Below are 56,024 nucleotides of genomic sequence, written 5' to 3' on the forward strand. Positions count from 1 at the left end.
CGAGCAGCCACATATCGAGCGTTTCGCCGATATCGCCTGAAGCTCGAAAGCCCTGCCGCGATGCGGGGTTTTCCATTTCTGCAGCGTCCGGCGCGCGACTTCGCAGGATGGCGTGAAGCGATACCCATCGCCATGGCCAGATAGGTATCGCAAGCTCGACCCATCCTATGGAGATCGCTTCGGCTCAGCCCTCGAAAGTCACCGGCCGCAGCGGTGCGGTATTCACCTTCAGCTCGAACACATCCGGCCTTGCATAGTGGCCGCAGGCGTCGAAGTCGAGGTTGCCTTTGCTCAGCAGTGTCATGTCGAGGTCGGCGTACAGCTCCGTCTCGCAATCGAATACCGGCCCGGCCAGCACTTCGCCCAAGGGGCTGACGATCATGCTGCCGCCGCGCATCACGTACTCGTCCTCCTGGAAGTCCAGGCCGAACGCCTTGCGGTGTTGTTGCGGGTACTCGCCCAGGCGGATCGCCTGGCAGGCCGAGAGCACGAACACCCGGCCCTCCAGGGCGATGTGGACCATGGAGCTGGCCCAGGAAGGGCGGTCGTCGGCGGTAGGTGCGCAGTACAGCTGCACGCCCTGGGCGTACATGGCCTGGCGTAGCGCCGGCATGTAGTTCTCCCAGCAGATAACGCTGCCCAGCACGCCGAACCCGGTGTCCACCGGCTCTATCGTGGAGCCGTCACCGAAGCCCCAGATCAGCCGCTCCTGCCCGGTGGGCATCAGCTTGCGGTGGTAGCCGGCGATGCCGTGCTCTGGCGTGAGGGTCACCGCGGTGCAGTACAGGGTGCGGCCGAAGCGCTCGATGATGCCCACCACCACGGTCACCCCGGTCTGTTCCACGCTTTCGGCGAGTCGCGCCAGTTCTGGCCCCGCCAGTTCGACGGCGCCCTCTACGTAGCGTTGGTAAAGTTCGCGCCCGGCGGCGCTACGGTTGCCCACCACGCTGCCGAAGGCCGCGCCTTTCGGGTAGCCGCCGATGAAGGCCTCGGGGAATACCGCCAGCTTCGCACCCTGTTCCGCCACGCGGCGCAGGATGGCGCAGGCCTTCTCGACGCTGGCCATTGGCTCGTAGGGAACGGAGGCGGCCTGGATGATCGCTACACGGGTCATGGGAACTCCTGACAGCTGGTGAAAAGGTCTAGAAACGGCTGATGTCGTTGTCACGGGTTTCCGGCAGCGTCTTCCACAGCACCACCAGGCATGCCAGGGAGACTGCCGCCAGGTAGGCCGCTGGAAGATTCGCATCGCCGGTCTGGCGGATCAGCGCGGCGGCGATGAAGGGGCCGGGGCCGGCGAGGATCGCCAGCGCCAGGTTGTGGCCCAGGGCCGCTCCGGTGGAGCGGATCGAGGCCGGGAAGACTTCCACCAACAGCACCACGTCCATGACTGCTGTGACCGCCACCAGCACACCCATCACCACCAGCCCGGCAAGGATTGCCAGCGGGTTGCCGCTGTTGAGCAACAGGAAGATCGGGTAGGCCAGCAGCGTGAGCGCAGCGGCGGCGCCCAGCAGCAGTTTGCGCCGGCCGATGCGGTCGCTGAGGCGGCCGATCAAGGGGTTGACGATCACGTAGACCACCAGCGCCAGGCTGCACAGCCACAGCGCGCTGCTGCGTGGCAGGCCGACGGTGGAGACCAGGTGGTTGTTGGCGTAGGTGATGAAGTAGTAGAGCGAGACGCCGAACAGCGCGGAAAACGCGAACGTGGTGATGAAAGCGCGGCGGCGCACGGCACGGCTCGGTACCTGGGCCTGGTGCGAGCCGCGCTGGCGGACCATTTCTTCGTACACCGGGGTGTCGCCCAGCTTGCGGCGGATGAACACGGCGATGCCGGTCATCACGATGGAGGCCACGAACGGCAGGCGCCAGCCCCAGGCCGCCAGCTGCTGGTCATCCAGCGCCGAGGAAATGCTCGCGGCGGTGAAGGTGCCGAACAGGAAGGCGAGCCCTGCCGTACCGGTGATCACGCTGGCGGCGGTGGCCCGGCGGTTGGACGGCGCGCTCTCGACGATGTAGATGCCGGCGCTGGACCACTCGCCGCCGACCATCATGCCCTGGATGAAGCGCATGGCGATGAGCAGGATGGGCGCGGTTATGCCGATCGCCTCGTAGGAAGGCAGCAGGCCGATGATAGTGGTACAGACACCCATGCCGAACACCGTGATGATCAGCACCGAACGGCGGCCGAAGCGATCGCCGATGGGCCCGAGGATCAGGGCGCCGAAGGGCCGCGAGAGGAAGCCGACGGCGAATACCGCCAGCGACGAAAGCAGCGATACGCCCGATGCGCTGGACGGGAAGAACAGCATGCCGATCACCGCGGCGAAGTAACCGTAGATCGCGAAGTCGAACCACTCCATGAAGTTGCCGATGCCGACCGCGATGGCCCGCTTGCGGATGTCCGACTGCCCACGCTTGGTATGGATGCTGCTTGCACCCAGGCTTTGCTGAATCGCGTCCACAGGACTCTCCATCCCTTGTTATGTTGTTGTGGACGCCAGACTAGGAATCTCCCTGGGCACGGGGCAAACGATTAGGAAATATGAGCCGGATTAACGTACGTAATATCTCGCGGATCGACCTCAACCTTCTGCTCACCTTCCACTGCCTGATGACCGAGCGCAGCGCCACCCGGGCCTCGGCGATGCTGCACGTGACCCAGGGGGCGGTGAGCGCCGCGCTGCGCCGGTTGCGCGAGCATTTCGGTGACGAACTGTTCATCCGCACCGCCTCCGGCATGCAGCCCACGCGCAGGGCCATGGAACTGGCACCGAAGATCGCCGAGGCGCTGACCTCCATTTCCGGCGTGCTCGGCGCCGAGCCGGAGTTCTCCCCGCGCGATTCCAGCTACGTGTTCAACATCGGCCTGTCCGACGATATCGAGTCCTACCTGGCACCGCGCATCGTGAACACGGCGGCGGAGCTGGGGCTGGGCGTGAGCTTCGCCTTCCACCAGAGCAACAGCTCGCTATGGAAACAGTCGCTGCAGGACCCGGACATGGACCTGGTGATCTGCAGCGAACCGAAGGACTTCAACACCAGCTATTCCTCCCAGGTCCTGTTCTCTTCCTCCTACTCCTGCCTGTTTCGCCCACATGGGCGCGCGGCGGGCCGGCCCATCGGCCTGGAGGAGTACTTCGCGGCGGACCATGTACGCATCTCCTACGACGGCCGACGCGGCTTCATCGACGACATGTTCGAGGCCGCCGGCTATGCACGGCGTGTCATCGCCTCCTTCACCCACTTCAGCGGCGCATTGACGACGCTGATGAACAGCGAGGCGATAGCCACCATCCCGACATTCGCCGCCGAGAGCTATGCGGCCATGACCCACCTGAGCGTAAGCCCGGCGCCGCTACCGGTGCCGTCCTTCCGCTGCTTCATGGTCTGGGACATCGCCAGGCACAGCAAACCCCACCACGAATGGCTGCGTCAGTTCGTCGGCGAGTTGGCGCAGAAGCTTTGCTAGCCGTCGGCGGCGTATGCCAAACCATGCAGGCGCAGGCCCTGCCAGGACGCGCGCCTACAGGGTAATGACGTGGGGGGGCCGCAGCGTAGGGACCGCAGGATGGCGTGGAGCGAAGCGATACCCATCGCCATGGCCCATGGGGTTCGCCCGTGGCATCCGTCGCCTCGTCGAGGACCCGGGCGCCCGCCATCCTGGAAAGGCCTATCCTGAACGGACGAAACCACCGTGCGCGCCTGAGCGGTTCTTGATCCCACTCAGGAGCAACGCAGCCGGTCGGGTGTATCGTTGCCCGCGAAGCCCGCCGCAATGGACGGCGAGCCAGAGGAGCCGTGTCATGCCTGAGTCGATGAGTTTCAACCGCGCCCTGGTGGAGAAGTACGACCGCCCGGGGCCGCGCTATACGTCCTATCCCACCGCGCCGCAGTTCCATGGCGCCTTCGCCGCCGACGACTACCGCGCGGCGGCCCGGCGCAGCAACCAGGCACCGGCCAAGCCGCTCTCGGTGTACATCCACATCCCGTTCTGCAAGAGCCTCTGCTACTACTGCGCCTGCAACAAGATCATCACCCAGAAGACCCACCGCGCCGTCGAGTACCTGGCCTACCTCAAGCGCGAGATCGCCATGCAGGCGGCGCTGTTCGACGGCCAGCGCAAGCTCACCCAGCTGCACCTGGGCGGCGGCACGCCGACCTACCTGACCAGCGAACAGCTGGCCGAGCTGATGGACTGCCTGCGCGAGCATTTCAACCTCGACGAGAGCGACGACCACGAGTTCTCCATCGAGGTCGACCCGCGCACCATCAGCCGCGAGCGCATTGCCGAGCTGCGCGCCCAGGGCTTCAACCGCCTGAGCTTCGGCGTGCAGGACTTCGACGGGAAGGTCCAGGCCGCGGTCAACCGCGTGCAGAGCGAGCAGCAGATCTTCGACCTCGTTCAGGCCGCCCGCGAGGCGCGCTTCAAGTCGGTGTCCGTGGACCTGATCTACGGCCTGCCGCTGCAGACGGTGGAGAGCTTCGATACCACGCTGGGCAAGATAGTCGCGCTGCGCCCCGACCGCATCGCCGCCTACAGCTATGCCCACCTACCCGAGCGGGTGCGCGCCCAGCGCCTGATCCGCCGCGAGGACATGCCGCCGCCCGAGCGCAAGCTGGAGCTGCTGGAGCTGACCATCGGCCGGCTGACCGGGGAGGGCTACGCCTACATCGGCATGGACCACTTCGCCCTGCCCGACGACGAACTGACCGTGGCCCGCGCCAAGGGCACGCTGCAGCGCAACTTCCAGGGCTACTCGACCCACGCCGATTGCGACCTGATCGCGCTGGGCGTGTCGTCCATCAGCAAGGTCGACGACACCTACGGGCAGAACGTGAAGGAACTCTCCCAGTACTACGCCCGCCTCGACGAGGGCCTGCTGCCGGTGCACAAGGGCTACCGCCTGAGCGACGACGACCGCCTGCGCCGCGAGGTGATAGGCGAGCTGATGTGCCACGGCCGGGTCGACTACGCACCGCTGGAGGCACGCCACGGCATCCGCTTCACCGAGTACTTCGAGGACTCGCTGCGGCAGTTGCGGGAGCAGGTCGACGACGGGCTGGTGGAGCTGCATGACGACGGGCTGCTGTTGCTGCCCCAGGGCCAGCTGATGATGCGCAGCGTGGCGATGGCCTTCGACGCCTACCTGGGCGGCGAGCAGCGGGAGCGCTTCTCGCGGACCATTTGAGGTCGCCGAAGGTCGATTCCGGCGTGGCGATGGGTGAGGCGGCGGATAACCGCGAACGGTTATTCGCCCTACGGGTGGGCCTGGCGTAGGGCGAATAACGCTCCGCGTTATCCGCCGTTTGGCCTTGGCCGCATTCCGCTCGGTGCCGTGCACGGAGCCGCTGTCGGAGCCACGCCAGGCTCAACCACGGCGTTACCGACAAGGAAGGTGTAGCGGCGGATAACCGCGAACGATTATGCGCCCTATACCCGCCCACGTTCCTCAGCGGCGGCATACAACCGCTCTGCATCGGCCGCCAGGTACTCCAATGCGCAGAAGGTGCCATCCAGCACCTCTTCGCCGGGCGCCCCCAGGTCCGGCGCGCCGGCCAGCAGGCGCAGCAGGTTGACCAGGGCCGATTGGCGGGATGGGGCTGCGTCGTAGAGTTCCGACGGGGAGGTGCTCGTCAGGGGATGGGGTAGAACTTGGGCTGCAAGGCTCATGAAAATCTCCCAGATTGATTCAGGCTTCCGCCTCCCGACGCCAATCGGGGAGGGCGGACCGTACAGGTTGGCGTACCGGAATCTGGGAACCGGCGCATCCGAAGATGCCCCGCACGGCCCGCCCATAACACGGGTGCAGCCATGCACGGTGTCGGAGATAGCCTCAGACACCTTCCAGAATTACGGGACGCCAATCCCGTACCGCCCTGTGGGGCGGGTGGGCCACGTTAGGGCGTTGTCGTGGGGCTGGCTGTCAATTGGAAGGGGCGATAAGAAGGGCTGACCGCACAACTGGTGTGCATTACAGCCGTTGGCGACGAACCGCTTCCGACCCAGTGCTGTTGGTGGGAGCCGGCAGAGTCACCCATTGCCGCCAGTTGGAGAAGGCAAAGCCGGTCAATAGCGAACATTTCTGAATGGATGGAGCCGGCTGCATCAGGCCTCTCTTTGCGCGCCACAAAATGCGATTCCTATAACTGACTTCACTTTATTTGTAGGAATTGTCCTACGCGCTGCAAGGGCATGGCCTACAGAATCTCAGTGCGAAGCGCGTAATCATACGCTCCGTCGCCACGATGAGGCCTAGGAGATTTCTCTTCGGTGGCGAGGAAATTTCTTATTCATGTGGAGCAATGTAATGCGTAATGTTGTTGGAATCGTCACCCTGCTGGGCGCCGCTGCTGTAGGTCAAGTCGCCAATGCTGCAGACGGCAAAATCAATTTCAGCGGTGAACTGGTAGGCCAAACCTGCACTGTAGCGGTGGATGGCGTGGTATCCCCGTCCATTGCCAGCGTAACGCTTCCTTCTGTTTCCGCCGGCGCGCTGCCGAACAGCGGTGATAGTGCTGGTCGCACGGGCTTCAATATCCAACTGAGCAATTGCGCCGGTGCGGCAACGACTGCTGCTGCTTTCTTCGAGTCGGGCTCTACGGTCGATCCGGTTAGCGGGTATCTGCGTAACGCCAGTGGCACTGCGTCGAATGTGAACCTGCGACTGATCGATGCCCAGAACGGCAGTGTCATCAAGGCTGGCAACACCAACCAGAAGACCTTGACCTCCCGCAGCGCCATTGATGGAAGCGGCAATGCCGTACTGTCGTATGCCGTGGAGTATGTGGCAACCGCCGCCGCCCCCACCCCTGGCACCGTGGAAAGCTCGGTGACCTATTCTATCGATTACCAGTAATGGCTATCACGATGCCTCGCGTCGTGCGAGGCATCGCCCAACTACGTGAGGCGCATCATGACTTTCTGGATCAATGCACGGAACGCGCTGGTAGTGGCTGTGGTTTCTCTGTTCTGCAGCCAAGCAATGGCAGGTGTGGTAATCACCGGAACTCGGATTGTTTATCCGGCCGGACAAAAGGAAGTGTCCGTAAAATTGAACAATAACGGCTCGCTGCCGGCATTGGTTCAGTCCTGGATCGATACGGGGGATGCCAAGGCCGATCCGACGAACTCCAAAGCGCCGTTCATGCTCTCGCCGCCGGTTTCGCGCATTGATCCCGGTAAAGGGCAGACCCTACGGCTGATGTTCCTCGGCGCCGACCTGCCGACAAGCAAGGAGTCGGTATTCTGGCTCAACGTACTGGAGATTCCGCCGAAAGCGCAGGGCGGTGGCGATGCAAATGTGCTGCAGATGGCGTTTCGCTCGCGCATCAAGATTTTCTACCGTCCGGCGCAGCTGCCGGGCAAGTCCCTGGACGCTCCTGCACAGCTGCAGTGGAGCGTGGTGAAGGTCGGTTCGGGGTTCGCACTGCGGGCACGCAACTCTTCCCCCTACTACGTATCCACGGTAGGCGTGGCGCTGGTTGCGGGTGCCACTCGTTATCCCAGCGAGGATGGCATGGTCGCTCCCGGTGAAAGCCATGATTACCCGCTGCCTACGCTTCGATCCGAACCGGGCTCGGCCCAGGTCGAGTTCGAAGCCATCAATGACTATGGTGCATTGGTCAAGCACAACGCATCGCTAGCCCGCTGATTTCCTAGTTCCTCTTCAGCATCCCTTACAAGGCGTGCTCGCTCAGCTTTTACCGCTTCGTTGAGGTTTTCATGACTGTTTCCCCTGTTGCAGGAGCAATCCTGGCGACCCGGAGTTCTTTTGCCCAAAGTTCGCTGACTGCATTTCTTCTCGGTGCCGTGATGGGTGGCCTGGAGACTGCATCCGCAGCCGAAAATGTCGAAGACAAGGGAGTCATCTTCAACGAGGCCTTTCTGCCGCAAAGTTCGCGTGGGCTTGATCTTAGCCACTACGAAAAGGGTAATCCGGCATTGCCGGGTGAATATCGTGCCGATATCGAAGTCAATGGAAAACTCATAAGTCGCCAGGATATCCGGATTGTTGCCGCCGCGGGTAAAGGCAATACGTATGTCTGCTTCGAGCGTGCGCTGCTTGAACTGGTCGGTGTCGATGTAAATAAACTGTCGGCCAAGGCACTCGAACTCCTGGAGCAGGCAAAAGGTTGCACTTCCCTGCCTGAGCTCATCGAGGGGGCCAGTGCAGCATACAACCTTAGTGAGCAGCGTCTTGAGATCAGCATACCGCAGGCATTCATGCGCCGTGGTGCGCGTGGCTACGTCAGCCCGGAGCTATGGGACCGCGGAATCACCGCAGCCACTCTGGGGTATAACCTCAACGCCAACCATAACCAAACCGATTTTGGTAATTATGATTCTGCATATCTGGGGCTTGCAGCCGGACTGAATCTGGGCGATTGGCGCTTGCGCCACAATGGCTCGACGACGTGGCAGAAAGAGCTCGGGTACGACTATCAAGTCATCAACACTTATGCTCAGCGCGACCTCACCTCGCTCAAAAGCCAATTGACCCTTGGTGAAGCCAATACCGGCGGTGAGCTCTTTGACACCGTTGCATACCGTGGTGTCTCGATTTCCAGTGATGAACGCATGCAACCTGAATCGCTTCGCGGCTACGCACCGGTCATCCGGGGAATCGCCCGGACCAGTGCGCGCGTTGAGGTTCGACAGGCTGGCAATCTCCTGTATGAAACCAACGTTGCGCCGGGCGCTTTCGTCATCGATGACCTCTATCCGACAGGGTACGGCGGCGACCTCGATGTGACGGTCCACGAAGCGGATGGTAGCGAACAGAACTTCAAGGTTCCCTACGCCGCTGTGGGCCAACTGCTTCGCCCGGGTACCACTCGCTTCAGCGTGACTGCAGGTGAAACCCGCGACAACTTTGTCGACAAGCAGGCGAAGTTTGTCCAAGGAACCGTCCAGCGCGGCCTGACCAATAGCCTTACTGGCTACACCGGCGGCCAGGGTAGCGACGACTACATGGCGGTCATGACCGGCCTCGCCTTCAGCACCCCCATCGGGGCTCTGGCGGCGGATGTGACACATGCCCAGACGAACCTGGAGAGTGGGAAGGAGAACGGCCAGAGCGTACGGCTGACCTACAACAAGAACATCCTCAGCACTGGCAGCAATTTTGCGTTGGCCGCCTATCGCTTTTCCACTAGCGGTTACATGGACTTCAGCAATGCTTTACAGACGATCGACGCCGAAAGCGCCGGCCTTGATGCCAGCACCATTGGCCGCCCGCGCAATCGTTTGTCTTTCACGGCAGATCAAAGCCTGGGGCGTTTCGGCCATTTGTCCGCCACTGCCATACGACAGAACTACTGGAACATCCCGGGAACCGATCTGCAGTACCAAGCGGCATACAGCAAGCAGTTTGGCGATGTCAGCTTCAGCCTGAGCGCAAACCGCACACGAATGAGTGAGGGAGACATGCAGAACAGCCTGATGCTCACTGTCAGCATGCCGCTCAAGTTCGGTGACAGCACCTATCGACCGCAGCTCAGTGCAAGTGTAGGGCGTGACGCAAGTGGCGAGTACAACGAGCAAGTCACCCTCAGCGGGACTGCTGGCAAGGCCCGCCAGGTCAGCTACGGCATCACTGGTAGCCACCAAGGCGCGAGTAACGGCACCAGTACCTCCGTGAACGGGCAGTATATCGGTTCCAAGGCTATTGCCGGCGGCACCCTGAGCCAAGGTGACGGCTACCAAAGCGTTTCCTTGAACATGAGCGGCAGTGTGATTGCCCATCGGGGAGGCGTAACGCTGACCCCCTATCAGGGTGAAACCATGGCACTCGTCGGCGCCGAGGGCGCGGCTGGCGCAAAGGTGGCTGGCTTCCCGGGTCTCGAGCTGGACTCCAATGGGTACGCCGTAGTGCCCCATTTGCAGCCGTACGAACTGAATGAAGTATCCATTGATCCCAGTGGCACTTCCATGGACTTGGAACTCCAGGAAACCAGCCAGCAGGTTGCTCCGCGAGCCGGTGCAGTGGTTCTTCTCAAGTATGCCGCTGTGAAAGGCGATGCTGTCTTCGTTATTGCTTCTCAGAAGGATGGTAGCCCGGTTCCGTTCGGAGCGAGCGTTACCGACTCCAAGGGAGCCTCCATTGGCGTAGTGGGGCAGGCTGGACAGCTCTATGCGCGGCTGCAAGATGAGAACCGTGTGCTGAATGTCAGCTGGGGAGATCAAGCTCACCAAAGTTGTGTTCTGATTTTGCCCGTCGAAAAGGAAAAAAAGCCGGCAACCGAGGTGGTTTGTAAGCAGGCATAAACCACAATGAAAGTTATGCAATGGGGTTGCGGAGGGAAAAGATGATCAAGCGAAATATAATCAGCACGTTGATTGCGGTTTTTTGTTTAACTTCTTCGAGCCTTGCATGGTCGGCTATGTGCGGGTACGCCCCCAGTAACTCGTCAGGGAATGGCCCTCTTGTCGCTTCCATACCATTGCAGGCGTCAACTATAACTGTGGGGCGAGATGTGCCTTTAGGAAAGGAAGTGCTCAGACAGACCTTTCAGGTTTCTGGGAAAATTGACTTGCAATGTGATCGAGAGGTATGGGCGAATATTCAATATGCTCTTCCTACAATTCCTTTGGGAAAATCTAGTTGGGTCGGAAGCCCATATGCAGGAAATGTCTATAAGACAGACGTTCCAGGCATAGGGGTAGCCATTACGCACCTTGGAACCGTCATGCCCAGTAATAGAGATATGGTCCTTTGTAGTGGGAATGTCAGTCAGTGCACAAATACCATCACGTCTTTCGTAAATCCTATAGTTTTGTCATTCATTAAAATTGGAGAAGTTGCACCGTCTACTATTTCTGGCGCAAGTTTGCCCACTATAAGAGTAGACGTGACTGAAAAGGAAAGTGGGAATAGGATTACGCTGGGTAGTTTTAGTTATGTAGGCGCTGTAAACGTGGTCTCAGCCACATGCTTGACACCGGACGTTCCGGTTAATTTAGGCTCGCATCAGATTGGGGCAGGGACACTTGGGCCCGAAAAAACTACACCATTTGTGGCGTTTGACATCGTCCTTAGTAATTGTCCAGCGTTTGCCGGGTATGCTGCAGAGCAATGGTCTAGTGCCGGCACAGGCCAAATATGCCAAGAAAAAGCATGTATGCCAAGTGGGATGTCGGCAACTAATTCGCTGCGTTTCAGATTAGATCCGATGTATGGATCCGATTTTCCTACAAAGGGAATTGTAAAGCTGGATGGAGTTGAGGGTTCGGCCACAGGTGTTGGTATCGAGATTTCTCGCCCTGCCGGAGGGTCGGTTGTACCTATAGGAACCTTTGTTTATGGACCTGGAGTGACGGGCGTTGACGGTGCGACCTATAAGATTCCGCTGCGTGCCAGATATGTTCAGACCGAAAGCAAGGTTACTCCTGGGCCAGCAAACTCATCTGTTATGTTTACCATCGATTATCAATAGTCAGATCGAGGCTATAAGCTGCTCATGACCGTGAGCAGCTTATATGTATAAGGCTATATCACTATCTCCTTCATAAACAGCACTGTTCAGCGGGGGCAGGATGGCTAGGTTCGTTGTTGTGGATGAGCGTTCCATGGTGCGGACTGCTTTACGAGGGGTCCTGGAGGGCGGTGGATTCACGGTGATTGGCGAAGCGGAAGGGGGAGATGGTGCTGTTGACCTGATAGCAAATAGAAAGCCCGATGCTGTAGTTATTGGGTTGGTTGCCCCGACTATACGCGGACTTGAGTTGATTTCCCGGATAGTGTCATTTTCTCCTTCCTCTAAGATAATAGTGTACTGCTCAGCCGATTCAATTGGTGAGATCAAAGGTGCCATTAGATTTGGCGCTTCCGCTGTCGTGAAGAAAGATCAGGGAGTAGATGACTTCTGTGAGGTGGTTAGAAGTGTCCTGTCCGGACATAAAATATTTCCAGTAATAGAGCTTGAAGAAACACTGGGTGCTGCTATACCTACCACTATCGAGCTTCTTGGCAGGCTTACCAGAAAAGAGTTGAGTATCTTTAGGTGCCTGGTAGAGGGTAAGACGGTTAGGCAGATAGCTGAGGAAAAATATCTGAGTGTTTCAGCCGTTTACGCCTACAGAACAAAATTACTGGAAAAGTTGGAGCTTGAAAATGTAAGCGATATTCAGCAGTACGCAGAGGGCAGCTCTTGCTAACGGTGGAGTTTAGATCAGATGCGCATCTGCATTGTTTTTCTTGTTTGCGTACTTGCATGGATACGGACAGGATATTGTGCGCCGTATGAGAGTGATGTGCAATTGGAACTCTACTCTCGGGCCAATTCGGAACATAAAGAGTTGGATTTAGGGTCGGAGCAGTGGAAATGGCTGAGGAAGAAGGGAAGGCTAGTCGTTGGCGTGTCGGAGCCTGACTATAGACCATTCGACATAACGATCAATGATGATAGGTATGAGGGGATTACTGCGGATGTTCTCGGTCTGATTTCGAGGTACTTGGGGGTCAATGTTGTCATTCGCTCATTTCCTGACCGAAACAAAGCAATAGAAGCACTCAAGTCAGGAGAAACCGACCTGCTTGCCAGTGCAAATGGATATGACGCGACTGATGTGTCTATTCTACTGACGACTCCTTATGCTCCTGACCAGCCGGCCCTCTTTAGCCGGCTCAATGACTCGCGTATTTTCAACGGTCAGCTTGACGGTGTCAGGGTAGCTGTCCCCTATGACTATATTACTCGCGATGTCGTATTGAATAATTTCCAAGGCTCGCTGGTGGAGTTCTATAAGTCCAGGCAGGAAGCTCTTGCTGCCCTGGCATTCGGGCGTGCCGACCTTTACCTTGGTGATATTCTCTCCTCTAATCTTCTTATCAATGAAAATTATTTCAATTTCGTAAAGATCGAGAGGATGGTCGATATTAATACGCGAGGGACGAGCTTTGCCATCAGAAGAAATGATGAACTATTGCTAGGCATAGTCAATTCCGCCATCAAGGCTATAGATCGCAAGGACTACGATGAGATATTAAGGCGGTGGGCCGGTGGTACTCAAGCGATCACGGCGAAGAAGATAGAGCTTACCGATGGCGAGCGGGAGTGGATTTCCAAACACCCCATTGTTCGTATTGCCGTCAGCCTGGATCAAGCTCCAATAGCATTCATGGATAGTGATGGAAATTTCAGTGGTATTGCATCGGATATTCTTAAGATAGCCAGTTTCAATACAGGAATAAAATTCGAGCCAGTCTATCTGGACAGGGTTAGCGATTTGCAGAGTGCTGTATTGGATGGCAAGGCCGAGCTGGCATGCCTTACGAAAATACCAAGTCGGGAGGAGTTCTTGCGGTTCACCGAGAATTTTGCTTATTCTCCTTTCGTGGTCATGACGAACAATAAGAATACCAATATCATCTCTCTTGAGCAGTTGCGTGGTAAACGGGTGGCCATCCCTAAAGGGCATGTGGTAATAGAGAAGCTTAGGCGCTTTTATCCCGATATAGATATTGTCGAAACATCGAATTTGTTCGAATCCATGGATGCTGTCTCTTCAGGAGAGGTGTTGGCGACTATTGCGCCAATGGGGATTGCGCGATTCTACTCGGATCGTGTGGAAGGTCTCAATATATCTATAAATAATGTCATTGACGTCGACGGAGCAAGATTCCCATTTGTAATGAAACGGTCCGATGTGGAGTTGCAGTCAATACTTGATAAGGTTTTGGCTGACATTCCGCCGGATGAATTGAATGTTATCAGCAGTCGCTGGAGAGGTAACCCGGCTGTTCGCATAAAGAGTTGGAAGGACTATCGTCCTTTAATTATCCAGATTGTGAGCGTTGCCATTCTTCTACTCGCGGTTTCCTTTGTGTGGAATGCCTATTTGCGTCGCCAGATCGCGCAGAAGAATCAGGCAAAGCAGGCTTTGGATGAGCAGTTGCTTTTTATGCAGGCGCTTATCAATGGTACTCCGCATCCCATATATGTTAGAGATAAGGAAGGGCGGCTGCTGTCATGCAATAAATACTATCTGCAGGCCATTGGTAGAGAGCTTGAAGACGTTGTTGGAAAGTATTCATTCGAAGGCGTGAAGGCCAACCACAAGGAGGCGAGTGCACTACATTCCGATTATTTGAGAGTCATGCGCACCGATACCCCCTTTGAAATGGATAGAACACTTCATCTGAGAGGTGGGGCTACGACAGTCTATCACTGGATATATCCATACAAGGCATCCAATGGTGATACCCAGGGTGTGATCTGTGGTTGGATAGACATCAGTGAGCGACGCCGTTTGATTGAGGAGTTAAAGACTGCAAAAGATCTGGCTGACGCGGCTAGTCGAGCTAAAACGACCTTTCTAGCCACGATGAGTCATGAAATCAGAACGCCTATGAATGCCATAATAGGTTTGCTGGAACTCTCCATCAGAGGGTCGGAAACCATAGACCGAACACTTATCGAAGTGGCTCATGATTCTGCCATTAGCCTTCTGGAGTTGATTGGGGATATTCTGGATGTAGTGAGGATCGAGTCAGGGAGCTTGGCTATTCTGCCTCGGCGAGCAAGCATCATTGAGTTGTCCGAATCTGTCCTGCGGGTTTTCAATGGTTTAGCGCGGCAAAAAAACCTATCGCTGTCCTTGCACTGCAACGAGGCCGTGGCTGGCGAATTCATGGTCGACCCAGTTCGCTACAAACAGATTCTCTCCAATCTAGTGGGTAACTCCATAAAGTTCACGGATGTGGGGGGGGTTGTAGTAAATTTAAGTGGGGTTAGTAAGGGAAACTCCATGGTGGAGGTTGAAGTTACTGTAGAGGATACTGGCATTGGGATAACAGAGGTGGACCAAAGCAAGTTGTTCGAGCCCTTTGAACAGGTGGAGGCTCAGGAGCACGCTGCGAGAGGTGGAACCGGGCTGGGGTTGGCGATATGTCGCTCGCTCGCGGAACTGATGGGAGGGTCGCTCTCACTCAGCAGTAAGCTTGGGGTTGGTACCTGTGTGAGTCTAAAGCTATGCCTTAGTGCTCTTGAGTCGCAAGAGATATCAGAGCAGGTAGATGAATCACCTCTCTTTCAAGGTGATCTGAAAAGCTTGAATATACTTGTGGTAGACGATAACTCCGCAAATCGTTTGGTTCTTTCCCAGCAGTTGTCATATTTGCAGCATGACGTTATCAGTGCCGCAGATGGCGCCGAAGCTTTTCGGATATGGCGTAGCGGTGATTTTGACATTGTAATTACTGACTGCAACATGCCGGTAATGAATGGGTATGAGTTTACCCGTAATATTCGTGATGCCGAATTCAAGCGTGGTGCCAAACCGGTGGTGGTTTTTGGTTTTACCGCTAATGCACAGCCTGAGGAAGTACAGCGTTGCGTTGCCGCTGGTATGAACGATTGCCTTTTCAAACCGGTTACCATAGATGATCTCGATAAAGTTATCCGGAAGTGGATGGCCTCTATAAGTGATTCTGCGCAGGTCTCAAGGGTAGGTGTTCTGCCGATCGAGCCTGGTCGTCACTTAAAGGGTGAGGCCGGCGAGGCCAAATTCGATTTGGCCCCGCTTAGAAGAGTCGCGAAGGAAAATAATGAAGTTCTGCGGTTGATGCTGGTTGAATTTCTCAAGACTAATCGGGAAGACCTGGAAAAGCTACTGGCTTGCTGGAGGGCTCGTGATCTGTCAGGTTTGTCCGAAATTGCGCATAAGCTAAAGGGAGGTGCTAAGTTTCTCCATGCTTTAGACTTAATAGAGGCATGTCAGGCTGTCGAAATTCTAGCGCGTGATGTCGCAACTGATTTTGACGATTTGGAACTGGCTGTTGACGTTGTCAAGGACGAAGCCGAGGAGGTGATAGCCGCCCTTGCAATGGAAATTGATCGCCTAGCGGCGGGCTAAATATTATTCCGCTTTGCGATTTCAATGAGGTCGACAAGGGAGGTGGCATTGAGCTTCATTATTAGCCTTGTCTTATAGGTGCTTACCGTTTTGTTGCTCAGCAACAGGTCGCGCGCTATTTCGATATTGCTTTGGCCGATAACCAATCTTTTCAAAACCATGATTTCTCTATTTGATAATGACTTGAGTAGCTCGCTCTCTGAGCTATTCGTGGACGAGGGATTGTCGGTGTTTAATACGATATCAGGGAAGAAGCTATAGCCGGATATGAGTGCTTTTATTGCTCGCTGAAGTTCGGTCAGGCTTTCGTCTTTAGTAATAAAGCCGTTTGCGCCAGCCTTCAGACAACGCGCAGCGAATAGCTCGGCAGGTTGAGACGTCAAAATCAGGATTCTTGGTTTTGGAGACATTGTCTTGACTCTTGATATAACCTCCAGTCCGTTTAGTTGAGGAATCCCAATGTCGAGAATGACAATCTCTGGCGCATGAGCGCGGACAATCGATACTGCTTCAACGCCATTGCCTGTTTCGCCAACGATCTCGTGCCCCTCTTGTTGCAGCAGAACCTTGATAGCCAAGCGGATCGCTGGATGATCATCTACTAGCACTACCTTAGCCATGACCTCTTCCTTATAAGTTCGTTTTGTTATAAGAGTCATACTTCATCATTTCTCACAGTGTAGTGGCAAGGTCTCACGAGTAAAATAGACGTTTCCTACACAAATTCAGTAATCGCAGCGTAGCGATTGGTCTACTCCGTAATGGCTGTGTGAACTGCTCGATCGGTCTCATACGGGGACTCATCGCTCTGTTCGGGTGCCAGCTTCATGTTGATGCAAGGGGTAGCCAGGGGAGGGTGGGTCCCATTGCCGAGGTGTGCGCGTCGTCACCGCGATATCAAGCCGAACGAAAAACATCATGGTCTTCGCTGGGAAATGTCCTACGAGTCGCGGGGATTTATCTGACATTTCTGGAGGATGGCATTGAGCAACATGGCTCCTGCGTCAGACATGTCTGGCGTTCAACAAGTTCATTGCCTGCAAGCTTTTCCTACATACAGCTGAATCGGATAAGTAATCGATGCGATCTGAAGTGGGAGAGGGGGCGATGTCTCTGATAGGACAGAGGCGGGTGGTGCGAAGTATGGACGCAGGACGGCTGGCGCAAGACAAACAACTATCTATTGAGATGCCATTCAATGAAAAAGTTCGTTGCTATTTCTGCCGCTTCCGTCGTCATGGGGCTGACCACCTTCGCAAATGCTGCCACCCCGGCCAGTGGTAACCCGGGCACCGTGCGCTTTATCGGTGAGATCGTCTCCGGCGCTTGCGGTATCGATGCCAAGTCCCTGGACCAGACTGTGTCCCTGGGGCAGGTTCCGGCCAGCCAGTTCAAGGCCGTTGGTGATCGTTCCACTCCGACCAAGTTCGACATCGTGCTGACCGAGTGCGATACCACCACCCAAAAGAACGCCCGCTTCACCTTCAGTGGCGTGCAGGACCCTGCGGTTCCTGCTCTGTTCGCCACCACTGGCTTGGCCAAGAACGTAGGTATCCGTCTGCAGGCCAGCGCTGGCGAAATGCTGGAGAACGGCAAGGAGCAGGTTGCCCCGGTAGTCCTGCAGGACGGCACCAATACCGTCAGCTTCGCCGCCATGTACGAAGCCACCGCAGCGAACGTCACCACCGGTGAGGCCGACAGCGTCGCCAACTTCACCGTCGCTTACAACTAATCCGCCCTTATCGGCTGTTGTAGAAAAAAGGGGCGGTAGCCCCTTTTTTCTTGTTTGTCTTCTTCCGGATCAACAGGTGGTTTTCGTGCGTCGTCGCAAACTTCTTTTGTCTTGCGTGTTGATTTCCTGTGCGCGTTATTCGTGTGCGGTGGAATTCAATTCGGAGTTCCTGAACATTGATGATAACGACGGTGTAAGCCTAGAGAAATTTGCCCGGGCCCAATACGCGGAGCCGGGAAGTTACCTGCTGGATATCATGGTGAACCAACGTTACTTCGGAACACGCTCCATTGAGTTCAGGAGCAGCGATGATGGGCAGAGCAGCTACGCTTGCCTGCCGGAAGAACTGGTGGCTATGTTTGGCCTCAAGGCCGAACTGCTCAAGACGTTGCCGCGCTTGGCGGGCGGCCAGTGCATGGACGTGCGCGCCATCGACGGCGCCACTGTCAGATACGAGCAGAACCTCGGTCGACTCTCCATCAGCCTGCCCCAGGCCTCGCTCGAATATGATGATCCGAGTTACATGCCGCCGGCGGCCTGGAGCAATGGCCTCGACGGTGCTCTGCTGGATTACCGGGTCATAGCCAACCATCGCCAATCCACCGCTTCCAGCGCCTCAGGTGATTCCACCCTCCTTCAGAGCTATGGCACCGCCGGCCTGAATATCGATGCGTGGAGAGTTCGAGCGGACTACCAGGCTCAGCAGGAAAGTGGCGGCCAGGACAATACGTTCAACGACCAAGGTTTCCAACTTAACCGTTTATACGCCTACCGAGCGCTACCCTCGATCCGCTCGAAGCTGTCGGTGGGTGAGGACTACCTTAACTCGGACATCTTCGACACCTTCGCCCTGCGTGGTGTAAGTCTGAGCAGTGATGACCGCATGCTGCCGCCCAATCTGCGCGGCTACGCGCCGCTGATCAGTGGGCTGGCACGCACCAATGCGACGGTCACGGTTTCCCAGCAAGGGCGCGTGCTGTATTCAACCACGGTGACGCCGGGCGCCTTCAGTATCCAGGACCTGAGCAGTAGCGTGCAGGGCACTCTGGATGTGACGGTGCGTGAAGAGGATGGCACCGAACAGGCCTTCACCGTCACCACCGCAGCTGTCCCGTTTCTCTCTCGCGAGGGTGAGTTGCGCTACAAGGTATCGGCCGGCCAGCCGCGCTTGACCGGCAGCGGCGGCATCGAGCCGAACTTCATCGCCTCGGAGTTTGCCTATGGCCTGCCCAGGGACGTAACCATGTATGGCGGCATGCTGGCGGCGCAGGACTACCTGTCCAGCGCCGTGGGCATCGGCAAGGACCTTGGCGCGTTCGGCGCGCTGTCTGCGGATGTAACCAACTCCCGTGCGAAGCTGCGCTGGAACGACAAGACGAGGGTGGGCAACTCTTATCGGCTTAACTATTCCAAGCGTTTCGACGCCATCGACACCGACCTGCGCTTTCTCGGCTACCGCTTTTCGGATCGGACCTTCACCAACTTCTCTCAGTTTGTCGGCGACCCCGAGTCTTACTCGCTGAATTCGAGCAAGCAGCGTTACTCGGTGATGCTCGCTAAACATTTCTCCTGGCTCTCTGCAAGCCTTTCCTATGATCACTCAACTTACTGGGATGTGCCGTCCACGGATCGTTTTGGTTTGTCCCTGGCGCGCAGTTTCTCGGTAGGCAAGCTCAAAAACGTCAACGTCAACCTGTCGGCTTTCCAGACGAAGAACTCACAGAACAACGACTCGCAGATACTCCTGAGCGTGAGTATTCCCTTGAGTAGCAGTTCGATCATGTCGAGCAACGTACAGCACTCCAGTTCCAGCTCTTCCTCAACCAGCGTCGGCTATAGCCACGACTATGGCGACGGGCTGAGCTACCAGCTCTATGGCGGCATAGGCGACAACAAGTACGCCAACGCTTATGTGGCCAAGCGCGGCTCCATCTACAGGGCAAACGCGTCTGTTACTACCGATGGCAATACTTACCGCTCCTTCACAGCTGAGGTCGACAGCTCGCTGGTGGCTACGCGCCATGGGGTGTCGGCTCATGGGAACGGTTCCAACGGCGATACGCGGTTATTGGTTTCCACCGATGGCGTGCCGGATGTGGCCTTTGGCGGGCAGACACGCTCCGATGCCCGGGGTTACGCGGTCATGGACGGATTGCCCTCGTTCCAGGCCTATGAGGCCCGCGTGAACATGGAAAAGCTGCCGCTGGACATCGATGTGAGCAACCCGGTGCAACGCCTGGCGCTGACCGAGGGAGCCATCGGCTACGTCAACTTCACCACAGGGCGCGGTCGAAACGCCTATGTCGCGCTGACCCAGGCCAATGGCAGGGCTGTGCCCTTCGGCGCCTCGGTCCAGGACAAACAGACCAGCAAGGAGGTGGGCATCGTGGGTGAAGAGGGGGTGGTCTACCTGCTCGGGGCGAAGGTGGGGGCGGAGCTGGTAGCCCGTTGGGGAAATGCGGGCAGTTGCACGCTGGCTGAATTGCCGGAAGAGGCCAGCATGACCAACGTTGCCAGACCGCTGCCATGCCGCTAGGCAGGCTGTGTCCTTTCTCAATCGCTCAATTTGGAGAGCCATTCATGTCCCATGCTTTCATTCTGCGCCATCAGGCGCTTCGTAGCGGCCTGATGGCCGCTTTCCTTGCCCCATTGCTGGCCCAGGCCGCTGTGATGCCAGATCGCACGCGTGTCATTTTCGAGGAGGGCTCTCAAGCAGTCAGCGTCACCCTCAGCAACAAGAATCCGCAGTTGCCGTTCGTGGTGCAGTCCTGGATCGAAAACGAGCAGGGCAAAAGGATCACCAGCCCCTTTATGGTGCTGCCGCCCCTGCAACGCATCGAGGCCAATGAGCGCAGCATGATTCGAATCGTCAAGTTGCCGGAAACGGCCTTGCCCGCGGACAGGGAGTCGGTGTTCTACCTCAACGTGCGGGAGATTCCACCCAAGAGCGATGCGGCCAACTCGATACAGATCGCGTTGCAATCGAAGATAAAGCTGTTCTACCGCCCGGCTTCGGTAAAGCGTGAGCGTGGTCAGGATGTCGCGCGAGGGCTGGAAATCAAAATCGACCATGCCGGCAAGCAATTGCTGGTCGCCAACCCGACGCCTTTCCATATCACCGTGGTCGGCCTGTTGGCGGGCGAGGAGAAGAGGAGGCTGCCGATCGAGGCTGTCATGATCGATCCCCATGGCTCTGCCCGGTTTGCGCTAGCCAGCACATCGATCACTACGCTGCGGGTGTCCCACATGAATGACTTCGGCGGCCAGACCGATACCCCGTTCACCTGCTCGGCAATCCAGTGCAAGGCGGAGAACCCATGAAATACCGTCGCTGGATCAAACTCTGCCTCACTGCCTTGTTGCTGGCTCTTTCGCAGGCGTCCTTTTCGATGCAGTGCAAGTCGATGGATGGCGGCACCTACCTGAGGGAGGCGATCGGCCCGGTCTCGGTGCCGGACACTGTACCGGATGGAACTATCATCTGGCGGTCGAGGACCCATGTCGTGCCGGCCAAGTGCTGGAAAGCCTACGACCAGCACTTTGCCGAAGATGATCCTATCTACTTCTACGGCAACCCCGCCGGACTTGATGCCACTTCCTGGGGAATCGAGTTCGGCCTGGTGTACAAGCGAGTGACGGCCTGGGATGGCGACTGGAGCGCCAACCCGACCCAGGGCGTGAACAGTGGTTTCATCTCGCGCGGCTGTCCCAGCGCGGCTGGAACAGGGGATATGAGTTGCTCGGAGGTGTACCCGACCATTGCGTTCCAGGTGGTGATCCGCAAGCGCGGACTCCTGCCGTTGCAACGCCCATCGCAGGATACCTACGACGTATTCCAGTTCGACGGTTTGTACGGGCTAAACGGCGGCCCGAGCAACCCTTTCGGCAATTTCCGTTTCCAGCTCACGGGCCTGCAGAACATTGTCGGCACGGCCTGCACGGTCGATGTGACCGTGACTCCGGAACCGGGCACCGTCGATTTTGGTGTAATCCAGAAGACCACCACTGGTTTCTCGCCACCCCAACCGACAAAGCCCTTCAGCTTGGCGCTGGAGAAGAAGTGCAGTAGCGCCATCAACATCGGCGCGACCTTCGTCACTGCGAACCAACATGGGGATTACACCGTCCTGCCGGCGGGTGACAGTCAGTTCGGTATCCAGATCCGGGATAGGCACAGCAACTTGGTGCCGATCAACGAGCCTTTCCCGTTGGCCAATTTTGCCGCGGATATAAATCGCATCGATGTGCCCTTCAGCGCCAGTGTGGTTTCTCTGGGCGATCCCCGGGTGGGGCCGTTCGAAGCGACCATGGTGGTCCAGTTGATCTATTACTGAGGCACAGCGAGATCGCTCGGATCAATTGATTCCAGACGTTCCGACCGGATATCGCCTTGCCTTCGAATATTTGTGCGGAGAATACATAGCGCCCTCATTGGGCGCTTTGTTTCAAAGGCACGCGTCTTCGGTTCGGAAATAAGCTATTTCTTGGCGCCTATGAAGTCCGCCCGATCATGATATTCGGCAGCAGCGCCGGATGCTGATGCTGGGCAGGCCCGGTTCGACACCGGCAAAGCGCTCATGAGGCATGTGCGCCCAGCGCGTCATCGATCATCTGGCGGGGCAAGTGCCGCATCATTTCGCGGTGTTCGTGCGTGGCGGCGTCCACCGGATGGAGGCGGACGCTGACAGGTCGGCGTCAGGGCTGCAGAGCGAGGCGCCGCTCGATATGACGTGCCGCTTGAGGATCGACCCGTCCCATGAATGCCCTGAGATCGGGGAGCTCCAGGGAGCCAGGGAGGCATATGCAGGTGCCTTCTGGGGGGAGGGGGACAAACTGTTCCGGCAGGAACTGGCCCTGGTAGATCAATCCGTTCAGGCACACGCCGGCCAGGAACATGCGATCGAGTGACCTGCTGGCGATGAGCGGACCATTGATGATCAGCACATCGAAGGGATGGCCGCAGCGGCCCAATATCTGCGCTTCTTCCAAGGATGAAGCCGTGGCGATGCGGTGGTAGCCCAGCTGGTTGAGCAGGCGCTCCACCAGTAACAGCTGATGGTGCCGGCTATCAGCGATCAGGATGCGTAGTGCCTTGCTGGCCATGCGGCGTTCCTCACTGGCCGTATAGGCAGGTGCCCGGCTGCCAGGCATCGCTACGGACATGCCAACGCGAACCCATCAGGTCGGTGGGGGCAGGCAGGTTCTCGACGAGCATGCCTGGCGCTTCCCTGTGCAGCAGGCGAGTCAGTGCGTGCCCCATGACCGGCTTGCAGAGGTAGTGCCCCTGCGCTATTTCACAACCCAACTGCTGCAAGTGTTGAAACTGGCTCTTGCATTCCACGCCTTGGGCCACTACCGGCAGGCCCAACGCTCGGCCGAGAGCGAGGGTGCCGGATAGCACCGCTCTGCGGCGGGGATTCTCCTCTAGATCATCAAGGAAGCGCGCGTTCAGTTTCATTTCGGTGAATGGCAGCTCAACCAGACGTTCGAGTGTGGACTGGTCGGAGCCGAAGTCGTCGATGGCCAGCCCACAACCAATCGTACGTAGGCGTAGCAGGTTCTTGAGGCAAAACGTCGGCATCTGAATGCTGCCCATTTCGCTCAGTTCGAAAGTGATGTGTCGTGGATCGATACCAAGGCGCGCCAGGCAATGGGATACTCGCACCGCGAAACCGGGTTGCGCCAGTTGTGCAGCTTCCAGGTTGAACGCAAAGTGAAAGTGGCGGCCGCCATAAGCCTGTAACACACTTGCTGCCTGATCTATCAGGGAAAATAACAGCGCATCAAGCAACCCCTGGCGGCGCAGTGCCGGTAGGAAATGGCCGGGTAGGAGGATATCGTCGTATGCTCGTTGCCAGCGCGCCAGGACTTCGAAGCCAGCGATGCCGCCGGTCTTCAGGGAAAACTTGGGTTGCATCGCCGGACGTATCTCGCCTCGACTCAAGGCTGCAATCACTTCGTGCTCGGAGGGAATTTCCTGGAGCGTGGGTAGACCCGGCAAGTCCAGACCGTGCCTGGGGAAACCATCGAGCAAGGCAGCCATCTGATCATGGGTCGCTGTCTCGTTGCTCAAGTGCATTACTTGCAAACCTTGAAGGCGCAGCAGTTTGGCGAGTGCCGGCCAGGTGCCCTTCGCCAGTTCGCCAATGATGGCCACGCCATGGGTCAGCCGCTCGCGCGCAACGGCCTGGAGGAAGTCCAGTCGCGCAGCAGGGTTGACGCGCAGATCACAGAGCAGCAAGTGCACGCCTCCAGCCTCGCGCATTTGCCGTAACGCGACAACGTCGTCGGACATCTCCAGGACAGTGGCATAGCCAAGCTGCCGCAAGAGCGTCGTGGCAATGGTGCGATGAAGGCTAGGGGTTTGCAGATTGAGCGCGGAAGGCGGACGCATGGCCAGTTCCTAGAGTAAGGGGGAGATGTCCTGATTCTGGAAGGACATCGCTGGCAGTCATCTCGGCCATTTCTCTCTGTCGTGTAGGATTTTTCCTAATGACGGCTTCGAGCAGACGCAGGTATTGCCGAATTGATTTTCGGTGATGTTTTGTCTGTTCCCCTCAACGAACAAGATGCGGTATGCGCCAATTGGTTGCTCCCCCTCTGGTTAGAAGAGGGCACGGAGCAACGCTTGCACACGTTTCTAACCGGAAAACCCCATTCGCGAACAAGCTCGCTCCTACAGTCGGTGCCGAGCGTAGCGCTCAATCCCAGCCACCGGGACAGCCCTTGCACCCCTGCATATTCGTCCCCTGGAAATTCCCGAACCTCGGCTTGCTGCCCCGCAGGTCCGCATCCTCCAGGTTCGCCTCCGCCAGCTTCACCTCCTGCAGGTTCGCATCGCGCAAATCCGCCCCCTTGAGGTCCGCTCGGGACAGCCAGGTCATCTCCAGGTCCGCCGCGCGCAGGTTGGCCTGGTGCAGTTTGCCGCCGCTCAGGCGGGCGAATTCGAGGTAGGCGGCGGTGAGGTCGGCGCCTTGCCATTGGGCGCCCTGGGCGAACAGGCCCCAGGCCTGGATGGCCACCAGGCTGGCGCCGGAGAGGTCGGCGGCGCGCAGGTTGGCTTGTTGCAGGCTGGCGCGGGTGAGGTTGGCGCCGCGCAGGTTGGCTTTTTCCAGGTTGGCCAGGTCCAGGGTGGCGTGGCGCAGGTCGGCGCCCGACAGGTCCGCGCCGGCGAGGTTCATGCGGCTGAGGTCCTGGCCTTTCAGATCGGCGCCACGCAGGTCGGCGCCGGGGCACTGGCTGCCGGGCTCTATGCGGCAGTGGGCGATGACGGTGGCGTCGGTGTCGGCGGATTCGTCGTTGGCGTGGGCCGGGCCGGCCAGCAGCAGGGCGGCGAGCAGGGTGGTGGTTTTCATGGCGTTCTCCCGGGGCATGGAAAACCGCGCCCCTGGGGGCGCGGTCGATGGGCTCAGCGGCTGGCGGTCTTGTTGTCCCAGCTGGGCAGCTTGAACACCCAGAAGGAACCGCCCTGGGCCACCGGGCGCGTCAGGTCGGCCATGTCGCCGCCCCACAGCGGTACGGCGCCGCCGTAGCCGACGGTCACGCCGATGTACTGCTCGCCGTCCTGTTCCCAGGTGATGGGCGGGGAGACGATGCCGCTGCCGGTCTGGAACTTCCACAGCTCCTTGCCGTTCTTCGCGTCGAAGGCCTTGAGGAAGCCGTCGCCGGTGCCGGTGAACACCAGGTTGCCGGCGGTGGCCAGCACGCCGGCCCACAGCGGCAGGTGCTCCTTGTGTTCCCACACCACCTTGCCGCTGGTGGGGTCCATGGCGCGCAGGCTGCCGACGTGGTCGTCGTACATGCGCTTGATGCGGAAGCCCATGCCCAGGTAGGCGCTGCCCTTGGTGTAGCTGACTTCCTCGGTCCAGTAGTCCTCCTTCCAGTGGTTGGCCGGCACGTAGAACAGGCCGGTGTCCTGGCTGTAGGCCATGGGGTTCCAGTTCTTGCCGCCGAGGAAGGGCGGCGAGACTTCCACCGCCTTGCCGTGTTTCTGCCCCGGTTCCGGCAGCGGCGGGCGCTGGCCTTCGCGTTCCACCGGGCGGCCGGTCTTCAGGTCGATGTGGCTGGCCCAGGTGATGTTGTCGACGAAGGGGAAGGCGTTCTGCAGCTTGCCGTTGCTGCGGTCCACCACGTAGAAGAAGCCGTTGCGGTCGGCGTGGGCGGTGGCCTTGACGATCTTGCCGTCCTTGGCCTTGTAGTCGAACAGCACCAGCTCGTTGTTGCCGGAGAAGTCCCAGGCGTCGTTCGGGGTGTGCTGGTAGAACCATTTCACCTCGCCGGTGCTCGGGTCCACGCCGACCTGGCCGGAGGTGTACAGGCTGTCGTAGTCGTGCGGGCTGCCGCCCTTGGCGGTGCGCGCCCAGGTGTTCCACGGGCCGGGGTTGCCGGCGCCGACGATGATGGTGTTGGTCTCGGCGTCGAAGCTGGCGCTCTGCCAGGGCGCGCCGCCGCCGTGGTTCCAGGACTCGACCTTGCCGGTGGGGGAGTTGGGGTCGTCCGGCCAGGACGGCGCCTTGACGTTGCCGGTGACGCTGCTGTCCTTGCCGTTCAGGCGGCCCATGTGGCCTTCGACGAAGGGCCGCATCCAGATTTCCTCGCCGGTGTCCGGGTCGCGGGCGAACAGGCGGCCGACCACGCCGAACTCGTCGCCCGAGCTGCCGTGGATGAGCAGCACCTTGCCGGTCTTCTGGTCCTTCACGATGGTTGGCGCGCCGGTCATGGTGTAGCCGGCGCCGTGTTCGCCGAACTTCTTCTTCCATACCACCTTGCCGGTGTTCTTGTTCAGCGCCACGACCGAGGCGTCGAGGGTGCCGAAGAAGATCTTGTCGCCGTAGATGGCGGCGCCGCGGTTGACCACGTCGCAGCACGGGCGGATGTCGTCGGGCAGGCGGTGGTTGTAGGTCCACAGGCGCTTGCCGGTCCTGGCGTCGAGGGCGAACAGCCGCGAGTAGGAGGCGGTGACGTAGATCACCCCGTCGCTGACGATGGCCTGGGATTCCTGGCCGCGCTGCTTCTCGTCGCCGAAGGAGTAGGACCAGGCCGGGGTCAGCTTGAACACGTTGTCGGCGTTGACCTGCCTGAGCGGGCTCCAGCGCTGGGCGTTGGTGCCCATGCCGTACTGCAGCACGTCGCCGGTGGTCTTGTGGTCGTTGGCGATGTCGTCCCAGCTGACGTCCTTGGCCAGCGCCGCGCCGCCGGCGCCCAGGGCGATGGCGAGGGTCAGGCCGTGCAGGGCGAGGCGCAGGGGGCCGGCAGAGCTGGGTGAAGAGGCGGGTGAGGTTCTTGTTGTCATCTTCGGGTTCCCGTTTTTGTGTTGGGTCGAGAAACGGCGGGCCGCTGCTCGGGCCGCGGCGGTTCCATGGTGGGAGCCGGCGGCGGTGGCGGAAACGGAAAAGCTCCCGCATCGGCCGGGACAAGTTCCCGGCCGGGGCATGACTTGGGCTTGCTGCCGAAGGCCCTGGCGCGGCAGCCCTGCGCCCTAGTACGAAGGGAGTAGGCGGGGGCATCCAAAGCAGCATTCGGGGCGCGGGCGGGGCTTCCTAACATGGTCGAGGAGCGCCCCCTGGTGGCGCCCGTGCCTTGTCCTACCCCAGAGGAATGAAGTGATGAACAAGAAGAACTCCTTGCGCGGCCTGCTGGTGCTGGCCGGCCTCAGTGTCTCGGCCCTGGCCCTGGCCCATGGCAACGTGACCCCGCAAGCGGTGGATACCAAGGGCCTGGAGCCCCTGGGCAAGGAGTGGCGCGACACCAACCCGTACCGCGAGCCCTACGCCAACCACAAGCTGGCGGTGGAGATCGGCTCCTCCGCCTACAACCAGAACTGCGCGCGCTGCCACGGGCTGGAAGCCAAGTCCGGCGGCATCGCCCCCGACCTGCGCAAGCTCGACCTGGGCGCCGAGGGCGACGAGTGGTTCAAGGAGCGGGTGATCAACGGCGCGGTGCGCGATGGCGCCGTGTACATGCCGAAGATGGCCGACTTCATCAGCCAGGAAGGCCTGTGGGCGATTCGCAGCTACCTGGAAAGCGTCCACGTGGACGAGTGACGCCGCCATGCGCCTGCTCAGCCTGCTGTGCGGCCTGCTCCTGATGCTGGGGCAGGCCGAGGCCAAGGTCCGGCCCTACGAAGACATGGTCGCTTCCGGCGTATTGCGGGTGGCGGTCTACCAGAACTTCCCGCCCTACAGCTACATGCAGGGCGGCCAGCCCCGCGGCATCGACGTCGACCTGGCCACGCGCCTGGCCCAGGGCCTGGGGCTGCGCGCGGAGTTCCTCTGGGTGATCCCCGGCGAGCGCCTGGACGACGACCTGCGCAACTTCATCTGGAAGGGCCACTACCTGCGCCCGGGCGTGGTCGCCGACGTGATGCTGCGGGTACCCTACGACCGCGACTACTCGAACAAGCGCAACGACGTCGGCGAGCTGGCCAACGACCAGGTGGTGATGTTCGGCCCCTACCAGCGCGAACGCTGGCAGGTGGTCAACGACGCCCGCCGGCTGCCGCAGGTGGACACCATCGCGGCGTTCCGCGAGCACCGCATCGGCGTGGAGCTGGACAGCGTGCCCTCGTTCTACCTGACCTCGGTGCTGGGCGGCCAGCTCAGCGCCATGACCGTGCATTTCCCCAGCACCCAGGCGGCCTTCGACGCCATGCGCGGCGGCAAGGTGGACGCGGTGATGGCGCTGCGCGGCGAGCTGGACTGGATGCGCGCCCAGGCCCATGACGAGCAGCTGAAGAACGCCGAGAACACCTACCCCAGCCTCGGCCAGCCGGACTGGGACATCGGCATGGCGGTGCACGAGAGCAACCGCCAGCTGTCCAACGCCCTCGACGGCGAGCTGGAGGAGCTGGTGCGCAGCGGCGAGCTGGCCAAGCTGTACGCCGGCTACGGCGTGCGCTACGAGTTGCCGGGGCTGTACCAGGACGTGCAATAGCACGAGGAGGAGGGATGCGCAGACGTAGCCTGCTGTTGGGCCTGTGCGGCCTGCCGCTGCTGGCCGCGGCGGTGGAGGGCGACCCGGTGCCCTCGGTGATGTGGGACTACCACCACAAGCGCCTGCTCGGCGGCGAGCCCTTCGTCTTCGACGAGCGGGTGAAGCTGAGCGTGCCGCCCTTCGCCGAGGACTCGCGGCAGGTGCCGGTGGAGGTGGACGCGCGGCAGCTGCCCGGGCGCTACGAGCGCCTGGTGCTGTGGGCCGAGCTGAACCCCATCCCCCACGTGCTGACGCTCTACCCGGGCAAGGACCTGGAGGCGCTGCTGGCGGTGCGCATCCGCATCGAGCAGGCCACCGCCATCCGCGCCGCCCTGCGCGGCGAGGACGGTGTGTGGCGCGTGGGCTCGGCCTGGGTCGACGCCGCCGGCGGCGGCTGCACCGCGCCCAGCGTGGTGCGCGCCCAGGCCGGCTGGGAGCAGCGCCTGGGCCAGGTGCACGGCGGCGCCTTCTCCCGCGGGCCGAACACGCGCCTGCGCCTGAAGGTGGACCACCCGATGGACAACGGCCTGGTCGGCGGCATTCCGGAGTTCTACCTCGACCACGCCGAACTGCGCACGCCCGAGGGCGAGGTGTTGGCGCGCCTGGACCTGTTCCCGGCGGTGAGCGAGAACCCCAGCTTCAGCTTCGAACTGCGCGGCCATCCCCACGCGCGGCTGTTCCTGCACGACAACAACGGCAACGAGGTCGAGGCCGCCCTCTGAGGCGGCCGGCCCGCCCGCGAGGTGCCCATGCGTTACCTGCTGACCTTCCTGCTGCTGCTCTGCACCCAGGTCCTCGCCGACCTGCAGTACCACCTGCAACCCCGGCAGATCGCCGCCGGCACCTGGCTGGTGGAGGGCAGCACCGGGAACTTCGCCAAGGACAACGGCGGCAACATCGTCAACGTCGCCTTCATCGACACCGGCGACGGCATCCTGGTGATCGACACCGGCCCCTCGCGGCGCTATGGCGAGGCGCTGCGCGCGGTCATCCAGCAGACCACCGGCAAGCCGGTGAAGCAGGTGCTGCTGACCCACCACCACCCGGACCACGTGCTGGGCAACCAGGCCTTCACCGACGTGCCCATCGGCGCGCTGGCCGGTACCAGCAAGCTGCTGAAGGAGCAGGGCAACGCCATGGCGGAGAACATGTACCGCCTGGTGGGCGACTGGATGCGCGGCACCGAGGTGGTGTTGCCGACGCAGGCGGTGGAGCCGGGCGAGCTGCAGGTCGGCACGCATCGTTTCCGTCTGCTCGGCCTGCGCGGGCATACCGGGGCGGACCTGGCGATCCTCGACGAGACCACCGGGGTGCTGTTCGCCGGTGACCTGGTGTTCTACGAACGCGCCCTGACCACGCCCAACAGCCCCGGCCTGGACGTCTGGCTGGCCGACCTCGATACCCTGCAGGCGCTGCCCTGGAAGCTGATCGTCCCCGGCCACGGGCCCATCGCCACAGACACCAGGCCTTTCGCCCAGATGCGCGACTACCTCGGCTGGCTCGACGGCGTGATGCGCGAAGGCACCCGCGAAGGCGCGGACATGAACGACCTGCTGCGCACCCCCATCCCCGAACGCTTCGCCGGCATCAGCCTGACGCGCTACGAGCTGATCCGCAGCGTCACCCACCTGTACCCGCGCTACGAGCAGCAGGCCCTGCCGCGTATCGACCAACAATGAGCCGCCCCGGCCCTTCGTAGTCGCGTAGGGCGTATAACCGTTCGCGGTTATACGCCGTTGCCCCGGGCCACGGTATCCCCCTGTAGGAGCGCGCCCTGCGCGCGAATCGCGGGCAGGGCCCGCTCCTACACCTGCGCCGAGGTTCGGGTATTGCTACCAAGGAACTAGGGAATTCGGTAAAGCGGTCAATTGTTGGCCCACCGCACCGGGCCAAGAATCTGCGGCAGACCGGGAAAACTTCCCGGGTACAACAACAAATCCGCAGAGGTAGCCGCAATGAGACATGCAGGTCCCACCCCTTCCTTCGCGCGCAGCGCGCTCTTCGCCGCACTCGCCCTGGCCAGCCTGGGCGCCCAGGCCGCGGTTACCGACCAGGACATCAGTGACAGCGCCAAGCGCACCGACCAGATCGTGGTCAACGGCATCAACCAGCAGGGCCAGCGCTTCAGCCCGCTGAAGACCCTCAACAGCGACAACGTCAAGGAGCTGCGCCCGGTGTGGGCATTGTCGTTCGGCGGCGAGAAGCAGCGCGGCCAGCAGGCCCAGCCGCTGGTGAAGGACGGCGTGATGTACGTCACCGCCTCCTACTCGCGGGTGTTCGCCGTGGACGCGCGCACCGGGCGCAAGCTCTGGCAGTACGATGCGCGCCTGCCCGACGGCATCATGCCCTGCTGCGACGTGATCAACCGCGGCGTGGCCCTGTACGGCGACCTGGTGATCTTCGGCACCCTGGACGCCAAGCTGGTGGCGCTGAACAAGGACACCGGCAAGGTGGTGTGGAAGAAGACCGTGGCCGACTACAAGGCCGGCTACTCCATCTCCGCCGCGCCGCTGATCGCCAAGGGCAAGCTGATCACCGGCGTGGCCGGCGGCGAGTTCGGCGTGGTCGGCAAGATCGAGGCGTACGACCCCAGCAACGGCGAGCTGCTGTGGAGCCGCCCGACCGTCGAAGGCCACATGGGCTACGTGTACAAGGACGGCAAGGCCATCGAGAACGGCATCTCCGGCGGCGAGGCCGGCAAGACCTGGCCGGGCGACCTGTGGAAGACCGGCGGCGCCGCGCCCTGGCTGGGCGGCTACTACGACCCGAGCACCGATTCGCTGTTCATCGGCACCGGCAACCCGTCGCCGTGGAACTCGCACCTGCGCCCGGGCGACAACCTGTTCTCCTCCTCGCGCCTGGCGCTGAACCCGGAGGACGGCTCGATCAAGTGGCACTTCCAGACCACCCCCCACGACGGCTGGGACTTCGACGGCGTCAACGAGCTGGTGTCCTTCGACTACAAGGATGGCGGCAAGACCATCAAGGCCGCGGCCACCGCCGACCGCAACGGTTTCTTCTACGTGCTGGACCGCACCAACGGCAAGTTCATCCGCGGCTTCCCCTTCGTCGACAAGGTCACCTGGGCCAAGGGCCTGGATGAGAACGGCCGGCCGATCTACGACGACGCCCACCGCCCCGGCGCGCCGGGCGACGCTACCAAGGGCACCTCGGTGTTCGTCTCGCCGTCGTTCCTCGGCGGCAAGAACTGGATGCCCATGGCCTACAGCCAGGACACCGGCCTGTTCTACGTGCCCTCCAACGAGTGGGGCATGGACATGTGGAACGAGAACGTGACCTACAAGAAGGGCGCGGCCTACCTGGGCGCCGGCTTCACCATCAAGCCGCTGAACGAGAAGTACATCGGCGTGCTGCGCGCCATCGACCCCAAGACCGGCAAGCAGGTCTGGCGCTACGAGAACTACGCGCCGCTGTGGGGCGGCGTGCTGGCCACCCACGGCAACCTGGTGTTCACCGGCAACCCCGAGGGCTACCTGATGGCCTTCGACGCCAAGACCGGCAAGAAGCTCTACGAGTTCAACACCGGCTCGGGCGTGATCGCCTCGCCGATCACCTGGGAGATGGACGGCGAGCAGTACGTCACCGTGCTTTCCGGCTGGGGCGGCGCCGTGCCACTGTGGGGCGGCGAGGTGGCCAAGCGCATCAAGGACCTGGACCAGGGCGGGATGATCTGGACCTTCAAGCTGCCGAAGGACCTGGTGAGCAAGCGCTGAGTTCGCTGGGGTGAGGGCAGGGGGCTGGCCTGGTGCCGGCCCTTTGCTTTTTGGCTTTTTGCTTTTTGTAGGAGCGAGCTTGCTCGCGAACAGCAGTGTCAGGTTTAGCTACGGAGCGTGATTGGAATCTGCAACCCTCTCCCCAGCCCTCTCCCTGAAGGGAGAGGGGGCTAGTCCGTGCTGAGAAAAGTGATGGTTTCAGCCGGCCACTCGGCGCAAGCCGGCTAACGCCGAAGCATCAGCGCACGCCGAACGGTCCCCTCTCCCTTCAGGGAGAGGGTTAGGGAGAGGGGCCGGCGTCAACGCTTGCACCGCAGCCACCGGGTAACTCCATTCGTAAGCTCGCTCCTACGAACACCCCCCCTCTACTACCAAATAACTACCCCCTCACGCCCATGGGCGCATTCCTGGCCGGCGCGGGCGCTGCCTAAGATCGCCGCAAGGCCCGGGCTTGGTGCGCCGGGACGCCACAGGAGAGCTTCGCCATGATCTACGCCCCACCCGGAACCCCCGGTGCCGTCGTCACCCTCAAGCCGCGCTACGGCAACTACATCGGCGGTGAATTCGTGCCGCCGGTGCTCGGCCAGTACTTCACCAACACCTCGCCGGTGAACGGCCAGCCGATCGCCGAGTTCCCCCGTTCCACCGCCGAGGACGTGGAGCGCGCGCTGGACGCCGCCCATGCCGCCGCCGATGCCTGGGGCCGCACCTCGGTGCAGGAGCGCTCGCTGATCCTGCTGAAGATCGCCGACCGCATCGAGCAGCACCTGGAACAGCTGGCCGTGGCCGAGACCTGGGACAACGGCAAGGCCGTGCGCGAGACGCTCAACGCCGACGTGCCCCTGGCCGCCGACCACTTCCGCTACTTCGCTGGCTGCATCCGCGCCCAGGAAGGCGGCGCCGCCGAGATCAACGACAGCACCGTGGCCTACCACATCCATGAGCCGCTGGGCGTGGTCGGGCAGATCATCCCGTGGAACTTCCCGCTGCTGATGGCCGCCTGGAAGCTGGCCCCGGCCCTGGCCGCCGGCAACTGCGTGGTGCTCAAGCCGGCCGAGCAGACGCCGCTGTCGATCATGCTGCTGGCCGAGATCGCCGGCGACCTGCTGCCGCCGGGCGTGCTCAACATCGTCCAGGGCTTCGGCAGGGAGGCGGGGCAGGCCCTGGCCACCAGCAAGCGCATCGCCAAGATCGCCTTCACCGGCTCCACCCCGGTGGGTTCGCACATCCTCCACTGCGCCGCGGAGAACATCATCCCGTCCACCGTGGAGCTGGGCGGCAAGAGCCCGAACATCTTCTTCGACGACATCATGCGCGCCGAGCCGAGCTTCATCGAGAAGGCCGCCGAAGGCCTGGTGCTGGCCTTCTTCAACCAGGGCGAGGTGTGCACCTGCCCGTCCCGCGCGCTGGTGCAGGAATCCATCTTCGAGCCGTTCATGGCCGAGGTGCAGAAGAAGATCGCCCAGATCAAGCGCGGCAACCCGCTGGACACCGAGACCATGGTCGGCGCCCAGGCCTCGCAGCAGCAGTACGAGAAGATCCTCTCCTACCTCGACATCGCCCAGAACGAGGGCGCCCAGCTGCTGGCCGGCGGCCAGAGCGAGCGCCTGTCCGGCGACCTCGCCAGCGGCTACTACATCCAGCCCACGCTGCTCAAGGGCCACAACGGCATGCGCGTGTTCCAGGAGGAAATCTTCGGCCCGGTGGTGGGCGTCACCACCTTCAGGGACGAAGCCGAGGCCCTGGCCATCGCCAACGACACCGAGTTCGGCCTGGGCGCCGGCGTCTGGACCCGCGACATCAACCGCGCCTGGCGCATGGGCCGCGGCATCAAGGCCGGCCGCGTGTGGACCAACTGCTACCACCTGTACCCGGCGCACGCCGCCTTCGGCGGCTACAAGAAATCCGGCGTGGGCCGCGAGACCCACAAGATGATGCTCGACCACTACCAGCAGACCAAGAACCTGCTGGTGAGCTACGACGTCAACCCGCTGGGCTTCTTCTGAGGTAGACCGGCCGCCCGCGCACCCGTCCCCATCCGGGGGCGCGGGCCGGTTCCGGCAAGCGTGTTCAACACCCGCGCCCGGCGCTCCACCGGGCCACCTTTTCGATGCGCCCGTCCGTGGGCGACCCGTGCGTCCCTCCCACTTCCGGGCGCGGCGGGACTGTCGAGCGCGGCTTCGGCCGCGTTTTTTGTTTTTGGGGGGAGGAGGCTTGGGTGCCTCACGGATATCGCGGTGTTCTTGGTGTGACTCCGCTCCCTCTCCCCAGCCCTCTCCCTGAAGGGAGAGGGGGCCAGTCCGTGCCGAGAAGGGAAATGGAGTCAGTTGGGAATCCCGCAGTTGCCGGCTAACGCCGAAACACCCGCGCACGCCGAACGGTCCCCTCTCCCTTCAGGGAGAGGGTTAGGGAGAGGGAACGGCGTCAACACTCGCACCCCTGCAACCGGGAGGCACATCCACAAAAAGGCCGTCCCCCCCCTCCCTACCAAATCAGGGGGAAAACTCCTTCGAAAGTATCATTCGGAGGACCCACCCCCGGTGTTTAACTCGACCTGCCGGAATCGCCGGCCAACAAGAAGAGGACAGACCCATGTGGACCAAGCCTAGCTTCACCGACCTGCGCCTTGGCTTCGAAGTGACCCTGTACTTCGCCAACCGCTGATCCACCCGGCCCCGGTCTTCCGGGGCCCCTGCCCACGGGGCACTGTCATGCACATCCGTATTCTCGGTTCGGCCGCCGGCGGCGGCTTCCCCCAGTGGAACTGCAACTGCCGCAACTGCCACGGCGTGCGCACCGGCCAGGTGCTGGCGCAACCGCGCACGCAATCCTCCATCGCCCTGTCCGACGACGGCGAGCGCTGGATCCTCTGCAACGCCTCGCCCGACATCCGCGCCCAGCTCGCCGCCTTCCCGGCCCTGCAGCCGGCACGCAAGGTCCGCGACACGGCGATCGCCGGCATCCTCCTGCTGGACAGCCAGATCGACCATTGCACCGGCCTGCTCAGCCTGCGCGAGGGCTGCCCGCACGATGTCTGGTGCACGCGCATGGTCCACCAGGACCTCTCCACCGGCTTCCCGCTGTTCAGCATGCTGCAGCACTGGAACGGCGGCCTGCGCCACCACCTGATCGAGCTGGACGGCGCACCCTTCAGCGTGCCCGCCTGCCCGAACCTGCGCTTCACCGCCATCCCCCTGCGCAGCGCCGCGCCGCCGTATTCGCCGCACCGCCACGACCCGCACCCGGGCGACAACATCGGCCTGTTCGTCGAGGACCTGGGCAGCGGCGGCAAGCTGTTCTACGCCCCCGGCCTGGGCCAGGTGGACGACGCCCTGCTGGGCTGGATGCGCCGCGCCGACTGCCTGCTGGTGGACGGCACCCTGTGGCGCGACGACGAGATGCGCCGCTGCGAGGTGGGCGACAAGCTCGGCAGCGAGATGGGCCACCTGGCCCAGAGCGGCCCCGGCGGCATGCTCGAAGTGCTGGACGGCGTGCCCGGGCCGCGCAAGGTGCTCATCCACATCAACAACACCAACCCCATCCTCGACCCGGCCTCGCCCGAGCGCGCCCAGCTGGACGCCCGCGGCGTCGAAGTGGCCTGGGACGGCATGGCCATCCACCTGTAGAGGGAGCACGCGATGAACGCCGCCATGAGCCCCGCCGAATTCGAGCAGGCGCTGCGCGCCAAGGGCGCCTGCTACCACATCCACCACCCGTTCCACGTGGCCATGTACGAGGGCCGCTCCACCCGCGAGCAGATCCAGGGCTGGGTGGCCAACCGCTTCTACTACCAGATGAACATCCCGCTGAAGGACGCCGCCATCCTCGCCAACTGCCCGGACTGCGACACCCGCCGCGAGTGGGTGCAGCGCATCCTCGACCACGACGGCCGCCCCGGCGAGCCCGGCGGCATCGAGGCCTGGCTGCGCCTGGCCGAGGCGGTGGGGCTGGAGCGCGAGCAGGTGCTGTCCCAGGAACTGGTGCTGCCCGGCGTGCGCTTCGCGGTGGACGCCTACGTCAACTTCGCCCGCCGCGCCAACTGGCAGGAGGCCGCCAGCAGCTCGCTGACCGAACTGTTCGCCCCGCAGATCCACCAGTCGCGGCTGGATGCCTGGCCGCAGCACTACCCGTGGATAGACGCGGCCGGCTACGACTACTTCCGTAGCCGCCTGTCCCAGGCGCGCCGCGACGTCGAGCACGGCCTGCGCATCACCCTCGGCCACTACCGCACCCGCGAGGCCCAGGAACGCATGCTGGAGATCCTGCAGTTCAAGCTCGACGTGCTCTGGAGCATGCTCGACGCCATGAGCATGGCCTACGAGCTGGAGCGCCCGCCGTACCACACGGTCACCCGCGAGCGCATCTGGCACCGGGGGCTGCTGTGATGAGCCTGCCATCGCTGGACAGCGTGCCGCGCATTCGCCGCGGCTTCCGCCTGCAGTTCGAACCGGCCCAGGGCTGCCACGTGCTGCTCTACCCGGAGGGCATGGTCAAGCTCAACGACAGCGCCGGGGAAATCCTCCAGCGCGTCGATGGCAGCCGCGACGTGGCGGCGATCATCGCCGAGCTGAGCAAGAGCTTCCCCGGCGTGCCGGGCATCGACGAAGACATCCTGGCGTTCCTCGAGGTGGCCCATGCGCAATTCTGGATCGAGCTGCACTGAAGGCGCCGGCCCGCCGCTGTGGCTGCTGGCCGAGCTGACCTACCGCTGCCCGCTGCAGTGCCCGTACTGCTCCAACCCGCTGGACTTCGCCAAACAGGGCGGCGAGCTTTCCACCGCCGAGTGGATCGAGGTGTTCCGCCAGGCCCGCGAGCTGGGCGCCGCGCAGCTGGGCTTCTCCGGCGGCGAGCCGCTGCTGCGCCAGGACCTCGCCGAACTGATCGGCGCGGCCCGCGGGCTGGGCTTCTACACCAACCTGATCACCTCCGGCATCGGCCTCACCGAAGCGCGCCTGGCGCAGTTCGCCGAGGCCGGGCTGGACCACATCCAAATCAGCTTCCAGGCCGCCGACGAGGAGGTGAACAACCTGCTCGCCGGCTCGCGCAAGGCCTTCGCCCAGAAGCTGGCGATGGCCCGCGCGGTGAAGGCCCACGGCTACCCGATGGTGCTCAACTTCGTCACCCACCGGCACAACATCGACAACATCGGGCGCATCATCGAGCTGTGCATCGAACTGGAGGCGGACTTCGTCGAACTCGCCACCTGCCAGTTCTACGGCTGGGCCGAACTCAACCGCGCCGGCCTGCTGCCCACCCGCGCGCAGCTGGAGCGCGCCGAGCGCATCACCAACGAGTACCGCGAGCGCCTGGCCGCCGCCGGCAACCCCTGCAAGCTGATCTTCGTCACCCCGGACTACTACGAGGAGCGGCCCAAGGCCTGCATGGGCGGCTGGGCCAGCGTGTTCCTCGACGTCACCCCCGACGGCACCGCGCTGCCGTGCCACAGCGCGCGGCAGTTGCCGGTCAAATTCCCCAACGTGCGTGAGCACAGCCTCCAGCACATCTGGTACGAGTCCTTCGGCTTCAACCGCTACCGCGGCGATGCCTGGATGCCCGAGCCGTGCCGCTCCTGCTCGGAGAAGGAGCGGGACCACGGCGGCTGCCGCTGCCAGGCCTACATGCTCACCGGCAACGCCGACGCCACCGACCCGGTGTGCGCCAAGTCGGAGCACCACGGGCTGATCCTCGACGCCCGGCGCCAGGCCGAGGAAGCGCCGCAGGGCCTGGACCAGCTCACCTGGCGCAACCAGCGTGCCTCGCAACTGATCTGCAAGGCCTGAGGGTGCGCAGCCTGGCCCATGGCGACTGGCCCAGCGCCTGGAGCGCCGAGCGCGCGGTGGCGGCGGGGCGCGACTTCGCCGAACTGCATGCGGCCCATGGCGGGCTGCTGTGGCTGGCGTTCGAGCCGCGCAGCGCGCGCTGCCGCCTGTACCTGTGGCGCGCCGGCGAGCTGCAGGAACTGACGCCCCCCGGGGCCTCGGCGCGCAGCCGCGTCTACGAGTACGGCGGCGGCGCCTGCTGCGCCACCGCCGACGGCGCGGCCTGGGTGGAGGAGGGCGACCAGCAGGTGCGCTGGCTGCGCTTCGGCGAGCCGCCCCGGCAACTGACCGGGCGCCCGCAGTGCCGCTATGGCGACCTGCACTACGTGGCGGCCTGGAACGCGCTGCTGGCGGTGGAGGAAAGCCGCGAGGGCGATGCCGTGATCCACCGCATCGTGCGCCTGGCGGTCGACGGCGCGCGCCAGGTCGTTGCCGAGGGCGCGGACTTCTACACCGCGCCGGTAGCCGCGCCCGACGGGGCGCGCATCGCCTGGGTGGAATGGGACCGCCCGCAACAACCCTGGACCGCGACCCGCCTGTGCCTGCTGCAGGACGGCCTGCGCCGCTGCCTGGCGGGCGAGGGCGGCGGCGAGTCGATCCAGCAGCCACGCTTCGACGGCCAGGGCCGCCTGCACTGGCTGAGCGACCGCAGCGGCTGGTGGCGCCCCGAGCTCGAGGATGGACAAGCCGGTGCCTTCGCCGCCGCCGACCATGCCCCGGCGCCCTGGCAACTGGGCGGGCGCAGCTACCTGCCGCTGGCCAATGGCGAGATGCTGCTGAGCCGCTTCGAGGAGGGTCGCGGCCTGCTGGTCCTGCGTGCCGCCGAGGGCAGCGAACGGCGGCTGGCCCCGGACTTCTCGCGCTTCCGCGCCCTGGCCGCCGACGCCACGCATTTCTATTGCATCGCCGCCGCCGAGGACCGCCTGCCGGCGGTGCTGGCCATCGGCCGCGACGATGGCCACGTACAGCTGCTCTGCGGCGGTGAGCGCCCGCTGCAGGACGCCGAGCTGTCGCGCCCGCAGCCCTTCGCCTACCCGGTGGCCGGCAACGAGCGCGGCCACGGCTTCTTCTACCCGCCGCGCAATGCCCAGTGCCGCGGCCCGGCGGGGCGGCGGCCGCCGCTGGTGGTGTTCCTGCATGGCGGGCCGACCTCGGCCTGCTACCCGGCGTTCGATGCGCGCATCCAGTTCTGGACCCAGCGCGGCTTCGCCGTGGCCGACCTCAACCACCGCGGCAGCGCCAACTTCGGCCGCGCCTACCGCGAGCGGCTGCGCGGCGAATGGGGCAGGGTGGAGGTGCAGGACATCTGGGCGGCGGTGGTGCGGCTGGCCGCCGACGGGCAGATCGACCGCCAGCGGGTGTTCGTCCGCGGCGCCAGCGCCGGCGGCTACAGCGCGCTCTGCGCCCTGGCCTTCGTCGGCGGCTTCCGCGGCGGCGCCAGCCTCTATGGCGTCAGCGACCCGCTGGCGCTGGGGCGGGTGACGCACAAGTTCGAGGCCGACTACCTCGGCTGGCTGATCGGCGACCCGCAGCGCGACGCCCGCCGCTACCGGGCGCGCACGCCGCTGCTGCACGCCGCGCGCATCCAGGCGCCGGTGATCTTCTTCCAGGGCGAGCTGGACGCGGTGGTGGTGCCCGAGCAGACCCGCGCCATGGTCGCCAGCCTGCGCCAGCGCGGCCTGGCCGTGGAATGCCACCTGTACCCCGGCGAGCGCCACGGCTTCCGACAGGCGGCCAACCTGGCCCACGCGCTGGATGCCGAGTGGCGCTTCTACCGCGCGCTGCTGGGCGGCTGACGGCCGGGCCAAGGTCGCATTGCAATCGCCGGCGGATGCAGTAGGCTCGCGGAAACATTTCATAACAAGAACAAGCACCCCATGAGCCACGACCTCAGCCTGCTGCGCAAATTCGTCTCGCCAGAGATCATCTTCGGGGCCGGTTGCCGGCACACCGTCGCCAACTACGCCAAGACCTTCGGCGCCCGCAAGGTGCTGCTGGTGTCCGACCCCGGCGTGCTCGCCGCCGGCTGGGTGGCCGACGTGCAGGCCAGCCTGGCCGGGCAGGGCATTGACCATTGCCTGTACACCGACGTATCCCCAAACCCGCGCGTGGAAGAAGTGATGCGCGGCGCCGACATCTACCGCAGCGAAGGCTGCAACGTGATAGTCGCGGTCGGCGGCGGCAGCCCCATGGACTGCGCCAAGGGCATCGGCATCGTCGCCGCCCACGGCCGCAACATCCTCGAGTTCGAGGGCGTGGACAAGCTGCGCGTGCCCAGCCCGCCGCTGATCCTCATCCCCACCACCGCCGGCACCTCGGCCGACGTCTCGCAGTTCGTCATCATCTCCAACCAGGACGAGCGCATGAAGTTCTCGGTGGTGAGCAAGGCGGTGGTGCCCGACGTGTCGCTGATCGACCCGGAAACCACCCTGAGCATGGACCGCTTCCTCTCCGCCTGCACCGGCATCGACGCCCTGGTGCACGCCATCGAGGCCTTCGTCTCCACCGGCCACGGCCCGCTCACCGACAGCCACGCGCTGGAGGCCATGCGCCTGATCGACGGCAACCTGGTGCAGATGATCGCCAACCCCGACGACATCGCCCTGCGCGAGAAGATCATGCTCGGCAGCATGCAGGCCGGGCTGGCCTTCTCCAACGCCATCCTCGGCGCGGTGCACGCCATGTCCCACAGCCTGGGCGGCTACCTCGACCTGCCCCATGGGCTGTGCAACGCGGTGCTGGTGGAGCACGTGGTGGCCTTCAACTACAACGCCGCGCCCGAGCGCTTCAAGGTGATCGCCGAGACCTTTGGCATCGACTGCCGCGGCCTGACCCACGCGCAGATCCGCCAGCGCCTGGTCGAGCACCTGATCGCCCTCAAGCGCGCCGTGGGCTTCCACGAGACCCTCGGCCCGCACGGCGTGGGCATCTCCGACATCCCCTTCCTGTCGCGCCACGCCATGCAGGACCCGTGCATCCTCACCAACCCGCGCGAGTCCAGCCAGCGCGACGTCGAGGTGGTCTATGGCGAGGCCCTCTGAGCCCCAGCAGGACGCCCTGGCGGCGCTGCTCGGCCTGGGCAGCCACTCCACGCGCAAGAGCCACTACCCCGAGCTGCTGGCGCGCCTGGAGGAACTGGAAACCGAGCGCAACCGCTACAAGTGGCTGTTCGAGCACGCCGTGCACGGCATCTTCCAGGCCAGCCTCAGCGACGGCCTGCGCGCGGCCAACCCGGCCCTGGCGCGGATGCTCGGCTACGCCGACCCGCAGCAGGTGCTGTGGAACCTGCAGGACATGGCCACGCAGCTGTTCGCCGGCGGCGAGACGGAGATGCGCCGCATCCGCGACCTGCTGCGCGAGCAGGGTGGGCTGTTCGGCTACGAGACGCGCCTGCTGCGCAAGGACGGCAGCCACGTCGACGTGCTCATGAACCTGCTGCTCAAGCCCGACGAGGAAGGCCTGGTGGAAGGCTTCGTCGCCGACATCACCGAGCGCATCCAGGCCCAGCAGCGCCTGCAGACCCTCAACGAGGAGCTGGAGCAGCGGGTGGCCGAGCGCACCGGCGAGCTGGAAGCGCTGAACCACCAGCTGCGCGAGGCCCGTGACGCCGCCGAGGCGGCCAACCACAGCAAGGACAAGTACCTGGCGGCGGCCAGCCACGACCTGCTGCAGCCGCTCAACGCCGCGCGGCTGCTGGTGGCCACCCTGCGCGAACGGCAGCTGCCGGGCGCCGAGCAGCAACTGGTGGAGCGCACCCACCAGGCCCTGGAAGGCGCCGAGAACCTGCTCACCGACCTGCTGGAGATCGCCCGCCTGGACCAGAGCGCCATCCGCCCGGACCTGGACGTGCACGGCCTGGATGAACTGCTCGGCCCGCTGGCCTCGGAGTTCGAAAGCGTGGCGTTGTCGTCCGGCCTGCAACTGCGGGTGCGCATCCCCAACCTGTCGGTGCGCACCGACGCCCGCCTGCTGTCGCGCATCCTGCGCAACTTCCTCAGCAACGCCTGCCGCTACACCGGCCGTGGTGGCGTGCTGCTGGCCGCGCGACGGCGCGGCGCCAGCGTGCGCCTGGAGGTGTGGGACACCGGCCGCGGCATCCCGGCGGACCAGTTGCAGGCGATCTTCCTCGAATTCAACCAGCTCGATACCGGCCGCGCCGCCGAGCGCCAGGGCGTGGGCCTGGGCCTGGCCATCGTCGACCGCATCGCCGGGCTGCTCGGCTGCGCGGTGCAGGTGCGCTCGGTGCCCGGTCGCGGCTCGCTGTTCGCCCTCGAAGTGCCCCTGGCCGAGGCCCTGCCGCCGCGCGCCGGCGGCGATGCCGCGCCACGCCCTAGCACCGGCGACCCGCTGCCGGGGCGGCGCCTGCTGGTGGTGGACAACGAGACCTCGATCCTCTTCAGCATGGCCGCGCTGCTCGGCCAGTGGGGTTGCGAGGTGCTCACCGCCACCGACCGCGACGCCGCCCTGGCGCTGCTCGGGCGGCGGCCGCCGGAGGCGATACTCGCCGACTACCACCTGGACCACGGCGCCACCGGCTGCGAACTGGTGCGCGACCTGCGCCGCCACTACGGCCGCGAGATCCCCGCGGTGATGATCAGCGCCGACCGCAGCGACGACTGCCGCCGCGCCCTGCAGCGCCTGGGCATCCCGCTGCTGAACAAGCCGGTGAAGCCGGGCAAGCTGCGCGCGGTGCTCAGCGCCTTGCTCGACGCGCCGGCGTGACCGGCCGGTCATGGGCGGATTCGCACCAGCGGGCTAGAATACCCGGCGCGCCGACGGCTGCGCCCGATCGCCGGTACCGGTCCCGACAGGGGGCCGCGCCGTCCGGCAACGGTTTTCCCCGTGTTGAGCCCGTGATGCCGTGAAGCGTGATACCCGCGTAGCGTCCCTCCTGCTGTTCATGACCTGCGTCTCCCTGGCACTGCTGACCGCCTGGCAGACCTGGTCTTCGCGCGAGCGCACCCTGCGTGACGTCAACACCGACATGCTCAACCTCACCCAGGCGCTGGACTCCTACACCGAGGGTGTCATCCGCCAGTGCGAGGTGCTGCTGCTGGACCTGGCCGACCGCATCGAGAGCGATGGCCTGGGCCCCCTGCAGCTGGAACACCTGCAGGGGTTGCTGGGGCGCCAGCAGAAGGTGCTCAGCCAGGTGCTCGGCATTTCCCTGTTCGACGCGCGCGGCCGCTGGCTGCTGGTGTCCAGCGGCAACGTCCCGCCGGGGGCGAGCAGCGCGGACCGCGCCTTCTTCATCCACCACCGCGACGACCCCTCGCGGGATATCTTCATCGGCCCGCCGATCCGCGGCCGCTCCACCGGCCAGTGGGTGATCACCGTCAGCCGCCGCCTCGACCACCCGGACGGAAGCTTCGCCGGCGTGGTGGTGGCGACCCTGAGCATCGAGAACTTCCTCGGCCTGTTCGGCCGCCTCGACATCGGCCGCCACGGCGCCATGAGCCTGACCCGCGACAACGGCCAGCTACTGGTGCGCCATCCCTTCCGCGAGGCCGACATGGGCCGCGACCTGTCGGACTCGCCGCTGTTCTCCGACTACCTGCGCCACGCCGACTCCGGCAGCGCCACCACCACCTCGCGCTTCGACGGCGTGGAGCGGCTCTACGTGTTCCGCCGCAACGACCACTACCCGCTGGTGACCACGGTGGCGCTGAGCAAGGAGGAGGTCCTGCAGGACTGGCGCACCCAGGCCGAACTCAACGCCGGCATCGCCCTGGCGCTGCTGGTGGTGCTCGGCTTGACCGGCCAGCGCCTGCTCGTCGGAATTCGCCGGCGCACCCGCGTCAGCCGCCAGCTCGCCAGCGCCCGCGAGGACCTGCTGCGGGCCAACGACCAGCTGCGCGTGCTGGCCACCCAGGATGCGCTGACCGGCCTGGCCAACCGCCGCTGCTTCGACGAGACCCTGGCCACCGAGGCCCGCCGCTGCGCCCGCGAAGGCGCGCCGCTGTCGCTGCTGCTGATCGATATCGACCACTTCAAGCGCTACAACGACAGCTACGGCCACCAGGCCGGCGACGACTGCCTGAAGGTGGTGGCCGGGCTGCTCGGCGCCTGCGTGCGCCGCCCCGGCGACCTGGTGGCGCGCTATGGCGGCGAGGAACTGGCGGTGATCCTGCCCAGCACCGACGAAGCCGGCGCCGAGGCGGTGGCCCGCGGCTTCCTGCAGCGCCTGGCGGCCGAGCGCCTGGAACACCGCGAAAGCCCCTTCGGCGTGGTCACCGCCAGCCTCGGCCTGGCCACCGCCCCGGCCAGGGCGGCCGGCGGCCGGGAATGGCAACTGGTGAACGCCGCCGACCGCGCCCTGTACCGCGCCAAGGCCGACGGCCGCAACCGCCTGGAAGTGGAACGCCTGGAGGGCTGAGGCCCGCCAGGCACTACCCCCATGCAGGCACCGGGCCGCCCTTCGTAGGATGGGGCGAGCCCCATGCGGCCATGGCGATGGGTATCGCTGCGCTCAACGCCATCCTACGGCGCCACAGCCTTTACCCGCTCCTGCAGGCCAACGCAGGATTCCCCGCCCGTGCCGGAGAGGGGGCGGCGTCGATCCGAAGCACAGCCGCCGCCGGGAGGCACGATCGTAGGACCTTGTCCGCGATAGCCGGATCCACCGGCGCGATTCGCGGATAGGATCCTACGCCCCCACCCACGCCATTCCCATGTAGGAGCGCGCCCTGCGCGCGAATCGCGGGCAGGGCCCGCTCCTACAGGTCGGCGCCGGATTCCCCGCCCATGCCGGACAGCCCCTCTCCCGCCTGTGGGAGAGGGGGCGGCGTCGATCCGAAGCACAGCCGCCGCCGAGAGGCACGATCGTAGGACCTTGTCCGCGATAGCCGGATCCACCGGCGCGATTCGCGGATAGGATCCTACGCCCCCACCCACGCCATTCCCATGTAGGAGCGCGCCCTGCGCGCGAATCGCGGGCAGGGCCCGCTCCTACAGGTCGGCGCCGGATTCCCCGCCCATGCCGGACAGTCCCTCTCCCGCCTGTGGGAGAGGGGGCGGCGTCGATCCGAAGCACAGCCGCCGCCGGGTAGCGCCATTCGCGCGGCACGAATCACGGACAAGCTCCGCGCCTACGAATGGCGGCGCAGCCCCGACAGCCACTGCAGCAGGCCGCGGCGCGGTGCGTGCACCGGCGTTTCCACCAGCAGCGCCGCGCTGGCCTGCTGGCGGTAGTCGAGCAGCCGGGCCATGGCTTCGGCGATCTCCTGGCTCGCTTCCAGGCAGGGCTGCAGGGCCTGGCCGTCGATGCGGTACAGGCGGCCGTCGCTCAGGGCGGCGAAGCGTGCCTGCCAGCCGCTGTGGCTGAGCACCCCGGCCTCGCCTATGACCTCGCCCGGGCCCATGCGCCCGGCCTCGACGCTGCCGTCCTCGCGCGGCAGGGTCACGCTGACCACGCCGGATTCGAGGATCAGCAGGTCGTCGCTGACCTCGCCGACCTCCAGCAGCACCTCGCCGGCCTTGAACGCCTGCGGGCGCATGTGCTCGGCCAGGGCGTCCTTCTCTTCGTCGTTCAGCGCGGCGAACAGCGGCGATTCGCCGAGCAGGCGCCGCGCCCGCGACAGCAGGGCGTGCGCCGCCTGCACCTCGGGCACGCTGAGCAGGCTGATGCCGGCGGCCTGCAGGTGGCGGAAGGCCAGGTCGTGGAGCTGGTTGCGCACCTCGCGCTTCTCGCCCATGGCGGCCACGTAGCCGCTCATCTCGTACTCCACGCCGCTGCCGCCGGCCTTGCGGATGCTCACGCTCGGCGCTGGATTGGGCAACAGGGTGCGGCAGCCGCGCAGGGCGCGCTCCAGGGCCTCGATGACCGGGCGCGGGCGCACCAGCGGGCTGATCTCCAGCACCACGCTGACGCCGTAGAGGTTGGCCGGGCGGCTCAGGTTGAGCAGCTTGGCCTTGGCCGCCAGGGAGTTGGGGATCACCGCCAGGCTGCCCTGGGCGGTCTGCAGGTAGGTGGAGCGCCAGTCGATCTCCACCACCTTGCCCTCGGTGCCGTCGATGGAAATCCAGTCGTCCAGCTGGTAGGGCTTGGTGGTGTTGAGGATGATCCCGGAGAACACGTCGCTGAGGGTGCTCTGCAAGGCCAGGCCGAGCACGATGGCGACCACCCCGGAGGTAGCCAGCAGGCCCTTCACCGGCAGGTCCAGGGCATAGCCGGCGGCGGCGATGATGGCGGCGAGGAAGATCAGCGCGCCTATCACTTCCTGCAACAGCCGCCCGGCATGGCCCACCCGCTGCAGCAGCAGGGCGCCGATCAGCACCGTCAGGCAGCGCGCGCCGAACAGCCACCAGAGGATCTGCAGCGCGGTGGCCACCAGGTGGCTGGGCAGGTCCTCCGGCCAGGGCGCCTTCTGCAGCGGGCTGATGCCGGCGTTGAACAGCAGCAGGCTGAACAGCAGGAAGAACCCCAGGCGCAGCGCCACCCGCCAGCCGTGCGGCTGCTCGGCCAGCAGCCGCCAGAGCGCCAGGTCGAGCAGCAGCAGGACAGGGGCGACGAACAGCGGGTGGGCGGTGAGAAGGGCGGGCATGCGGGCGGGCTCCGGGGGCCTGGGCCTTATGAAGATGGCACAGGATCGGGGAGGTTTCGCGGGGATTGGAGGTGGTTGTCAATGATCGTGGGGGTTGGGGTATCAGCCGGTAACTTCAGTGGTTCGGGCTAAGGCTATTGAGTCCGTGCAACGACCCCTTGCCGATGCCGAGCCACCCTTGATCGGGCGCTGGTTGCATTTCCATGGTTTCCCTGGCAAAAATCCTTCCGTAATTCCGGAAGAGTTAATGAGCATGGCATCCACCAATATTGAACTGTTGAAGGCTTCAGGCCGTGCCGTCGCCTTCGTCGGTGAGGGCACCGAGGTCGAAGTGAATCGCTTGGTCGATGATGACCTTTTGCCTCCTGGCTTCTTTTACAAGGCAGCCGAGCGTAGAGAATACGACCTGCTGGGCACGGCAGCTGCTCTGCGCTTCAACCGCAAGTGGAAGGACATGCTCACCAAACAGGCCCGGAAGGACTTCATGGTGAAGCTGGAGGCGGATCATCTCCATTCGTTCACCGTGATCCTGAACGCCTGCGAGAGTAATCAGCGCCCTATAGTCGTCGATAATTTGATAAGGCAAACCACTTGGGTGGTTGAGGTGAAGGATCTCTCATTCGATCTCACCCATGAAATGAATAAAATCGGTGAGCGGATTCGTCTCCTCTACGCTGCTGAGGGCTCAATCGTCAGTGATCCCGAGATCATGGGAGGGAAACCAGTCTTCAAGGGAACGCGGTTGCCGATTGAAACGGTACTGGCCTCTATCGATGCGGGCGTACCAGTGGCAGAGATAATCGACGATTATCCGGCATTGACCGAGGCGAGCATTGATCAAGCCCGGTTGTATGCCCGCTTGCACCCCCGCGCCGGGCGGCCCCGAAAAGCGTCCAGTAAAGACAATCGCGCTGTTATGCGTAGCGTCGACCCCCCCGGCAAGCCGGGGCTGAAATGAGCTATAGCTTTCTGATTGACGAGTGCCTCTCCCCCAGGCTTGCCCAAGAAGCTCACAAGATGGGATACGCAGCAACCTCTGTTCGTGATAGGGGCTGGTGTGGGTTGAAGGATCGAGAAATCATTCGGCATGCCATGGATAACAACTTCACCCTGGTCACTAATAACTCGGTCGACTTCCGGGGGGATTCTCCGCCCGCCGCAGGAGGGTTGTACGCTCTCGAGGAGCTTCATGCCGGCCTGGTATGCCTCAACGCCGAGGGGGGAGTGCTTGACTTCAAGAAGCAATTTGCAGCCTTCGCGGTCCTCCTCGCCAACCTCCCTGACGATCTCGTGAACCGAACCCTTGAAGTAACCGTTCTGAAGGACGGCCGTTGCTGTGTGATGGAATACGCCATTCCAACTGAATGAGATCGAAGATGGTGTCTGCCGCCGGCTGGCCCGCTTCAGCTCCAGGGAAGCACGATCGTAGGAGCAACTGTCTTCTGGGCTCCCCCGTTCGCGGGGGTGACTGGATCAAAATTCGCGTCTCCCATGTCGCCCCATTGTAGGAGCGGGCCCTGCCCGCGATTCGCGCGCAGGGCGCGCTCCTACAGGGGAATGGCATGGCTCGGCCCGCGTAGGAGGACTCCGTCCGCGATAGGCCGAACCCCGCTGCGAAATCGCGGATGAGATCCGCTCCGGTGCAGGACAAACGCCATCGTAGGATGGGTGGGGCGAAGCGATACCCATCACCGCGGTTCCATGGGTTTCGCAAGCTCGACCCATCCGACGAAAAGCACCTCGGTGCCCATGCCGGACATAAAAAAGCCCCGCGGTCAGCAGCGTGCTCCGCGGGGCCAAGTGGCCGGAGAGTGGCCAGGGAGGAACCTTCAGGCCTGGGGCTGTGGCTGCCAGCCGCCCCCCAGTGCCTTGTAGATGGCGACTATGCCGCGGTACACGTCGACTTCGGCCAGGGCCTGGGCGTCTTCGGCGGCCAGTTGCTCGCGCTCGGCGTCCAGCAGGTTGAGGAAGTCCAGGGTGCCCTCGCGGTACTGCACGCCGGCCAGTTCGGCGGCCTTGCGGCTGGCCTCGGACTGGCGCACCAGCACCAGCATGCGCTGCTGGCGCTTGCCGTAGTCGCTGAAGGCGTTGGAGGATTCCTCCAGGGCCAGCAGCACCTGCTGCTCGTAGCTGGCCAGCGCGGCGTCGGCGTCGGCCTTGGCGGCGCGCAGGCGGGCGCGCACGCTGCCCAAGTCGAAGGTGGCCCAACTGATGGTCGGCGACACGCCCCAGGCGCGGGCGGCGCCGGAGCCTATCTGCGAACCGCGCCCGGCGGTGTAGCCGAGGAAGCCGCCAAGGCTCACGCGGGGGAACAGGTCCGCGGTGGCCACGCCGACGTCGGCGGTGGCGGCGGCCAGGCGGCGTTCGGCGGCGGCGACATCGGCGCGGCGGCGCAGCAGTTCGGCCGGGTCGCCGATCGGCAGGGCCTTGGCGATGGCCGGCAACTGCTTGGGCGCCAGGTCCACGCTCAACTGGTCCGGGCGCTGGCCGAGGAGGGTGGCGATGCGGTTGCGCTGGCGCACTTCCTCGGCCTGCAGTTGCGGCAGGGTGGCTTCGGTGGCGGCCAGGCGCGCTTCGGCGCGCTGCACGTCCAGTTCGTTGCCCACGCCGTTGTCGCGCAGCTGGAGGGTCAGGTCACGGGATTCGCGCTGGTTCTTCAGGTTGTCGCGGGCGATGCCTTCGCGCAGCTGGGCGCCGCGCAACTGCCCGTAGGCGTCGGCCAGTTCGGCGACCAGGCTGACCTGCAGCTGCTGCAGGTCGGCCTGGGCGGCCTGGCTCTGGGCGTCGGCCGATTCCAGCTCGCGGCGCACGCGGCCGAACAGGTCGACTTCCCAGATCATGTCCAGGCCCAGGTCGTAGCGCTCCTGGTTGACGCGGTCCTCGGTCTGCCCCGGCACCTGGCCCTTGCCGACCTCGGAGGACACCCGGCTGGTCACGGTGGGGAAGCGGTCGTTGGAAACGTCGTCGCGGATCGCCCGCGAGGCCAGCACGCGGTCGTAGGCCACGCGCAGCTCACGGTTTTCCTTCAGGGCCTGGTCGACCAGTTGGGTCAGCACCGGGTCGTCGAACTGCTTCCACCAGGCGTCTTCGAAGCGGCTGCGGTCGAAGGACGTGGCGCTGGTGTCGAGCTTGGCCGGCGCGGTGTCCGGCTGTTTGTAGTCAGGGCCGACCATGCAGGCGCTGAGGCTAAGGGCCAGCAGCGCCGGGGCGAAGAGTTGCAGTTTCATGCGTGGTGAGCCTCGTGGGTCAGGCGCGCTTGTTTCTTCGCTTCGCGGGCTTCCATGAAGCGGCGGATGAGGACGTAGAACACCGGCGTCAGCAGCAGGCCGAAGAAGGTCACCCCGAGCATCCCGGAGAACACCGCCACGCCCATGGCGCGGCGCATCTCGGCGCCGGCGCCGGTGGAGAGCACCAGCGGCACCACGCCCATGATGAAGGCGATGGAGGTCATCAGGATCGGCCGCAGGCGCAGGCGGCAGGCTTCCAGCACGGCGCTGAGGCGGTCCATGCCTTCTTCCTGCTTGTCCTTGGCGAACTCGACGATGAGGATGGCGTTCTTGCACGCCAGGCCCACCAGCACGATCAGGCCGATCTGGGTGAAGATGTTGTTGTCGCCGCCGGAGAGGATCACCCCGCCGATGGCCGACAGCAGCGTCATCGGCACGATCAGGATCACCGCCAGCGGCAGGCCCCAGCTCTCGTACAGCGCGGCCAGCACCAGGAAGGCGAGCAGCACGCAGAGCGGGAAGACGAACACCGCGGTGTTGCCGGCGAGGATCTGCTGGTAGGTCAGGTCGGTCCACTCGTAGGTCATGCCGTTGGGCAGTTCCTGCTTGAGCAGTTTCTCCATCGCCGCCTCGGCCTGGCCGGAGCTGTAGCCGGGGGCCGCGGCGCCGTTGATCTCGGCGGTGATGAAGCCGTTGTAGTGCATCACCCGGTCGGGGCCGGAGGTGTCGCTGATCTTGATGAAGGTGGCCAGGGGCACCATCTCGCCGAGGTTGTTGCGCACCTTCAGCTGGCCGATCTGCTCGGGCTCCAGGCGGAAGTTCTGGTCGGCCTGGATGTTCACCTGGTAGGTGCGGCCGAAGCGGTTGAAGTCGTTGGCGTACAGCGAGCCCAGGTACACCTGCAGGGTGTCGAAGATGTCGCTGATGGCCACGCCGTGGGTCTTGGCCTTCTCGCGGTCGATGGCGGCGTCCACCTGCGGCACGTTCACCTGGTAGCTGGTGAACACCGACATGGGGTTCAGCTCGGGCAGCGCGCGGGCCTTGGCCAGGATGTTCTGGGTCTGCTTGTACAGCTCCTCGTAGCCCAGGCTGCCGCGGTCCTCGACCTGCACCCGGAAGCCGCCGATGGTCCCCAGCCCCTGTACCGGTGGCGGCGGGAAGATGGCGATGTAGGCGTCCTGGATGCCGGCGAATTCCTGGTTCAGCTGCGCGGCGATCTCGCCGGCGGACATGCCCGGGCCCTTGCGCTGGTCGAAGTCCTTCAGCGGGGTGAAGACGATGCCGCTGTTGGGGCTGTTGGTGAAGCCGTTGATCGACAGGCCGGGGAAGGACACGGTGTGCTCGATGCCCGGGTGCTTGCCGGCGATTTCCGACATGCGCTTGATCACCGCCTCGGTGCGGTCCAGCGTGGCCGCGTCGGGCAACTGGGCGAAGGCCACCAGGTACTGCTTGTCCTGCTGCGGCACGAAGCCGGTGGGGGTGCTGGAGAAGCCCAGGTAGGTCAGGGCGATCAGCCCGGCGTAGAGGAACAGGGCGATGGAGCTGCCGCGCAGCACGCGGGTGACGGTGCCGACGTAGCCATGGCTGGCGCGGTCGAAGAAGCGGTTGAAGGGGCGGAACAGCCAGCTGCCCAGCAGCGCGTCGAGGATCCGCGAGAAGCGGTCCTTGGGCTCGTCGTGGCCCTTGAGCAGCACCGCGGCCAGCGCCGGCGACAGGGTCAGCGAGTTGAACGCCGAGATCACCGTGGAGATCGCGATGGTCAGCGCGAACTGCCGGTAGAACTGCCCGGTGAGGCCGGAGATGAACGCGGTCGGCACGAACACCGCGCACAGCACCAGGGCGGTGGCGATGATCGGCCCGGTCACTTCCTTCATGGCGCGCTTGGTCGCCTCGATGGGCGTGAGGCCCAGGCCGATGTTGCGTTCGACGTTCTCCACCACCACGATGGCGTCGTCCACCACGATGCCGATGGCCAGCACCAGGCCGAACAGCGACAGCGCGTTGAGCGAGAAGCCGAAGAAGTGCATCACCGCGAAGGTGCCGATCAGCGACACCGGCACCGCTGCCAGCGGGATGATCGAGGCGCGCCAGGTCTGCAGGAACAGCACCACCACCAGCACCACCAGCACCAGGGCCTCGAACAGGGTGTGCACCACCGCCTCGATGGAGCCGCGGACGAAGATGGTCGGGTCATAGACGATGGAGTAGTCCACGCCCTGGGGGAATTCCTTCTTCAGCTCGGCCATCTTCGCCCGCACCTCGTTGGAGATGGCGATGGCGTTGGAGCCGGGGCGCTGAAAGATCGGGATGGCCACTGCCGGCTGGTTGTCCAGCAGCGAGCGCAGGGCGTACTGGCTGGAGCCCAGCTCGATGCGGGCGATGTCCTTCAGGCGGGTGATCTCGCCGTCCGGGCCGCTGCGGATGATGATGTTCTCGAACTCTTCCTCGCTGACCAGGCGGCCCTGGGTGTTGATCGACAGCTGGAAGCTGGTGGCGTTGGGCGCGGGCGGCGCGCCCAGGGCGCCGGCGGCGACCTGGCGGTTCTGCTCGCGGATGGCCGCGACCACGTCGCTGGCGGTGAGGTTGCGCGAGGCCACCTTGTTCGGGTCCAGCCACACGCGCAGCGAGTAGTCGCCCATGCCGAACAGCTGCACGTCGCCCACGCCGTCCAGGCGCGCCAGCTCGTCCTTGATGTTGAGGATGGCGTAGTTGGACAGGTAGAGCATGTCGTAGCGGTTGTCCGGCGAGGTCAGGTGCACGACCATGGTCAGGTCGGGCGAGGCCTTGTCGACGGTGATGCCGATGTGGGTGACCTCTTCGGGCAGCTTCGGCTCGGTGCGCGTCACGCGGTTCTGCACCTGCACCTGGGCGTTGTCCAGGTCGGTGCCCAGGGCGAAGGTGATGGTCAGGGTCATCTTGCCGTCGGCGGTGGACTGCGAGGACATGTAGAGCATGTTCTCGACGCCGGTGATGGCCTGCTCCAGGGGAGCTGCGACGGTCTCGCCGATCACCTTGGGGTTGGCGCCGGGGAAGTTGGCGCGCACCACCACGGTGGGCGGCACCACTTCGGGGTATTCGCTGATCGGTAGCTGGAACAGCGAGATGGCCCCGCCGATCAGGATGATCAGCGAGAGCACGGCGGCGAAGATCGGCCGCTGCACGAAGAATTGCGAGAAGTTCATGGTTCGTTCCTGGCGCGCGGGGCGCTAAACCCTGGGCAAAGGTCACCCGCGGCCCTGGGTGGGGCCAGGGCCGGGTACTGCGTTGTCTACTGGCCCCGGTCAGGGGCGGGTCGTCGTCAGATGCGGCTGGGCTTGCCCGGCGACTGCTCGGCGACCTTCGGCGGCTCGCTGTCCTCCACCGCCTGGCGCGAGCGGGCGAGGGCGGCGAGGGTGGCCGGGCTGGCCATGGGCACGCCCTCGGCATCCACCTCGGCGCCGGGGCGCACGCGCTGCAGGCCGTTGACCACGATGCGGTCGCCCTTGGCCAGGCCGCTGCGGACGATGCGCAGGCCTTCCAGCTTCGGCCCCAGCTCGATGCCGCGGTAGGCGACCTTCTTGTCGGCGCCCAGCACCAGCACGAACTTCTTGCCCAGGTCGGTGCCGACCGCCTCGTCCTTGATCAGCGCCGCCGGGTAGGTGCCGGAGCCGACCAGCTTGATGCGGGCGTAGAGGCCGGGGGTGTAGAAGCCGTCCTTGTTGTCGAACACGGCGCGGCCGCGGATGGTGCCGGTCTTGGGGTTGACCTGGTTGTCGAGGAAGTCCAGGCGGCCCAGGTGCGGGAAGCCGTCCTCGCCGGTCAGGCCGAGGTACACCGGGGTGCTGCCGCGGGCGTCCGGGCCGCCGGCGCGGGCCATGGCCACGTACTTCAGGTAGACGCGCTCGTCGGCGTCGAAGTAGGCGTAGACCTTGTCGGTGGAGACCAGGGTGGTGAGCAGGCTCTGCCCGGCGTTGACCAGGTTGCCGGCGGTCACCTCGGCGCGCGAGACGCGGCCGTCGATGGGCGCGGTGATCTGGGTGAACGACAGGTTGAGGCGGGCGTTGTCCAGCTCGGCCTGGGTCGCCGCGACCTGGGCGCGGGCCTCGGTGGCGGCGGCGCTGCGGGCGTCGGCCAGTTCGGCGGAGATGGCGTTGGTGGCGCGCAGGCGGTCGCCGCGGGCCGCCTCGTTGGCGGTGCGCACCTGGTTGGCGCGGGCCTGCGCCAGTTGCGCCTCCAGGCGATGGACCTCGGCCTGGAAGGGCCGGGGGTCGATCTGGAACAGCAGGTCGCCTTTCTTCACCAGGGCGCCTTCGCGGAAGGTCACCTTGTCGATGTAGCCGGAGACGCGCGGGCGCAGCTCGACGGATTCCGGCGCCTCCAGGCGGCCGGTGAACTCGTCCCACTCGTTGACCGGCTGTTCGATGACTTCGGCGACGCTGACCTTGGGCGCGGGCATGTTCTGCGCGGCGTCCTGGGTCTTGCCGCAGGCGCCGAGCACCAGGATGGCGGCCAGTGCCAGGGGAATACGCAAGGGGTGGGGTGAACGCTCCATGGGGAAGACTCCGGCATTTTTGATCTAATGCAGCGGAGTCTGCGTTCGAAGCCTCTAAGTCGCTAATCGAACGGGAGCATTCTTATTATCACGGCCAGTGATAAACCCTGTTGCATTATCCGTATCAATCGATGGGGGATTTTCTGCTACCCGCTATGCGGTGGGTCTTGTGGCGGGACGTTTGCGTACATGGATTCAGGGAGCTTCCAGGTTTCGCTTCATGCCGAACGGTCCCCTCTCCCGCTTGCGGGGGAGGGTTAGGGTGGGGGAGCGGAGTACAGGTTTGGCAGTGGAGTGTCGGCGAAGTCCGCAACCCTCACCCCAGCCCTCTCCCAGAGGGAGAGGGGGCCGTTCGGAGCGGGCGGCGAAGCTGGAGTCATCCTGATATGCCTGGGGCGTTATGCGCCCTACGATGCAGGAGAGCCGCCGCCGTGTCAGGCCTTGGCCAGGCGGGCCCTGGCCACGCGGGAGCCGTTTTCCTTGCCGAGCACCTGGCAGATGCGCTGGCCGGCGGCGATCAGGGCGTCGAGGTCGATGCCGGTGTGGATGCCCAGGCCGTTCAGCAGGTAGAGCACGTCCTCGCTGGCCACGTTGCCGGTGGCGCCCTTGGCGTAGGGGCAGCCGCCGAGGCCTGCGACCGAGCTGTCGAACACCGCGATGCCTTCCAGCAGGCTTGCGTAGATGTTCGCCAGGGCCTGGCCGTAGGTGTCGTGGAAGTGCCCGGCCAGGCGCTCGCGGGGCACGCGGGCGCCGACCACCTCGAACATGGCGCGGGTGGCGCCGGCGGTGCCGACGCCGATGGTGTCGCCCAGGGAGACCTCATAGCAGCCCATGGCGTCCAGTTCGGCGGCCACGGCGGTCACCTGCTGCACGTCCACCTCGCCCTGGTAGGGGCAGCCGAGCACGCAGGAGACGTAGCCCCGCACGCGGATGCCGTGCTCGCGGGCGGCGTCCAGCACCGGCACGAAGCGTTCCAGGCTCTCCTTGATCGAGCAGTTGATGTTCTTCTGCGAGAAGGCCTCGGAAGCGGCGGCGAACACCGCGACCTCCTTCACCCCGGCCTCCAGCGCCGCCTCGAAGCCCTTGAGGTTGGGTGTAAGGGCCGCGTAGGTCACGCCCGGCTTCTGCCGGATGCCGGCGAACACCTCGGCGGAGCCGGCCATCTGCGGCACCCACTTGGGCGAGACGAAGCTGCCGACCTCGACGTAGGCCAGGCCGGCGGCGCTCAGGTCGTCGACCAGGCGCACCTTGTCGGCGACGCTGATGGGCTGTTTCTCGTTCTGCAGGCCGTCGCGCGGGCCGACTTCGACCAGGCGGACGTGTTGGGGCAGGGGCATAGTGACCTCGTGTTCGGTTGTGTCGCGAAGGCGGGCGGAGCGTAGGGCGGATAACCGTTCGCGGTTATCCGCCGCTACACCATGCCTCATGGCCGGCTTCGTGGATTGGCTGGGCCGCTTTTCGGCGGATAAAGCGTTCCGCTTTATACGTATATGGACTCCTCCCGTTTTGCCAGCGACCGACGTGCTTTTTCGAACTTGGGTACGACTGCTGCCGTATATCCGGCTTCATGGAGCGATACATCCGCTCCCGAGCCCTGATGAAAATCCG

Annotated in this window: 43 protein-coding genes (1 of these 43 cut by a window edge); 30 read left to right on the plus strand and 13 right to left on the minus strand. The window is 63.9% G+C overall.

What is annotated here, in order from left to right; genetic code table 11:
• Nucleotides 1-40, plus strand: the 3' end of a protein-coding gene (locus CHC02_RS15160) for a HigA family addiction module antitoxin (protein ID WP_089392284.1). It extends 248 nt beyond the left edge of the window; 40 of the gene's 288 nt are visible here — the last part of the coding sequence; its start codon lies off the left edge, out of view; its stop codon occupies nt 38-40.
• Between the two features lie 144 nt (nt 41-184).
• Here the strand turns inward: CHC02_RS15160 and CHC02_RS15165 are convergent, their stop codons facing one another.
• Nucleotides 185-1,114, minus strand: a complete 930-nt coding sequence (locus CHC02_RS15165; protein WP_089392285.1) for a carbon-nitrogen hydrolase family protein — start codon at nt 1,112-1,114, stop codon at nt 185-187.
• A 28-nt stretch (nt 1,115-1,142) separates the two neighbouring features.
• Nucleotides 1,143-2,465: an MFS transporter gene (locus CHC02_RS15170; RefSeq protein ID WP_089392286.1), complete on the minus strand. Its 1,323-nt coding sequence runs from the start codon at nt 2,463-2,465 to the stop codon at nt 1,143-1,145.
• Between the two features lie 80 nt (nt 2,466-2,545).
• Here CHC02_RS15170 and CHC02_RS15175 point away from each other — a divergent pair, with 80 nt between their 5' ends.
• Both CHC02_RS15175 and hemN read left to right on the plus strand, forming a co-directional pair.
• Nucleotides 2,546-3,472 (plus strand): LysR family transcriptional regulator, encoded by a 927-nt coding sequence (locus tag CHC02_RS15175; protein ID WP_089392287.1) that lies wholly within the window; start codon nt 2,546-2,548, stop codon nt 3,470-3,472.
• Nucleotides 3,473-3,806: 334 nt separating this feature from the next.
• Nucleotides 3,807-5,192, plus strand: a complete 1,386-nt coding sequence (gene hemN, locus CHC02_RS15180) for an oxygen-independent coproporphyrinogen III oxidase (RefSeq protein WP_089392288.1) — start codon at nt 3,807-3,809, stop codon at nt 5,190-5,192.
• Nucleotides 5,193-5,434: 242 nt separating this feature from the next.
• Here the strand turns inward: hemN and CHC02_RS15185 are convergent, their stop codons facing one another.
• Nucleotides 5,435-5,674 (minus strand): hypothetical protein, encoded by a 240-nt coding sequence (locus tag CHC02_RS15185; protein WP_089392289.1) that lies wholly within the window; start codon nt 5,672-5,674, stop codon nt 5,435-5,437.
• Nucleotides 5,675-6,311: 637 nt separating this feature from the next.
• Between CHC02_RS15185 and CHC02_RS15190 the strand changes: the two genes are divergently transcribed.
• The 6 genes from CHC02_RS15190 (at nt 6,312) to CHC02_RS15215 (ending at nt 15,859) form a co-directional block, all read left to right on the plus strand.
• On the plus strand, nt 6,312-6,860 hold the full coding sequence (locus CHC02_RS15190; protein WP_089392290.1) for a fimbrial protein: 549 nt from the start codon (nt 6,312-6,314) through the stop codon (nt 6,858-6,860).
• Nucleotides 6,861-6,917: 57 nt separating this feature from the next.
• Nucleotides 6,918-7,655 (plus strand): fimbria/pilus periplasmic chaperone, encoded by a 738-nt coding sequence (locus tag CHC02_RS15195; protein ID WP_089392291.1) that lies wholly within the window; start codon nt 6,918-6,920, stop codon nt 7,653-7,655.
• 71 nt (nt 7,656-7,726) lie between these two features.
• Nucleotides 7,727-10,270 carry a fimbria/pilus outer membrane usher protein gene (locus CHC02_RS15200; protein ID WP_244160932.1) on the plus strand — a complete coding sequence of 848 codons (2,544 nt, stop codon included), beginning with the start codon at nt 7,727-7,729 and terminating at the stop codon, nt 10,268-10,270.
• 41 nt (nt 10,271-10,311) lie between these two features.
• Nucleotides 10,312-11,439, plus strand: coding sequence for a fimbrial protein (locus tag CHC02_RS15205; protein WP_167364803.1), 1,128 nt, complete (start codon nt 10,312-10,314; stop codon nt 11,437-11,439).
• A 100-nt stretch (nt 11,440-11,539) separates the two neighbouring features.
• Nucleotides 11,540-12,160 carry a response regulator transcription factor gene (locus CHC02_RS15210; RefSeq protein ID WP_089392294.1) on the plus strand — a complete coding sequence of 207 codons (621 nt, stop codon included), beginning with the start codon at nt 11,540-11,542 and terminating at the stop codon, nt 12,158-12,160.
• Between the two features lie 18 nt (nt 12,161-12,178).
• Nucleotides 12,179-15,859, plus strand: a complete 3,681-nt coding sequence (locus tag CHC02_RS15215) for a transporter substrate-binding domain-containing protein (RefSeq protein ID WP_089392295.1) — start codon at nt 12,179-12,181, stop codon at nt 15,857-15,859.
• Here the strand turns inward: CHC02_RS15215 and CHC02_RS15220 are convergent.
• On the minus strand, nt 15,856-16,479 hold the full coding sequence (locus CHC02_RS15220) for a response regulator transcription factor (protein WP_089392296.1): 624 nt from the start codon (nt 16,477-16,479) through the stop codon (nt 15,856-15,858). The genes CHC02_RS15215 and CHC02_RS15220 overlap by 4 nt on opposite strands.
• Before the next feature lie 578 nt (nt 16,480-17,057).
• Here CHC02_RS15220 and CHC02_RS15225 point away from each other — a divergent pair.
• The 4 genes from CHC02_RS15225 (at nt 17,058) to CHC02_RS15240 (ending at nt 21,925) form a co-directional block, all read left to right on the plus strand.
• Nucleotides 17,058-17,591, plus strand: coding sequence for a fimbrial protein (locus tag CHC02_RS15225; RefSeq protein WP_089392297.1), 534 nt, complete (start codon nt 17,058-17,060; stop codon nt 17,589-17,591).
• Between the two features lie 85 nt (nt 17,592-17,676).
• Nucleotides 17,677-20,127: a fimbria/pilus outer membrane usher protein gene (locus tag CHC02_RS15230; protein ID WP_244160931.1), complete on the plus strand. Its 2,451-nt coding sequence runs from the start codon at nt 17,677-17,679 to the stop codon at nt 20,125-20,127.
• A 44-nt stretch (nt 20,128-20,171) separates the two neighbouring features.
• Complete coding sequence (locus tag CHC02_RS15235) at nt 20,172-20,912, plus strand: fimbrial biogenesis chaperone (RefSeq protein WP_167364802.1); 741 nt, start codon at nt 20,172-20,174, stop codon at nt 20,910-20,912.
• Nucleotides 20,909-21,925 (plus strand): fimbrial protein, encoded by a 1,017-nt coding sequence (locus tag CHC02_RS15240; protein ID WP_089392298.1) that lies wholly within the window; start codon nt 20,909-20,911, stop codon nt 21,923-21,925. Before CHC02_RS15235 ends, CHC02_RS15240 begins: the two co-directional genes overlap by 4 nt.
• Nucleotides 21,926-22,286: 361 nt before the next feature.
• Here CHC02_RS15240 and CHC02_RS15245 read toward each other — a convergent pair whose 3' ends face one another.
• The 4 genes from CHC02_RS15245 to exaA form a co-directional block, all read right to left on the minus strand.
• Entirely contained in the window at nt 22,287-22,694 is a 408-nt protein-coding gene (locus CHC02_RS15245; protein WP_089392299.1) for an ANTAR domain-containing protein, read from the minus strand.
• 10 nt (nt 22,695-22,704) lie between these two features.
• Nucleotides 22,705-23,985 carry an EAL domain-containing response regulator gene (locus tag CHC02_RS15250; RefSeq protein WP_089392300.1) on the minus strand — a complete coding sequence of 427 codons (1,281 nt, stop codon included), beginning with the start codon at nt 23,983-23,985 and terminating at the stop codon, nt 22,705-22,707.
• Between the two features lie 307 nt (nt 23,986-24,292).
• Nucleotides 24,293-24,946 (minus strand): pentapeptide repeat-containing protein, encoded by a 654-nt coding sequence (locus CHC02_RS15255; protein WP_089392301.1) that lies wholly within the window; start codon nt 24,944-24,946, stop codon nt 24,293-24,295.
• Between the two features lie 53 nt (nt 24,947-24,999).
• Nucleotides 25,000-26,883, minus strand: a complete 1,884-nt coding sequence (gene exaA, locus CHC02_RS15260) for a quinoprotein ethanol dehydrogenase (RefSeq protein WP_089392302.1) — start codon at nt 26,881-26,883, stop codon at nt 25,000-25,002.
• Nucleotides 26,884-27,196: 313 nt separating this feature from the next.
• On the opposite strand from exaA, the gene pedF reads away from it, so the two are divergent.
• From pedF to CHC02_RS15335, 15 genes are all read left to right on the plus strand, one after another.
• Nucleotides 27,197-27,634: a cytochrome c-550 PedF gene (gene pedF / locus CHC02_RS15265; RefSeq protein ID WP_009622924.1), complete on the plus strand. Its 438-nt coding sequence runs from the start codon at nt 27,197-27,199 to the stop codon at nt 27,632-27,634.
• A 7-nt stretch (nt 27,635-27,641) separates the two neighbouring features.
• Nucleotides 27,642-28,523 carry a substrate-binding periplasmic protein gene (locus CHC02_RS15270; protein ID WP_089392303.1) on the plus strand — a complete coding sequence of 294 codons (882 nt, stop codon included), beginning with the start codon at nt 27,642-27,644 and terminating at the stop codon, nt 28,521-28,523.
• Nucleotides 28,524-28,537: 14 nt separating this feature from the next.
• On the plus strand, nt 28,538-29,284 hold the full coding sequence (locus tag CHC02_RS15275; RefSeq protein WP_089392304.1) for a quinoprotein dehydrogenase-associated SoxYZ-like carrier: 747 nt from the start codon (nt 28,538-28,540) through the stop codon (nt 29,282-29,284).
• Nucleotides 29,285-29,311: 27 nt separating this feature from the next.
• Nucleotides 29,312-30,241, plus strand: a complete 930-nt coding sequence (locus CHC02_RS15280) for a quinoprotein relay system zinc metallohydrolase 1 (protein ID WP_089392305.1) — start codon at nt 29,312-29,314, stop codon at nt 30,239-30,241.
• A gap of 276 nt (nt 30,242-30,517) precedes the next feature.
• Nucleotides 30,518-32,296 carry a methanol/ethanol family PQQ-dependent dehydrogenase gene (locus tag CHC02_RS15285; protein ID WP_089392306.1) on the plus strand — a complete coding sequence of 593 codons (1,779 nt, stop codon included), beginning with the start codon at nt 30,518-30,520 and terminating at the stop codon, nt 32,294-32,296.
• 485 nt (nt 32,297-32,781) lie between these two features.
• Complete coding sequence (gene exaC, locus CHC02_RS15290) at nt 32,782-34,302, plus strand: acetaldehyde dehydrogenase ExaC (RefSeq protein WP_089392307.1); 1,521 nt, start codon at nt 32,782-32,784, stop codon at nt 34,300-34,302.
• A 586-nt stretch (nt 34,303-34,888) separates the two neighbouring features.
• The gene (gene pqqA / locus CHC02_RS15295) at nt 34,889-34,960 is read left to right on the plus strand and encodes a pyrroloquinoline quinone precursor peptide PqqA (protein ID WP_003106462.1); all 72 of its coding nucleotides are present in this window, start codon (nt 34,889-34,891) and stop codon (nt 34,958-34,960) included.
• Between the two features lie 47 nt (nt 34,961-35,007).
• On the plus strand, nt 35,008-35,922 hold the full coding sequence (gene pqqB, locus CHC02_RS15300; protein WP_089392308.1) for a pyrroloquinoline quinone biosynthesis protein PqqB: 915 nt from the start codon (nt 35,008-35,010) through the stop codon (nt 35,920-35,922).
• 12 nt (nt 35,923-35,934) lie between these two features.
• The gene (pqqC, locus tag CHC02_RS15305; protein ID WP_089392309.1) at nt 35,935-36,681 is read left to right on the plus strand and encodes a pyrroloquinoline-quinone synthase PqqC; all 747 of its coding nucleotides are present in this window, start codon (nt 35,935-35,937) and stop codon (nt 36,679-36,681) included.
• On the plus strand, nt 36,681-36,959 hold the full coding sequence (gene pqqD, locus CHC02_RS15310) for a pyrroloquinoline quinone biosynthesis peptide chaperone PqqD (protein ID WP_089392310.1): 279 nt from the start codon (nt 36,681-36,683) through the stop codon (nt 36,957-36,959). The genes pqqC and pqqD overlap by 1 nt, the downstream gene beginning before the upstream one ends.
• Nucleotides 36,931-38,076 carry a pyrroloquinoline quinone biosynthesis protein PqqE gene (pqqE, locus tag CHC02_RS15315; protein WP_089392311.1) on the plus strand — a complete coding sequence of 382 codons (1,146 nt, stop codon included), beginning with the start codon at nt 36,931-36,933 and terminating at the stop codon, nt 38,074-38,076. Before pqqD ends, pqqE begins: the two co-directional genes overlap by 29 nt.
• 2 nt (nt 38,077-38,078) lie before the next feature.
• Complete coding sequence (locus tag CHC02_RS15320) at nt 38,079-39,911, plus strand: S9 family peptidase (protein ID WP_089392312.1); 1,833 nt, start codon at nt 38,079-38,081, stop codon at nt 39,909-39,911.
• Nucleotides 39,912-39,992: 81 nt separating this feature from the next.
• The gene (gene ercA / locus CHC02_RS15325; protein WP_089392313.1) at nt 39,993-41,156 is read left to right on the plus strand and encodes an alcohol dehydrogenase-like regulatory protein ErcA; all 1,164 of its coding nucleotides are present in this window, start codon (nt 39,993-39,995) and stop codon (nt 41,154-41,156) included.
• Nucleotides 41,140-42,837, plus strand: coding sequence for a PAS domain-containing hybrid sensor histidine kinase/response regulator (locus CHC02_RS15330; RefSeq protein WP_089392314.1), 1,698 nt, complete (start codon nt 41,140-41,142; stop codon nt 42,835-42,837). Before ercA ends, CHC02_RS15330 begins: the two co-directional genes overlap by 17 nt.
• 139 nt (nt 42,838-42,976) lie before the next feature.
• Complete coding sequence (locus CHC02_RS15335) at nt 42,977-44,491, plus strand: sensor domain-containing diguanylate cyclase (protein ID WP_089392315.1); 1,515 nt, start codon at nt 42,977-42,979, stop codon at nt 44,489-44,491.
• Nucleotides 44,492-45,203: 712 nt separating this feature from the next.
• Here the strand turns inward: CHC02_RS15335 and CHC02_RS15340 are convergent.
• On the minus strand, nt 45,204-46,658 hold the full coding sequence (locus CHC02_RS15340) for a mechanosensitive ion channel family protein (RefSeq protein ID WP_089392316.1): 1,455 nt from the start codon (nt 46,656-46,658) through the stop codon (nt 45,204-45,206).
• A gap of 145 nt (nt 46,659-46,803) precedes the next feature.
• On the opposite strand from CHC02_RS15340, the gene CHC02_RS15345 reads away from it, so the two are divergent.
• Together CHC02_RS15345 and CHC02_RS15350 are read left to right on the plus strand one after the other, a co-directional pair.
• Nucleotides 46,804-47,616 (plus strand): DUF433 domain-containing protein, encoded by an 813-nt coding sequence (locus CHC02_RS15345; protein ID WP_139210201.1) that lies wholly within the window; start codon nt 46,804-46,806, stop codon nt 47,614-47,616.
• Nucleotides 47,613-48,026: a DUF5615 family PIN-like protein gene (locus tag CHC02_RS15350; RefSeq protein WP_089392318.1), complete on the plus strand. Its 414-nt coding sequence runs from the start codon at nt 47,613-47,615 to the stop codon at nt 48,024-48,026. The genes CHC02_RS15345 and CHC02_RS15350 overlap by 4 nt, the downstream gene beginning before the upstream one ends.
• 461 nt (nt 48,027-48,487) lie before the next feature.
• Here the strand turns inward: CHC02_RS15350 and CHC02_RS15355 are convergent, their stop codons facing one another.
• From CHC02_RS15355 to CHC02_RS15370, 4 genes are all read right to left on the minus strand, one after another.
• On the minus strand, nt 48,488-49,885 hold the full coding sequence (locus CHC02_RS15355) for an efflux transporter outer membrane subunit (protein WP_089392319.1): 1,398 nt from the start codon (nt 49,883-49,885) through the stop codon (nt 48,488-48,490).
• Nucleotides 49,882-53,067, minus strand: a complete 3,186-nt coding sequence (locus CHC02_RS15360; protein WP_089392320.1) for an efflux RND transporter permease subunit — start codon at nt 53,065-53,067, stop codon at nt 49,882-49,884. Before CHC02_RS15360 ends, CHC02_RS15355 begins: the two co-directional genes overlap by 4 nt.
• A gap of 116 nt (nt 53,068-53,183) precedes the next feature.
• Nucleotides 53,184-54,416 carry a multidrug efflux RND transporter periplasmic adaptor subunit MexE gene (gene mexE, locus CHC02_RS15365; protein ID WP_089392321.1) on the minus strand — a complete coding sequence of 411 codons (1,233 nt, stop codon included), beginning with the start codon at nt 54,414-54,416 and terminating at the stop codon, nt 53,184-53,186.
• Between the two features lie 434 nt (nt 54,417-54,850).
• Entirely contained in the window at nt 54,851-55,753 is a 903-nt protein-coding gene (locus tag CHC02_RS15370) for a hydroxymethylglutaryl-CoA lyase (protein WP_089392322.1), read from the minus strand.
• Nucleotides 55,754-56,024 lie beyond the last annotated feature (271 nt).

The organism is Pseudomonas delhiensis, from assembly GCF_900187975.1.
Classification (GTDB): Bacteria; Pseudomonadota; Gammaproteobacteria; order Pseudomonadales; family Pseudomonadaceae; genus Pseudomonas; species Pseudomonas delhiensis.

What these genes read in the sequence shown, in the direction of transcription:
- CHC02_RS15165 (WP_089392285.1), bottom strand. Translation starts at nt 1,114, where the DNA reads ATGACCCGTGTAGCGATCATCCAGGCCGCCTCCGTTCCCTACGAGCCA.
- CHC02_RS15175 (WP_089392287.1), top strand. Translation starts at nt 2,546, where the DNA reads ATGAGCCGGATTAACGTACGTAATATCTCGCGGATCGACCTCAACCTT.
- hemN (WP_089392288.1), top strand. Translation starts at nt 3,807, where the DNA reads ATGCCTGAGTCGATGAGTTTCAACCGCGCCCTGGTGGAGAAGTACGAC.
- CHC02_RS15185 (WP_089392289.1), bottom strand. Translation starts at nt 5,674, where the DNA reads ATGAGCCTTGCAGCCCAAGTTCTACCCCATCCCCTGACGAGCACCTCC.
- CHC02_RS15190 (WP_089392290.1), top strand. Translation starts at nt 6,312, where the DNA reads ATGCGTAATGTTGTTGGAATCGTCACCCTGCTGGGCGCCGCTGCTGTA.
- CHC02_RS15195 (WP_089392291.1), top strand. Translation starts at nt 6,918, where the DNA reads ATGACTTTCTGGATCAATGCACGGAACGCGCTGGTAGTGGCTGTGGTT.
- CHC02_RS15200 (WP_244160932.1), top strand. Translation starts at nt 7,727, where the DNA reads ATGACTGTTTCCCCTGTTGCAGGAGCAATCCTGGCGACCCGGAGTTCT.
- CHC02_RS15205 (WP_167364803.1), top strand. Translation starts at nt 10,312, where the DNA reads ATGATCAAGCGAAATATAATCAGCACGTTGATTGCGGTTTTTTGTTTA.
- CHC02_RS15210 (WP_089392294.1), top strand. Translation starts at nt 11,540, where the DNA reads ATGGCTAGGTTCGTTGTTGTGGATGAGCGTTCCATGGTGCGGACTGCT.
- CHC02_RS15215 (WP_089392295.1), top strand. Translation starts at nt 12,179, where the DNA reads ATGCGCATCTGCATTGTTTTTCTTGTTTGCGTACTTGCATGGATACGG.
- CHC02_RS15220 (WP_089392296.1), bottom strand. Translation starts at nt 16,479, where the DNA reads ATGGCTAAGGTAGTGCTAGTAGATGATCATCCAGCGATCCGCTTGGCT.
- CHC02_RS15225 (WP_089392297.1), top strand. Translation starts at nt 17,058, where the DNA reads ATGAAAAAGTTCGTTGCTATTTCTGCCGCTTCCGTCGTCATGGGGCTG.
- CHC02_RS15235 (WP_167364802.1), top strand. Translation starts at nt 20,172, where the DNA reads ATGTCCCATGCTTTCATTCTGCGCCATCAGGCGCTTCGTAGCGGCCTG.
- CHC02_RS15240 (WP_089392298.1), top strand. Translation starts at nt 20,909, where the DNA reads ATGAAATACCGTCGCTGGATCAAACTCTGCCTCACTGCCTTGTTGCTG.
- CHC02_RS15245 (WP_089392299.1), bottom strand. Translation starts at nt 22,694, where the DNA reads ATGGCCAGCAAGGCACTACGCATCCTGATCGCTGATAGCCGGCACCAT.
- CHC02_RS15250 (WP_089392300.1), bottom strand. Translation starts at nt 23,985, where the DNA reads ATGCGTCCGCCTTCCGCGCTCAATCTGCAAACCCCTAGCCTTCATCGC.
- CHC02_RS15255 (WP_089392301.1), bottom strand. Translation starts at nt 24,946, where the DNA reads ATGAAAACCACCACCCTGCTCGCCGCCCTGCTGCTGGCCGGCCCGGCC.
- exaA (WP_089392302.1), bottom strand. Translation starts at nt 26,883, where the DNA reads ATGACAACAAGAACCTCACCCGCCTCTTCACCCAGCTCTGCCGGCCCC.
- pedF (WP_009622924.1), top strand. Translation starts at nt 27,197, where the DNA reads ATGAACAAGAAGAACTCCTTGCGCGGCCTGCTGGTGCTGGCCGGCCTC.
- CHC02_RS15270 (WP_089392303.1), top strand. Translation starts at nt 27,642, where the DNA reads ATGCGCCTGCTCAGCCTGCTGTGCGGCCTGCTCCTGATGCTGGGGCAG.
- CHC02_RS15275 (WP_089392304.1), top strand. Translation starts at nt 28,538, where the DNA reads ATGCGCAGACGTAGCCTGCTGTTGGGCCTGTGCGGCCTGCCGCTGCTG.
- CHC02_RS15280 (WP_089392305.1), top strand. Translation starts at nt 29,312, where the DNA reads ATGCGTTACCTGCTGACCTTCCTGCTGCTGCTCTGCACCCAGGTCCTC.
- CHC02_RS15285 (WP_089392306.1), top strand. Translation starts at nt 30,518, where the DNA reads ATGAGACATGCAGGTCCCACCCCTTCCTTCGCGCGCAGCGCGCTCTTC.
- exaC (WP_089392307.1), top strand. Translation starts at nt 32,782, where the DNA reads ATGATCTACGCCCCACCCGGAACCCCCGGTGCCGTCGTCACCCTCAAG.
- pqqB (WP_089392308.1), top strand. Translation starts at nt 35,008, where the DNA reads ATGCACATCCGTATTCTCGGTTCGGCCGCCGGCGGCGGCTTCCCCCAG.
- pqqC (WP_089392309.1), top strand. Translation starts at nt 35,935, where the DNA reads ATGAACGCCGCCATGAGCCCCGCCGAATTCGAGCAGGCGCTGCGCGCC.
- pqqD (WP_089392310.1), top strand. Translation starts at nt 36,681, where the DNA reads ATGAGCCTGCCATCGCTGGACAGCGTGCCGCGCATTCGCCGCGGCTTC.
- pqqE (WP_089392311.1), top strand. Translation starts at nt 36,931, where the DNA reads ATGCGCAATTCTGGATCGAGCTGCACTGAAGGCGCCGGCCCGCCGCTG.
- ercA (WP_089392313.1), top strand. Translation starts at nt 39,993, where the DNA reads ATGAGCCACGACCTCAGCCTGCTGCGCAAATTCGTCTCGCCAGAGATC.
- CHC02_RS15330 (WP_089392314.1), top strand. Translation starts at nt 41,140, where the DNA reads ATGGCGAGGCCCTCTGAGCCCCAGCAGGACGCCCTGGCGGCGCTGCTC.
- CHC02_RS15340 (WP_089392316.1), bottom strand. Translation starts at nt 46,658, where the DNA reads ATGCCCGCCCTTCTCACCGCCCACCCGCTGTTCGTCGCCCCTGTCCTG.
- CHC02_RS15350 (WP_089392318.1), top strand. Translation starts at nt 47,613, where the DNA reads ATGAGCTATAGCTTTCTGATTGACGAGTGCCTCTCCCCCAGGCTTGCC.
- CHC02_RS15355 (WP_089392319.1), bottom strand. Translation starts at nt 49,885, where the DNA reads ATGAAACTGCAACTCTTCGCCCCGGCGCTGCTGGCCCTTAGCCTCAGC.
- CHC02_RS15360 (WP_089392320.1), bottom strand. Translation starts at nt 53,067, where the DNA reads ATGAACTTCTCGCAATTCTTCGTGCAGCGGCCGATCTTCGCCGCCGTG.
- mexE (WP_089392321.1), bottom strand. Translation starts at nt 54,416, where the DNA reads ATGGAGCGTTCACCCCACCCCTTGCGTATTCCCCTGGCACTGGCCGCC.
- CHC02_RS15370 (WP_089392322.1), bottom strand. Translation starts at nt 55,753, where the DNA reads ATGCCCCTGCCCCAACACGTCCGCCTGGTCGAAGTCGGCCCGCGCGAC.